General features: G+C 61.6%; 53 protein-coding genes and 2 pseudogenes (2 of these 55 cut by a window edge). 28 read left to right on the top strand and 27 right to left on the bottom strand.

Going from position 1 to position 56,135, the window contains the following annotated elements:
* Positions 1 to 375, top strand: the end of a protein-coding gene (locus NPS47_RS10625; RefSeq protein WP_274294939.1) for an MFS transporter. The gene continues 876 nt to the left of window position 1, outside the view; the window shows 375 of its 1,251 coding nt (coding positions 877-1,251); its start codon lies off the left edge, out of view; it ends in the stop codon at positions 373 to 375.
* Between the two features lie 24 nt (positions 376 to 399).
* Here NPS47_RS10625 and NPS47_RS10620 read toward each other — a convergent pair whose 3' ends face one another.
* Positions 400 to 1,953, bottom strand: a complete 1,554-nt coding sequence (locus NPS47_RS10620; protein ID WP_274294938.1) for an AmpG family muropeptide MFS transporter — start codon at positions 1,951 to 1,953, stop codon at positions 400 to 402.
* Positions 1,954 to 1,996: 43 nt separating this feature from the next.
* Positions 1,997 to 2,350: an MGMT family protein gene (locus NPS47_RS10615; RefSeq protein ID WP_274294937.1), complete on the bottom strand. Its 354-nt coding sequence runs from the start codon at positions 2,348 to 2,350 to the stop codon at positions 1,997 to 1,999.
* Positions 2,351 to 2,501: 151 nt separating this feature from the next.
* On the opposite strand from NPS47_RS10615, the gene NPS47_RS10610 reads away from it, so the two are divergent.
* The 5 genes from NPS47_RS10610 to groL all read left to right on the top strand — a co-directional run bounded on the left by NPS47_RS10610 (position 2,502) and on the right by groL (position 7,165).
* Complete coding sequence (locus tag NPS47_RS10610; protein ID WP_274294936.1) at positions 2,502 to 3,509, top strand: DUF481 domain-containing protein; 1,008 nt, start codon at positions 2,502 to 2,504, stop codon at positions 3,507 to 3,509.
* A gap of 106 nt (positions 3,510 to 3,615) precedes the next feature.
* Positions 3,616 to 4,347: a HugZ family protein gene (locus NPS47_RS10605; protein WP_274294935.1), complete on the top strand. Its 732-nt coding sequence runs from the start codon at positions 3,616 to 3,618 to the stop codon at positions 4,345 to 4,347.
* A 64-nt stretch (positions 4,348 to 4,411) separates the two neighbouring features.
* Complete coding sequence (locus tag NPS47_RS10600; protein WP_274294934.1) at positions 4,412 to 4,918, top strand: FxsA family protein; 507 nt, start codon at positions 4,412 to 4,414, stop codon at positions 4,916 to 4,918.
* A gap of 256 nt (positions 4,919 to 5,174) precedes the next feature.
* On the top strand, positions 5,175 to 5,468 hold the full coding sequence (locus tag NPS47_RS10595) for a co-chaperone GroES (protein WP_003260750.1): 294 nt from the start codon (positions 5,175 to 5,177) through the stop codon (positions 5,466 to 5,468).
* A 47-nt stretch (positions 5,469 to 5,515) separates the two neighbouring features.
* Complete coding sequence (groL, locus tag NPS47_RS10590) at positions 5,516 to 7,165, top strand: chaperonin GroEL (protein WP_274294933.1); 1,650 nt, start codon at positions 5,516 to 5,518, stop codon at positions 7,163 to 7,165.
* A gap of 354 nt (positions 7,166 to 7,519) precedes the next feature.
* On the opposite strand, the gene NPS47_RS10585 is transcribed toward groL, so the two are convergent.
* On the bottom strand, positions 7,520 to 8,254 hold the full coding sequence (locus NPS47_RS10585) for a phosphatase PAP2 family protein (RefSeq protein ID WP_274294932.1): 735 nt from the start codon (positions 8,252 to 8,254) through the stop codon (positions 7,520 to 7,522).
* 186 nt (positions 8,255 to 8,440) lie between these two features.
* Between NPS47_RS10585 and colR the strand changes: the two genes are divergently transcribed.
* The 5 genes from colR to NPS47_RS10560 all read left to right on the top strand — a co-directional run bounded on the left by colR (position 8,441) and on the right by NPS47_RS10560 (position 12,146).
* A complete protein-coding gene (gene colR, locus NPS47_RS10580; protein ID WP_038607297.1) occupies positions 8,441 to 9,124 on the top strand; it encodes a two-component system response regulator ColR in 684 nt (227 codons plus the stop codon).
* Positions 9,114 to 10,409: a sensor histidine kinase gene (locus NPS47_RS10575; protein ID WP_274294931.1), complete on the top strand. Its 1,296-nt coding sequence runs from the start codon at positions 9,114 to 9,116 to the stop codon at positions 10,407 to 10,409. Before colR ends, NPS47_RS10575 begins: the two co-directional genes overlap by 11 nt.
* Before the next feature lie 112 nt (positions 10,410 to 10,521).
* Positions 10,522 to 11,202, top strand: coding sequence for a class I SAM-dependent methyltransferase (locus NPS47_RS10570; protein WP_274294930.1), 681 nt, complete (start codon positions 10,522 to 10,524; stop codon positions 11,200 to 11,202).
* 6 nt (positions 11,203 to 11,208) lie between these two features.
* Positions 11,209 to 11,919 (top strand): lipopolysaccharide kinase InaA family protein, encoded by a 711-nt coding sequence (locus tag NPS47_RS10565; protein ID WP_274294929.1) that lies wholly within the window; start codon positions 11,209 to 11,211, stop codon positions 11,917 to 11,919.
* Positions 11,919 to 12,146: a hypothetical protein gene (locus NPS47_RS10560; protein ID WP_274294928.1), complete on the top strand. Its 228-nt coding sequence runs from the start codon at positions 11,919 to 11,921 to the stop codon at positions 12,144 to 12,146. Before NPS47_RS10565 ends, NPS47_RS10560 begins: the two co-directional genes overlap by 1 nt.
* Before the next feature lie 49 nt (positions 12,147 to 12,195).
* Here NPS47_RS10560 and NPS47_RS10555 read toward each other — a convergent pair whose 3' ends face one another.
* The 9 genes from NPS47_RS10555 to NPS47_RS10515 all read right to left on the bottom strand — a co-directional run bounded on the left by NPS47_RS10555 (position 12,196) and on the right by NPS47_RS10515 (position 25,598).
* Positions 12,196 to 15,258 carry a multidrug efflux RND transporter permease subunit gene (locus tag NPS47_RS10555; RefSeq protein ID WP_274294927.1) on the bottom strand — a complete coding sequence of 1,021 codons (3,063 nt, stop codon included), beginning with the start codon at positions 15,256 to 15,258 and terminating at the stop codon, positions 12,196 to 12,198.
* 13 nt (positions 15,259 to 15,271) lie between these two features.
* A complete protein-coding gene (locus NPS47_RS10550) occupies positions 15,272 to 16,426 on the bottom strand; it encodes an efflux RND transporter periplasmic adaptor subunit (protein WP_274294926.1) in 1,155 nt (384 codons plus the stop codon).
* A gap of 139 nt (positions 16,427 to 16,565) precedes the next feature.
* Complete coding sequence (locus tag NPS47_RS10545) at positions 16,566 to 17,663, bottom strand: DUF1513 domain-containing protein (RefSeq protein ID WP_274294925.1); 1,098 nt, start codon at positions 17,661 to 17,663, stop codon at positions 16,566 to 16,568.
* Between the two features lie 2 nt (positions 17,664 to 17,665).
* Complete coding sequence (locus NPS47_RS10540) at positions 17,666 to 18,730, bottom strand: imelysin family protein (RefSeq protein ID WP_274294924.1); 1,065 nt, start codon at positions 18,728 to 18,730, stop codon at positions 17,666 to 17,668.
* Between the two features lie 16 nt (positions 18,731 to 18,746).
* Positions 18,747 to 20,174, bottom strand: coding sequence for a di-heme oxidoredictase family protein (locus NPS47_RS10535; RefSeq protein WP_274294923.1), 1,428 nt, complete (start codon positions 20,172 to 20,174; stop codon positions 18,747 to 18,749).
* 166 nt (positions 20,175 to 20,340) lie between these two features.
* Positions 20,341 to 21,675, bottom strand: a complete 1,335-nt coding sequence (locus NPS47_RS10530; protein ID WP_274294922.1) for an imelysin family protein — start codon at positions 21,673 to 21,675, stop codon at positions 20,341 to 20,343.
* 149 nt (positions 21,676 to 21,824) lie between these two features.
* Positions 21,825 to 23,906, bottom strand: a complete 2,082-nt coding sequence (locus tag NPS47_RS10525; protein ID WP_425313495.1) for a putative bifunctional diguanylate cyclase/phosphodiesterase — start codon at positions 23,904 to 23,906, stop codon at positions 21,825 to 21,827.
* A 308-nt stretch (positions 23,907 to 24,214) separates the two neighbouring features.
* Positions 24,215 to 24,811 (bottom strand): superoxide dismutase, encoded by a 597-nt coding sequence (locus tag NPS47_RS10520; protein ID WP_107026376.1) that lies wholly within the window; start codon positions 24,809 to 24,811, stop codon positions 24,215 to 24,217.
* A gap of 187 nt (positions 24,812 to 24,998) precedes the next feature.
* Positions 24,999 to 25,598, bottom strand: a complete 600-nt coding sequence (locus tag NPS47_RS10515) for a LysE/ArgO family amino acid transporter (RefSeq protein ID WP_274294921.1) — start codon at positions 25,596 to 25,598, stop codon at positions 24,999 to 25,001.
* 123 nt (positions 25,599 to 25,721) lie between these two features.
* Here NPS47_RS10515 and NPS47_RS10510 point away from each other — a divergent pair, with 123 nt between their 5' ends.
* The 3 genes from NPS47_RS10510 (at position 25,722) to NPS47_RS10500 (ending at position 28,588) form a co-directional block, all read left to right on the top strand.
* Positions 25,722 to 26,612 carry a LysR family transcriptional regulator ArgP gene (locus NPS47_RS10510; protein ID WP_274294920.1) on the top strand — a complete coding sequence of 297 codons (891 nt, stop codon included), beginning with the start codon at positions 25,722 to 25,724 and terminating at the stop codon, positions 26,610 to 26,612.
* Between the two features lie 49 nt (positions 26,613 to 26,661).
* A complete protein-coding gene (locus NPS47_RS10505; RefSeq protein WP_274294919.1) occupies positions 26,662 to 27,657 on the top strand; it encodes an NAD-dependent epimerase/dehydratase family protein in 996 nt (331 codons plus the stop codon).
* Positions 27,658 to 27,745: 88 nt separating this feature from the next.
* On the top strand, positions 27,746 to 28,588 hold the full coding sequence (locus NPS47_RS10500; protein WP_274294918.1) for an ATPase: 843 nt from the start codon (positions 27,746 to 27,748) through the stop codon (positions 28,586 to 28,588).
* An 85-nt stretch (positions 28,589 to 28,673) separates the two neighbouring features.
* Here the strand turns inward: NPS47_RS10500 and NPS47_RS10495 are convergent, their stop codons facing one another.
* From NPS47_RS10495 to NPS47_RS10485, 3 genes are read right to left on the bottom strand one after another with little or no spacing between them, the layout of a single operon-like run.
* The gene (locus NPS47_RS10495) at positions 28,674 to 29,723 is read right to left on the bottom strand and encodes an alkene reductase (RefSeq protein ID WP_274294917.1); all 1,050 of its coding nucleotides are present in this window, start codon (positions 29,721 to 29,723) and stop codon (positions 28,674 to 28,676) included.
* 17 nt (positions 29,724 to 29,740) lie between these two features.
* Complete coding sequence (locus NPS47_RS10490) at positions 29,741 to 30,910, bottom strand: MFS transporter (RefSeq protein ID WP_274294916.1); 1,170 nt, start codon at positions 30,908 to 30,910, stop codon at positions 29,741 to 29,743.
* Positions 30,911 to 30,923: 13 nt separating this feature from the next.
* Positions 30,924 to 31,226 (bottom strand): ArsR/SmtB family transcription factor, encoded by a 303-nt coding sequence (locus NPS47_RS10485; RefSeq protein WP_038607345.1) that lies wholly within the window; start codon positions 31,224 to 31,226, stop codon positions 30,924 to 30,926.
* A gap of 153 nt (positions 31,227 to 31,379) precedes the next feature.
* Here NPS47_RS10485 and NPS47_RS10480 point away from each other — a divergent pair, with 153 nt between their 5' ends.
* Entirely contained in the window at positions 31,380 to 31,955 is a 576-nt protein-coding gene (locus NPS47_RS10480) for an ACP phosphodiesterase (RefSeq protein ID WP_274294915.1), read from the top strand.
* A 2-nt stretch (positions 31,956 to 31,957) separates the two neighbouring features.
* Here NPS47_RS10480 and NPS47_RS10475 read toward each other — a convergent pair whose 3' ends face one another.
* Together NPS47_RS10475 and olsB are read right to left on the bottom strand one after the other, a co-directional pair.
* Positions 31,958 to 32,746, bottom strand: coding sequence for a lysophospholipid acyltransferase family protein (locus NPS47_RS10475; protein WP_274294914.1), 789 nt, complete (start codon positions 32,744 to 32,746; stop codon positions 31,958 to 31,960).
* Positions 32,746 to 33,501, bottom strand: coding sequence for an L-ornithine N(alpha)-acyltransferase (olsB, locus tag NPS47_RS10470; protein WP_274294913.1), 756 nt, complete (start codon positions 33,499 to 33,501; stop codon positions 32,746 to 32,748). The genes NPS47_RS10475 and olsB overlap by 1 nt, the downstream gene beginning before the upstream one ends.
* 133 nt (positions 33,502 to 33,634) lie before the next feature.
* Between olsB and NPS47_RS10465 the strand changes: the two genes are divergently transcribed.
* Genes NPS47_RS10465 through NPS47_RS10445 form a run of 5 tightly spaced genes read left to right on the top strand, consistent with a single transcriptional unit; the run spans position 33,635 to position 37,745 of the window.
* Positions 33,635 to 34,522 (top strand): acyl-CoA dehydrogenase, encoded by an 888-nt coding sequence (locus tag NPS47_RS10465; protein ID WP_274294912.1) that lies wholly within the window; start codon positions 33,635 to 33,637, stop codon positions 34,520 to 34,522.
* A gap of 52 nt (positions 34,523 to 34,574) precedes the next feature.
* Positions 34,575 to 35,666: a serine hydrolase domain-containing protein gene (locus tag NPS47_RS10460; RefSeq protein WP_425313494.1), complete on the top strand. Its 1,092-nt coding sequence runs from the start codon at positions 34,575 to 34,577 to the stop codon at positions 35,664 to 35,666.
* The gene (locus NPS47_RS10455) at positions 35,663 to 35,959 is read left to right on the top strand and encodes an amidase (protein WP_274294910.1); all 297 of its coding nucleotides are present in this window, start codon (positions 35,663 to 35,665) and stop codon (positions 35,957 to 35,959) included. Before NPS47_RS10460 ends, NPS47_RS10455 begins: the two co-directional genes overlap by 4 nt.
* 45 nt (positions 35,960 to 36,004) lie before the next feature.
* Positions 36,005 to 36,586, top strand: a complete 582-nt coding sequence (locus tag NPS47_RS10450; RefSeq protein WP_274294909.1) for a YceI family protein — start codon at positions 36,005 to 36,007, stop codon at positions 36,584 to 36,586.
* Between the two features lies 1 nt (position 36,587).
* The gene (locus NPS47_RS10445) at positions 36,588 to 37,745 is read left to right on the top strand and encodes a phospholipase D-like domain-containing protein (RefSeq protein WP_274294908.1); all 1,158 of its coding nucleotides are present in this window, start codon (positions 36,588 to 36,590) and stop codon (positions 37,743 to 37,745) included.
* A gap of 112 nt (positions 37,746 to 37,857) precedes the next feature.
* Here the strand turns inward: NPS47_RS10445 and NPS47_RS10440 are convergent, their stop codons facing one another.
* On the bottom strand, positions 37,858 to 39,381 hold the full coding sequence (locus NPS47_RS10440) for a fumarate hydratase (protein WP_128323955.1): 1,524 nt from the start codon (positions 39,379 to 39,381) through the stop codon (positions 37,858 to 37,860).
* A gap of 251 nt (positions 39,382 to 39,632) precedes the next feature.
* Here NPS47_RS10440 and NPS47_RS10435 point away from each other — a divergent pair, with 251 nt between their 5' ends.
* On the top strand, positions 39,633 to 40,571 hold the full coding sequence (locus NPS47_RS10435; protein WP_274294907.1) for an iron-sulfur-binding ferredoxin reductase: 939 nt from the start codon (positions 39,633 to 39,635) through the stop codon (positions 40,569 to 40,571).
* 44 nt (positions 40,572 to 40,615) lie between these two features.
* On the opposite strand, the gene pyk is transcribed toward NPS47_RS10435, so the two are convergent.
* Positions 40,616 to 42,067: a pyruvate kinase gene (gene pyk, locus NPS47_RS10430; RefSeq protein WP_274294906.1), complete on the bottom strand. Its 1,452-nt coding sequence runs from the start codon at positions 42,065 to 42,067 to the stop codon at positions 40,616 to 40,618.
* Between the two features lie 250 nt (positions 42,068 to 42,317).
* Between pyk and NPS47_RS10425 the strand changes: the two genes are divergently transcribed.
* From NPS47_RS10425 to sbcB, 3 genes are all read left to right on the top strand, one after another.
* Positions 42,318 to 42,704 (top strand): tetratricopeptide repeat protein, encoded by a 387-nt coding sequence (locus NPS47_RS10425; RefSeq protein WP_274294905.1) that lies wholly within the window; start codon positions 42,318 to 42,320, stop codon positions 42,702 to 42,704.
* Positions 42,705 to 42,829: 125 nt separating this feature from the next.
* Positions 42,830 to 43,189 carry a PilZ domain-containing protein gene (locus NPS47_RS10420; RefSeq protein ID WP_274294904.1) on the top strand — a complete coding sequence of 120 codons (360 nt, stop codon included), beginning with the start codon at positions 42,830 to 42,832 and terminating at the stop codon, positions 43,187 to 43,189.
* 61 nt (positions 43,190 to 43,250) lie between these two features.
* A complete protein-coding gene (sbcB, locus tag NPS47_RS10415) occupies positions 43,251 to 44,681 on the top strand; it encodes an exodeoxyribonuclease I (RefSeq protein WP_274294903.1) in 1,431 nt (476 codons plus the stop codon).
* 82 nt (positions 44,682 to 44,763) lie between these two features.
* Here sbcB and mvaT read toward each other — a convergent pair whose 3' ends face one another.
* On the bottom strand, positions 44,764 to 45,141 hold the full coding sequence (mvaT, locus tag NPS47_RS10410; RefSeq protein WP_157191283.1) for a histone-like nucleoid-structuring protein MvaT: 378 nt from the start codon (positions 45,139 to 45,141) through the stop codon (positions 44,764 to 44,766).
* A 313-nt stretch (positions 45,142 to 45,454) separates the two neighbouring features.
* On the opposite strand from mvaT, the gene purU reads away from it, so the two are divergent.
* Positions 45,455 to 46,306, top strand: coding sequence for a formyltetrahydrofolate deformylase (purU, locus tag NPS47_RS10405; RefSeq protein ID WP_274294902.1), 852 nt, complete (start codon positions 45,455 to 45,457; stop codon positions 46,304 to 46,306).
* Between the two features lie 26 nt (positions 46,307 to 46,332).
* Positions 46,333 to 46,506, top strand: a complete 174-nt coding sequence (locus NPS47_RS10400) for a hypothetical protein (protein WP_274294901.1) — start codon at positions 46,333 to 46,335, stop codon at positions 46,504 to 46,506.
* Here the strand turns inward: NPS47_RS10400 and NPS47_RS10395 are convergent.
* From NPS47_RS10395 to NPS47_RS25685, 5 genes and pseudogenes are all read right to left on the bottom strand, one after another.
* Entirely contained in the window at positions 46,481 to 47,479 is a 999-nt protein-coding gene (locus NPS47_RS10395) for a lysylphosphatidylglycerol synthase transmembrane domain-containing protein (RefSeq protein ID WP_274294900.1), read from the bottom strand. The genes NPS47_RS10400 and NPS47_RS10395 overlap by 26 nt on opposite strands.
* The gene (locus NPS47_RS10390; RefSeq protein ID WP_274294899.1) at positions 47,476 to 48,249 is read right to left on the bottom strand and encodes a polysaccharide deacetylase family protein; all 774 of its coding nucleotides are present in this window, start codon (positions 48,247 to 48,249) and stop codon (positions 47,476 to 47,478) included. Before NPS47_RS10390 ends, NPS47_RS10395 begins: the two co-directional genes overlap by 4 nt.
* Positions 48,242 to 49,363 (bottom strand): glycosyltransferase family 4 protein, encoded by a 1,122-nt coding sequence (locus NPS47_RS10385; RefSeq protein ID WP_274294898.1) that lies wholly within the window; start codon positions 49,361 to 49,363, stop codon positions 48,242 to 48,244. Before NPS47_RS10385 ends, NPS47_RS10390 begins: the two co-directional genes overlap by 8 nt.
* Before the next feature lie 143 nt (positions 49,364 to 49,506).
* A pseudogene (locus NPS47_RS25690) lies at positions 49,507 to 50,103 on the bottom strand (methyl-accepting chemotaxis protein); the annotation flags it as partial.
* A gap of 261 nt (positions 50,104 to 50,364) precedes the next feature.
* A pseudogene (locus NPS47_RS25685) lies at positions 50,365 to 51,243 on the bottom strand (HAMP domain-containing protein); the annotation flags it as partial.
* Between the two features lie 314 nt (positions 51,244 to 51,557).
* Here NPS47_RS25685 and NPS47_RS10375 point away from each other — a divergent pair.
* Positions 51,558 to 53,036 (top strand): helicase HerA-like domain-containing protein, encoded by a 1,479-nt coding sequence (locus NPS47_RS10375; RefSeq protein ID WP_274294896.1) that lies wholly within the window; start codon positions 51,558 to 51,560, stop codon positions 53,034 to 53,036.
* Between the two features lie 64 nt (positions 53,037 to 53,100).
* Here the strand turns inward: NPS47_RS10375 and NPS47_RS10370 are convergent, their stop codons facing one another.
* A complete protein-coding gene (locus tag NPS47_RS10370; RefSeq protein ID WP_274294895.1) occupies positions 53,101 to 54,573 on the bottom strand; it encodes an inorganic phosphate transporter in 1,473 nt (490 codons plus the stop codon).
* A 331-nt stretch (positions 54,574 to 54,904) separates the two neighbouring features.
* Positions 54,905 to 55,105, bottom strand: coding sequence for a hypothetical protein (locus NPS47_RS10365; protein WP_038607407.1), 201 nt, complete (start codon positions 55,103 to 55,105; stop codon positions 54,905 to 54,907).
* Positions 55,106 to 55,712: 607 nt separating this feature from the next.
* Between NPS47_RS10365 and pcaR the strand changes: the two genes are divergently transcribed.
* Positions 55,713 to 56,135, top strand: the start of a protein-coding gene (gene pcaR, locus NPS47_RS10360; RefSeq protein ID WP_274294894.1) for a pca regulon transcriptional regulator PcaR. 453 nt of this gene lie beyond the right edge of the window; the window shows 423 of its 876 coding nt (coding positions 1-423); the start codon lies at positions 55,713 to 55,715; the stop codon falls past the right edge of the window.

The raw sequence follows: 56,135 nt of genomic DNA, 5'->3' as shown, positions 1-56,135 counted from the left end.
CTGGTGCGCCGTGCCCTCTGGCCGTACCTGGCAGGGCTGCTGGGCATGATGCTGGCGACCTGGCTGGTGCCCGGCGTGCCTAGCCTGGTGGCGGGGATGTCGGTCTACGCCCTGGGCCTGGGCATCGCCAACGCCGTGCTGTACCGCATGACGCTGTTCTCCAGCGAGCAGAGCAAGGGCCTGGTTTCGGCCATGCTGGGGATGATCACCATTGCCCTGTTGGGCGTGGGCGGCGCTTTGCTGGCAATGCTCGGTGCCGGTGCCAGCCTGGTGAGTTTCGCCTTGGCGGCGGGGCTGGCGGGTATCCTCGCGCTATGGCCGCTGAGGGTCGTTCTGGGGGCTGGTGCGGAACAAGCCGAGGCTATGCCGGGGTAAACCCGGCATAGCCCTCAGGAAGGCTCAGGGGCGCTGCTGCTCGGCTAGCGGGTTATCGTCCGGTACCTGTTTGCCCTTTCCTGCCTCCTGATGCCAGTGCAGGGCAATCAGGATCAGGGTCGGCACGCCGAGCAGGGCAGTGATCAGGAAGAAGTCGTGATAGCCGAACTTCTCCACCATGACCCCGGAGTAGCCGCCGATCAGGCGCGGCAGGAGCAGCATGATCGAGCTCAGCAGCGCATATTGGGTGGCGGAGAACTTCAGGTTGGTCAGGCTCGACAGGTAGGCAACGAAGGCCGAGGTGGCCAGACCCGAGCTGAAGTTGTCGAGGGAAATGGTCACCACCAGCATCTGCAGGTTCGGGCCCATGTCCGCCAGCATCAGGAACAGGATATTGGTGGCCGCCGAGGCCGCGCCGCCGATGAACAGGATCGGTAGAATACCGAAGCGCACGATCAGCAGACCGCCCATGCCGGCGCCGACCAGGGTCATGATCAGGCCGAAGATCTTGCTGACGCTGGCGATCTGGTCCTTGGTGAAGCCCTGATCGATATAGAACACGTTGGCCATTACGCCCATGACCGTATCGGACATCCGGTAGGTGGCGATCAGCCCAAGCAGCAACAGGGCCTGCCAGCGGTAGCGCAGGATGAAGTCGTTGACCGGCGTCAGCACCGGCGCCAGGCCGCGGCGCCCCATGGATGACAGGCACAGCGCGGTCAGGGTGATGTAGAGGATCGCGCGCAGGAAGGCGCGGTCTTCGAGCAGCAGGTCGAGCAGGCTGACGCCGTCGAACAGCACGCTGGCGAAATCGGTGTTGTACAGCTGGGTGAACATCGCCGGTACCGAGACCAGCAGAATGATCAGCACGAACACCGACACCAGTTGATGAATCAGGCCGTAGCGCGCCGCCGACAGCTGAGTGCGCAGGGGGACCGGCGGTTCGCGCATCATCAGGGTGGTGATCACCGCCGGCAGCATCAGCACGCCGAACAGTACATAGGTACCGGTCCAGGCGCTATGCAGGTAGCTGAAGCCGGTAGAGCCGAAGCCTTCGGCAAAGAACAGCGCGCCGGCGGTGGCCAGCAGTGCGGCGACCCGATAACCGGCCATGTAGCTGGCGGCCAGTGCGGCCTGACGTTGATCGTCAGCGATTTCCAGGCGGTAGGCGTCGACGGCGATATCCTGGGTGGCCGAGGCAAAGGCCACCAGCACGGCCAGGGCAATCAGCCAGGACAGGTGCTTTTGCGGATCACAGAAGCCCATGCCGACCAGTCCGATCACTACCAGCACCTGTGACAGGACCAGCCAGGAGCGGCGGCGGCCGAGTTTGCCGAGCAATGGCAGGCGCCATTGGTCGAGTAGCGGCGACCAGACCCACTTGAAGGCATAGGCCAGGCCGATCAGGCTGGCATAACCGATGGTTTCGCGGGCCACCCCGGCCTCGCGCAACCATACCGACAGGGTCGAAAACACCAGCATGTAGGGCAGGCCGGTGGCAAAGCCAAGCAGCAACAGCACCAAGGTCGACGGGCTGGCATAGGCAGCGAGCGCAGCGCGCCAGGTTTTACGGGGCATGGGCCAACATCTGCCTCAAGTTTACGAAAACAAAGCGCGCACTCTAACCGCTGTGCTCCATCGGGCGCCAGCCATGGCGCAACATATCCACACGATTATTGTGCAGAGTGACACCTTCTGCGCGCAGGCGTGCACGCTGCTCGTCGCCTGACGGTGTGCCCAGTGCCAGGCTCAAACGTCCACCCGCGCCCAGCACCCGGTGCCAGGGCAGTTGGGTGTCGGCCGGCAGCTGACTGAGGGTACGCCCGACCCAGCGCGCTGCGCGTCCCAGTCCGGCCAGTTCGGCAAGCTGACCGTAGCTGACGACTTTGCCCGGCGGCACCTGACCGAGGACCAGATAGAGTGCCATTCGTCGGGCTTGCGCGTTTTCTGTCGGATCGCCAGGCGTCGCTTTCATCGCAGCCTCGCAGGCGTTCGCGCCGAAACGGCTGCATTCACCGTGCAAACAGCAATTGAACTCATTGGCATGGGGTGGGTCAGTCCTTGCTCTACGGGCGGGTATCTGGATAATGCCCGACTTTTTTGCAAATCAGAGTCCATCCTTGCTTATGTTTTCTCGAGTCTTGTTGAGCCTTGCCGCCGTTTTTGCCTGTTCCACTGCCGTTGCTGACACGGTGTGGATGAAAAATGGTGACCGGCTCAGCGGCAAAATCACCGTTTTTGACGGTGGCAAATTGTTGCTCAAGACTGAGTATGGTGGCTCGATTGCCTTGGACTGGAAGCAGGTCAAGACGCTGGAGAGCGACCAGGAATTGCTGGTCAAACAGGACGCCTATACCGGTGAGAAAGCCAAATCGCTGAGCGCTGCCGAAGATGGCAAGGTCACCCTGGCCAATGGCGAGGCGCCCAAGACCGTCGAGCTGGCCAGCATCCAGCAGATCATGAAGCCCAAACCGGTGATCGAAGACCTGTCGTGGAAGGGCAATGTCGACCTGGCCATGGACTACAAGCGCGCCGAGTCCGACAGCGATGACTATGACATCGACTTCAAGACCACCGCCCGCCATGGCCGCTGGCGTCACCAGGCCGAAGGCGAATACAACCGCGAAAGCAAGGACGACGTCACCACCACCAACAACTGGAGCGCCGAGTACGCACTGGACCGCTTCATGACCGAAAAGTGGTTCTGGCAAGGGCGCCTTGAGTACAAACGCGACCATATCGAAGACCTGGCCCGCCAGCGCACCGTGGGTACCGGCCCGGGTTACCAGTTCTGGGATGACGAACTGGGTGCCTTCTCCCTGGGCTCACTGGTCAACCGCACTGATTACGAGTACGCCGATGGCGGCAAGGATAACTTCTATTCCCTGGCCATGAAGTGGGACTACAACCGCTACCTGATCGGCAAGCGGGTTGAGTTCTTCACCAACGGTGAAGTCGGAAAACCGCTGGACGGCGTGGCCAACTATGCCCTGGATGCCGAAGTCGGCCTGCGTTACAAGGTCACCGAATGGGCTTCGCTCAACCTCAAGGCCGAGAAGGATGTCATCAGCGGCACCCGCGACAGCGACCTGGACAAGACCCGTTACACCGCAGGCTTTGGCGTGACCTGGTAAGACTGCTGGCAACCCTCGGCGATAATGATTATTTTGACGGTTACCTTCATGGCCGCACTGCACCTGCGGCCAGCCTTCAACATGATCTCGCGTCGGGAGTCACACAGTGAGCGCTAAAGTCGCACAACAGGCCCGGGAGCTGCTGCTCAAGGAATACCGTGGCGTCCTGTCGACGCATTCCAAGTCGATGCCGGGCTTTCCCTTCGGTTCGGTGGTGCCGTACTGCCTGGATGCCGACGGCAACCCGCTGATCCTGATCAGCCGCATCGCCCAGCACACCCACAACCTGCAGAAAGATCCCAAGTGCTCGCTGCTGGTCGGTGAGCGTGACGCCGAAGATGTGCAGGCCGTTGGTCGCCTGACCGTATTGGCCCATGCCCACAAGCTCGAGGAGCCTGCGGCGGTCGAGGCCGCGGCTGAGCGCTATTACCGCTATTTCCCCGAATCGAGCAATTATCACAAGGCGCATGATTTCGACTTCTGGGTACTGAAACCGGTACGTCACCGCTATATTGGCGGATTCGGCGCCATTCACTGGGTCGACCATTTGAGCCTGGCCAATCCATTTGCCGGCAAAGCCGAGCTGAGCATGATCGAGCACATGAACAGCGACCATGCCAATGCCATTGCGCATTACGTCCAGCTCAGCGGCCTGCCGCAGGGGACGACGGCGCAGATGGTCGGTATCGACAGCGAGGGTATGCACCTGCGTATCGGCCAGGGGCTGCACTGGCTGCCGTTCGCAGTGCCTTGCAATACGCCGATACAAGTACGCGAAGCCCTGGTTTTTCTGGCTCGCGCCGATCAGTGGCCGGTTCGTGAAAGCGCCCAGGGTTGAAATAGCGATTGAGCGCAACCATTAAAGGTGTACTGCAAGGACTTCTTGCGCAGAGGAACCATTGATGCGTGCTTTTCTATTGCTGTTTCTGATTTTTCCGGTGCTGGAGCTGTATGTGTTCTTCAAGGTCAGCACCGCGATCGGCTTCTTCCCGGCGCTGCTGCTGATCATTGCCGGCTCCGCCCTGGGTGTGCTGGTGGTGCGGGTGGCCGGTCTGGCCACCGCCCTGCGTGCCCGCGAGAGCCTGCAGCGTGGCGAACTGCCCGCCGAGGACATGTTCCAGGGCCTGATGCTGGCCCTCGGTGGCGGCCTGCTGCTGTTGCCAGGCTTTATCAGTGACGTGATCGGCCTGGTCTGCCTGCTGCCGTTCACCCGTCGCCTGCTCGGGCGCAAGATGCGCGAGCGCGCCGAAGCCCAGGCCATGCGCCAGCGTGCCTTTGGCGATGACCCGTTCATGGCCCGCCCGGGCAGCCCGGGCAGCCAGCCGCGACAGCCGAACGTGATCGAGGGTGAGTATGAGCATCACGATCCTCGCGAGCCACGCAACCCCCGCAACCCCCGGGATCTGTAACCCTGCCAGCGTTAGACGGACGGCCCCCTGATGGGGCCGTTCTGCTTTGTGCGAACAGATCGCTAAAAAATTTCATCAGCAAGCCTTGTAATTGATCTTGGCGACCTCATGTAGGGGTTACCGCAAGGTTTCCGGGGGAATGCCCCGGACATTACATGCGTGGCCCGCACCGCGAGCCACGAGCGGCTACGCCGCAAGCATCAACCCGCCGGTGTCGATACCGGCCGATGAAAACCACAATTAGGAGAGATCGACAATGAAGCTTCGTCCTCTGCATGACCGCGTCGTTATCCGTCGCAGCGAAGAAGAATCGAAAACCGCTGGCGGTATCGTTCTGCCCGGTTCGGCCGCTGAAAAACCTAACCGTGGCGAAGTCGTCGCTGTAGGTACCGGTCGCATCCTGGACAACGGTGAAGTGCGTGCGCTGGCCGTGAAAGTGGGTGACAAGGTGGTTTTCGGCCCTTACTCGGGCAGCAACACTGTGAAAGTTGACGGCGAAGACCTGCTGGTAATGGCTGAGAACGAAATTCTCGCTGTTATCGAAGGCTGATTCTGCTGGTTTCCCGTTACTCCAAAGTATTCAAGGATTAAACGATCATGGCTGCTAAAGACGTAAAATTCGGCGATTCCGCCCGCAAGAAAATGCTCGTTGGTGTCAACGTTCTGGCTGACGCTGTAAAAGCCACCCTGGGCCCGAAAGGCCGTAACGTTGTTCTGGCCAAGAGCTTCGGCGCTCCGACCATCACCAAAGACGGTGTGTCGGTTGCCAAAGAAATCGAACTCAAAGACGCCTTCGAAAACATGGGCGCCCAGCTGCTCAAAGACGTTGCCTCCAAGGCCAACGACGAAGCCGGCGACGGCACCACCACCGCCACCGTTCTGGCTCAGGCCATCGTCAGCGAAGGCCTGAAAGCCGTTGCTGCCGGCATGAACCCGATGGATCTGAAGCGTGGTATCGACAAAGCCACCATCGCCATCGTCAAAGAGCTGAAGTCCCTGTCCAAGCCATGCGCCGACTCCAAGGCCATCGCTCAGGTAGGCACCATCTCCGCCAACTCCGACAACTCCATCGGTGACATCATTGCCGAAGCCATGGAAAAAGTCGGTAAAGAAGGCGTGATCACCGTTGAAGAAGGCTCGGGCCTGGAAAACGAACTGTCGGTCGTAGAAGGCATGCAGTTCGACCGTGGCTACCTGTCCCCTTACTTCGTCAACAAGCCAGACACCATGGTCGCCGAGCTGGATGGCCCGCTGCTGCTGCTGGTTGACAAGAAAATCTCCAACATCCGCGAACTGCTGCCAGTTCTGGAAGCCGTTGCCAAGGCCGGCCGTCCGCTGCTGATCGTTGCTGAAGACGTTGAAGGCGAAGCGCTGGCGACCCTGGTGGTCAACAACATGCGCGGCATCGTCAAGGTTGCTGCGGTCAAGGCACCTGGCTTCGGCGACCGCCGCAAGGCCATGCTGCAGGACATCGCCGTTCTGACCGGCGGTACCGTGATCTCCGAAGAAATCGGCCTGAGCCTGGAGTCCGCTACCCTGGAGCACCTGGGTAACGCCAAGCGCGTGACCCTGTCCAAGGAAAACACCATCATCGTCGACGGCGCTGGTGTACAAGGCGACATCGAAGCGCGTATCGCCCAGATCCGCACTCAGGTTGCCGAGACTTCCTCGGACTACGACCGTGAAAAACTGCAAGAGCGTCTGGCCAAGCTGGCTGGCGGTGTTGCCGTGATCAAGGTCGGTGCTGGCACCGAAGTCGAAATGAAAGAGAAGAAAGCCCGCGTTGAAGACGCCCTGCACGCTACCCGTGCAGCCGTTGAAGAAGGCGTGGTGCCTGGCGGTGGTGTTGCGCTGGTTCGCTCGCTGCAGGCCATCTCCGAGCTCAAAGGCGACAACGAAGACCAGAACGTTGGTATCCAGCTGCTGCGTCGCGCTGTTGAAGCCCCGCTGCGCCAGATCGTTGCCAACGCCGGCGACGAGCCAAGCGTCGTGGTCGACAAGGTCAAGCAAGGTTCGGGCAACTTCGGTTACAACGCTGCTACCGGTGAGTACGGCGACATGATCGAAATGGGTATCCTGGACCCTGCCAAAGTGACCCGTTCGGCACTGCAAGCTGCTGCTTCGATCGGTGGTCTGATGATCACTACCGAAGCCATGGTTGCCGATGCTCCGCAGGAAGCTGCTGCCGGTGGCATGCCTGATATGGGCGGCATGGGTGGTATGGGCGGCATGGGCGGCATGATGTAAGCCAGCCTTACCCGCTTGAGAAAAAGCCCCGCTTAGTGCGGGGCTTTTTTTATGGTTCGCGGTATCCTGGGGAGCATGATCTTGGGGCTCGGCTGGGCTGGGGTTCGAATGGGAGCTTATCCATTCGATGTGGCGCCGCTGATGGCAGCGGCGCCACACCAAATGGATAAGCTCGAAACCACAACACCCCAACCCAGGAATCAGGCTCCGGAGATTCCGTGAAGAGCCTTTTTTATGCCTGCTGAAATGCGCAGCGCCCTATCACCGGCAAGGCCGGCTCCCACTTGTCTGAGACTGAGCGTAATCCTGTGGGAGCTGGCCTTGCCAGCGATGCAGGCACCGCGCAGACAAGGTCTACTGCGCCGGTACAGCCAAAGATGATCCCACCTTCACCGTCACAGGCTTGCGGTACAGCACCCAGTAATAGCAGCCCAAACTGATCAACCAGCAGAACACCGCCGTCCACACGTTGTGAGAAAAGAAGTGCGCGCCTTGCAGCATGCGGCCTATCGAAAACACCGTGCCCAGGCCAAAGGCGAACAGCAGGGCGGCGCGGGCCAGGCGTGGGCGGCGGTCGCGCAGGGCGAAAAACAAAGCGAACAGGGTGAAGCCGGTGGCGGCATGACCACCCGGCCAGCAGCGGCCTGGCTTATCGGTAGCCGGACGAGGGCTGAGCAGCTCACTGTAGGTTTCCTTGCCGCCGAACTCCTTCAGGCTCCAAGGGCACTGCACTGCAGTCACCGCTTTGACCGGCGTTACGAAACTGGTCGACAGGCCCATGGCCAGGACCAGATAGCCCAGCTCCCGACGCCAGCCTTTGAGGCGCTGCCAGAAGAAACTGCTGATAAAGGCAATAATGGCGCCTACGCTGAGGGCGATCACCACTTGTTTGGCGCGGTCATGCAGGATGTCTTCGAGGAAATAGCTATGTCGGCCTATGAACTGGCCTGCCGCCGGGTCGAACGCCAGCTTGGCCAGGTCCATGTCCAGTGAGGTCAATTCCAGCAGGATAAGTGTCAGAGCGATGGCTGTGGGGATGCCGAGGGCAATCCACAGGTTGAGCGGGCGAGAAGGGGCAGGTAGCGGCATGGCAGGTCCAGGCAAGTCAAGGGACAGTCCTACCGGCTATTCTCGGGTAGCCGCTATAACCTGTCCGTGAAGACTGAGTGAAAAAAACGTTAGCCTGCAATAAAGTCGCGCCGCCCTAGCCGTGCGTGGCCGATGGCCGTAAGCTGCGCCTGCCAAGCAGGCAAACGCCCCGGACGGGAGAACCCCATGCGAATTCTACTGGTTGAAGACAACCGCGATATCCTCGCCAATCTGGCCGACTACCTGGGCCTTAAAGGCTATACGGTCGATTGTGCCCAGGATGGACTGTCGGGATTGCACCTGGCCGCCACTGAACACTATGACTTGATCGTCCTCGACATCATGCTGCCGGGGATTGATGGCTACACCCTGTGCAAGCGTCTGCGCGAGGACGCCCGGCGTGACACCCCGGTGATCATGCTCACCGCCCGCGATCAGCTTGATGACCGTCTGCAAGGTTTTCGCTCGGGCGCCGATGATTACTTGCTCAAGCCTTTCGCCCTGTCGGAGCTGGCCGCGCGGATCGAAGCGGTGCTGCGTCGGGCGCAGGGTGGTGGACGGCGCACGTTGCAGGTCAGCGACCTGGTGTATGACCTCGATACCCTGGAAGTCACCCGCGACGGCAAACTGCTCAAGCTCAACCCGGTGGGTTTGAAACTGCTGGCGGTGCTGATGCAGAAGAGCCCCCATGTACTGCGTCGTGAAGTGCTGGAAGAGGCACTCTGGGGAGATGACTGCCCGGATAGCGACAGTCTGCGCAGCCACGTTCATCAACTGCGTCAGGTGATCGACAAGCCGTTCGAAAAGGCCCTGCTACATACCGTCCACGGTGTCGGCTACCGCCTTGCCGAGGGCCGTGATGGAGTTTAAGCAAAGCCTAGCCCAGCGGATCATCATCGCTTTTGCCCTGATGAGTGCGCTGGTGGCAGGCGCCTTCGCCTTTGGCATTGTGGCCACCGTGCACCTGGTTGAAGAACGTCTGATTTCGGCGGTGCTGGGCGGGGATCTGCAGCGCCTGCTGCGCATGGACAGTGTCAGTGACTGGAGCCACCGTCCGCGGCCGGACCAGCTGTTCTATTACAGCGGCGGACGTGACGAATTCGAACTGCCCAAGGACCTGCGTCACCTCAATCCGGGTTTTCACGAAGTCTTCCGCGAGCAACTGTCCTACCACGCCATGGTTGAAGTGGTGGACGGCCGGCGCTATGTCCTGCTGCAAGACCAGAGTGACTTCGAAGAGCGTGAGCGGGTGCTGTTTGCCATTGTCGTGGTGGGCTTTGTGCTCAGCCTGGCCTTGGCCGTGTTCCTCGGCTGGGTGCTCGCGCGACGGGTGATGGCCCCGGTGATCCGCCTGGCGCAACAGGTGCGCCATCGTGACCAGTTGCTGGGACTGGCGCCGCCACTGGCACCGGATTACGCCGCCGACGAAGTCGGCCAGTTGGCCATGGCCTTTGACGATACCTTGGGGCGTTTGCGCGATGCCTTGACGCGCGAGCGCCTGTTCACCAGCGATGTCAGCCATGAACTGCGCACGCCGTTGATGGTGCTGGCCAGCTCCTGCGAGTTGTTGCTGGTCAACCCGAACATCGATCCGCGCGCCCGTTCGCAGGTCGAGCGGATTGCCAGGGCCACGGAAGAGATGCAGGAACTGGTGAAAACCTTCCTGATGCTGGCCCGGGCCCAGCGCGATGAAGGCGCGGTCGCTTCGCAGGCGAGTCTGAAGGAAGTGGCGGATGATCTGGTCGGAGTCTGGCGCGAAACCATCGAGCAGAAAGGTCTGACGCTGCACTATGACGCCAAGGGAGGATCACCGACGCTTTACAACGCCACCTTCCTGCAGGCGGTAATGGGCAATCTGCTGCGCAATGCTGCGCATTACACGGACTATGGCTTTATCCGCCTGACCCTGGAATCTGCAGGCTTTATGGTCGAGGACAGTGGTGTGGGTATTCCCGAGGAACAGCGTGAAGCCATGTTCCGGCCATTTGTTCGTGGCGAAGAGCGGCGCGGGGAGGGGCTTGGCCTGGGGCTGTCGCTGGTACAACGGATTTGTGATGACCAGAACTGGACCGTCAGCTTGAGCGCGATGGTGCCGCATGGATGCCGCTTTCATGTGGACCTGAGCAGTGGTCTGAAACTTCCAATCGAGCAATAGTGAAATATTCCGTAACTTTTATCGGTGCGACTAACGAAATTTTCACATGCGCATGACCTGACGCCAACGATTGCCTGCTTATGGTGGGCAGATTGGAGTCAGGAGATGCACCATGCGTAGCCCCATCAAACTCGAATTTTCCGAGAAGTACGACCAGCAACATGCCGAGGAGTACTTTCTCAAGCATCAAGACGGCCTGGCTCGGCGCTTGTCTCACCAACGTGATGAACAGCTGGCCCGGCGTGCCTTGGCGTTGGCCGGCGAGCCTGGTCTGGTGCTCGACCTGCCCTGTGGCGCCGGTCGCTTCTGGCCGATGCTGGCGGAAAAGCCCAATCGAGTGATCATTGGTGCGGACAACTCCGAGGCGATGCTGGAGACTGCTACCAAGTCCCAACCTGCGCATATCGTCGAGCGGGTACGGACCTTGCAGACCTCAGCTTTTGCCATCGACCTGCCGGACAACTCGGTCGATAGCATTTTCTGTATGCGACTGATGCACCACATTGGTGAGGCCGCCCACCGCAAAGAAATTCTCAAGGAGTTTCAACGCGTTACCCGTGACAGCGTGATTTTGTCGTTGTGGGTCGATGGCAATTTCAAAGCCTGGCGCCGGAAAAAACTGGAACAGCGTCGTTACGCTGAGACCGGAAAGGGCAGTTATCAAAACCGCTTTGTGTTACCGGTTGCTACGGTTGAGGAAGAATTTCAGGCTGCCGGTTTCCGCATTCAGGAACGATTGGACTTTTTACCGTTCTATGCCATGTGGCGAGTGTACGTATTGCGTAAGGGGTAGCAGGGCATGGCGGTAGAGCGCTCAGGAACAATGACGGGGAACAACCGGTTCGACCACTTCTGGCAACAGCAGGGCGAGTGGGTTGAGGCTCCTAACCAGCGCCGGGGTGGAGAAAGTGGTGTACAGCGGCTGAACGGTGAAAATGGTCAGGTGCTGTATTCCAAACGTCAGATTGGCCATATCTACCGCAGTTTGATGCACCCCTTCGGCCGCCCGACGGTGTTGCGTGAATATGATGCGCTCAACAGCTTCGAGCAGTTGGGGGTGCGGGTTCCGCACATCGTTTATTGCGGGGTCGAGCGCGATGCCGAGCATCAGTGGCGCGCCCTGCTGGTTAGCGAGGCCCTGGACGGCTTCGAGGATTGTGACAACTGGTACGCCAACGGCGCGCGCGAGCGCTATAGCGCGGCCCTGCATGAGCGCATGCTGCAGGATCTGGCCGAGAATCTGGCGCGTATGCACCGTGGCCATTGGCAGCATGGCTGCCTGTACGGCAAGCATGTGTTCATCAAGGTGATCGGTGAAGGTGACGAGGCGCGCGCCGAAGTGGCGCTGCTGGACCTGGAAAAGTGCCGCCGCCGCATCAGTTGCCAACGCGCTGCAGCCAATGACTTGAAACAGTTACGCCGCCACTCGTCATTCAATGACGCAGAGTGGCAGAAGCTGCTCTATTTTTACCAGATGGCGTTTGGCAGCGCTGTCAAAGGTTTAGAGTAATGAAACTAGAATTAGCTCGAGGTTTGTTTCTCGTGGCTGCCCTGGCGGCAGCCACTGCTGCTGTGGCGGCTTGGGAGGAGCCCGGGCCCGAGGTTGTGAGCCATACCGCCAATGGTGCGCAGTGCCCGCTGCCACGGGTGGTCAAACCACAGGTTCAGGCCAAGCCGGACCACGACCTGCTGTTGCTGTTGTTCGGCCTCAGCCAGGGAGGCCGTGCACCGGGTTGATGCATCTCTGGCGGTGGGAGCGGGCTAGCCCGCGATTGCTGCTTAACCGTCACATCGCATCGCGGGGCAAGCCCGCTCCCACTGGCTCAGGTACATCTTTTCGCGCCAGCAGGGTATAGACACACGGCAGCACGAACAGGGTGAACAGGGTGCCCACCGACATGCCGGTGGCAATCACCGTGCCGATGTCAAAGCGACTCACCGCCCCGGCGCCGCTGGCCAGAATCAGCGGGACCATGCCGAACACCATCGCCGCGGTGGTCATCAATACCGGACGCAGGCGGATCGCCGCAGCTTCTTCCACCGCTTCGCGGGCGCTCAAGCCCTTTTGCAGGCGTAACTGGTTGGCGAATTCGACCACCAGAATGCCGTGCTTGCTGATCAGGCCAATCAGTGTCACCAGGCCGACCTGGGTGTAGATGTTCATGCTCGAAATACCCAGGAACAGCGGAATCAGCGCCCCACAGATCGACAGCGGCACGGTCACCAGGATCACCAGTGGATCGCGAAAGCTCTCGAACTGCGCTGCCAGCACCAGGAAGATGATCGCCAGGGCCAGGCCGAAGGTTACCCACAGCGCGCTGCCTTCCTGAACGAACTGCCGGGCAACACCGGCATAGTCGAAGGCGTAGCCTTGTGGCGCTTCCTCGTGGGCAATGTTGCGAATTGTCTCCAGCGCCTCGCCCATGCTGACCATCGGCACACCCTGGATGATGGCGGCGTTCAGTTGCTGGAACTGGTTGAGCTGACGCGGCCTGGCGCGGTCGCTGAGGGTGATCAGGGTGGCCAGCGGCAGCATCTGCCCTTGCTGGTTTTTCACGTAGTAGTTGCTCAGCCAATCGGGGTTGTCGCGGTAGGGGCGTTCAACCTGGGCGATGACTTTGTAGCTGCGGCCATCGATGGTGAAACGGTTGATTTCCGCTTCGCCAAGCAGGGTCGCCAGGGTGCCACCGAGGGCATCCATGGACACGCCCATCTGCGCAGCCTTGGCCCGGTCGATATCGACCACCACCTCCGGTTTGTCGAAGGCCAGGTCAATGTCGAGGAAGGCAAACTTGCCTGAGGCCTGGGCACGTTCCTTGATCCGTTCGGCCACTTCCAGCAGTGATGCGTAATCGTTGGCGGTGTTGATCACGAACTGGAACGGCAGGCCTTCACCGGTACCGGGCAAGGAGGGCAGGTTGAAGCCGAAGATCTGCAGGCCGGCGATACCTTCGAGCTTGCTTTGCACCAGCGGCAGCAGCTCCATCTGGGTGCGTTCACGCTCGCCCCAGGGCTTGAGCAGGAAGCCGCCGATACCTGATTGCACACCGTTAAAACCGTTGATCTGGAACGAGGAGTAGTACTCGGGAAACGCCTTGAAGATGTCGACGAACTCGTCGGTGTAGGTGCTCAGGTAGTCAAGGTTGGTCGGCTGTGGCGCCGTGGCCATCATGAAAATCACCCCCTGGTCTTCATCCGGGGCCAGTTCGCTCTTGGTGAACATCAGGAACACCGGAATCAGGCACAGCACGATCACCGCGAACACCAGCACCACCGGCCGGGTATTGAGGGTGCCATGCAGGAGCTTCTGATAGCGCACCTTGAGGCCTTCGAACAGCATGTCCAGGCGATGGGCCAGGCCGCTGGGGTTGGCGTCATGGCGCAGCAGCAGGGCGCACATCATCGGCGACAGGGTCAGGGCGACGATGCCGGAAATGATCACTGCCCCGGCCAGGGTCAGGGCGAACTCCTTGAACAGCGCCCCGGTCAGCCCCTCAAGAAAGCCGATAGGGGCATACACTGCGGCCAGGGTGATGGTCATCGACACCACCGGCATGGCGATCTCCCTGGCGCCTTCCAGCGCCGCTTCGAACGGCGTCTTGCCTTCTTCGATATGGCGGTGGATGTTTTCCACCACGACGATGGCATCGTCCACCACCAGGCCGATGGCCAGGACCATCGCCAGCAAGGTCAGCAGGTTGAGCGAGTAGCCCATCAGCTGCATGAAGAACAGCACGCCGATCATCGATAGCGGAATGGTGATCACCGGGATCAGCACCGAGCGCAAGGCGCCGAGGAACAGGAAGACCACGACAATGACGATCAGCACGGCTTCGACCAGGGTCTTCACCACCTCATCGATCGATGCCTGGATGAACAAGGTGGCGTCGTAGGCAATCGAGGCCTTGAGGTTGGGTGGCAGCTGGGTTCGCAGGTCGGGTAGCAGTTTGCGCACTTCCTTGATCACATCCAGCGGGTTGGCGCCGGGCGTGGCCTTGATGCCGATGTAGACCGAAGGGGTGCCGTCGAAGGAGCTGACCGTGTCGTAGTTTTCCGCGCCCATCTCGACCCGGGCTACGTCGCCGAGCAGCACCCGGCTGTCGCCGCTGGTCTTGAGCGGGATGTTGGCAAAGGCCTCGGCGGTTTTCAGTTCGGTGGTGGCATTGATGCTGGTGACGATGTACGTGCCCTTGACCTCACCGGCTGCCGAGAGGAAGTTGTAGCGGCGGACCGCGGCGGTCACCTCATTGGCGCTCAGGCCGTAACCGGCAAGTTTGACCGGGTCGATCCACAGGCGCATGGCAAACAGCTGGTTGCCGAGAATCTCCGCTTCGGCCATGCCAGGCAGGGTCGCCAGCTTGGGCTGGATCACCCGCGACAGGTAGTCGGTGATCTGCGGATTGCTCAACTCACTGCTGTAGAAACTGATGTACATCAGCGCCGACGCGTCGGCGGCTTCCTTGCTCAGCACCGGGTCTTCGGCGTCCTGGGGCAGCTTGTTCTTGACCTCGTTGGCCTTGGCCAGCAGCTCGGTGAACAGCCGGTCGCTGTCGGCACCGATCCGCGCATAGACCGAGATCACGGAAAAATTCTGCCGGCTCACCGACGTCATGTAGTCGATGCCTTCGGCGCTGGCCAGGCTCTGCTGCATGGGTTGGGTGATGTAGCCCTGGATGGTTTCGGCATTGGCCCCGGGGTAGGCGGTGGTCACCGTGATCAGGGCGTTTTCCATCTGCGGGTACTGACGGATCGGCAGTTTGCTCCAGGCCTGAAAGCCCAGCAGCACGATCAGCAGGCTGACCACGCTGGCCAGCACCGGACGGCGGATGAACGGATCGGTAAAAGCCATGGCGCATCCTCGATCAGTTGGCGCGCGACTGGTGATTGTCTGTTGCGGGTTGCAGGGTCTTGTCCGGGCTGATGCTGATGGACGCACCCTGGGTCAGTTTCAGCTGCCCGGCGGTGACCACCTGCTCACCGGCCTTGAGCCCTTTGCTGATCACCACCAGGCCATCGCGGCGCTCGCCGGTTTCGACAAATCGGCGTTCGGCGATCAGTTCCGGTTGGCCTTCGGCGTTTTTCTGCACTTGTCCGTCTTCGGCTTTTTTCGGCACGGCCACGTACACCGAGTTGCCGTACAGGGTGTAGGTCACCGCGCTCTCGGGCACCACCACCTGGGGCTGCGGGCTGGGCAGCAGGATCTGCAAACTGCTGAACATCCCCGGCAACAGCTTGCCCTCAGGATTGGCCAGGGTGGCGCGTACCTGAATGTTGCGGGTGCTGTCTTCGACTTTGGGGTTGATGGCGCTGATGGTGCCGGGGAAGGTCTGTTGCGGATAGGCGGCGACACTGACCAGCACCTGTTGGCCGATGCTCAACCTGGGGACTGCCTGTTCGGCGACAAAGAAGTCGACATAGAGGCTGCTCAGGTCCTGCAGGGTGGCGATCACCGTGCCGCTGGCCAGGTAGTCGCCGACGTCCACCTGGCGGATGCCGATGGTGCCGCTGAACGGCGCGCTGATGCTCTTCTTGGCCAGCGCGGCCCTGAGCTGATCGACCACCGCCTTGTTGCGTTTGTACTGCGCGCTCAGACGGTCGAACTCGCCACGGGAAATCGCCTGGCTGCCGACCAGCTGGCTGCCGCGATTGAAGTCCACCTGGGCCAGGCCCAGATCGGCCAGGGCGGTGCCCAGCAATGCCGTCTCGACATCGCTGTCCAGTTGCAGCAGGGGTTGGCCCTTGCTGACCTTCTGCCCGGACTCGAACTGCAGGATTTTCACCGTACCGTCGGTTTCCAGGCGCAGGTCGACACCCTGCAAGGCGGTGAGGCTGCCGACTGCGGGCAGGCGATTTTGCCAGGCGCGCTCGCTGGACTCGGCCGCCGCTACGGCGATCGGTGGCTTGGGGGCCGAGAACATCTGCACCTGCTGATAGATGGAGAACGCCTTGTAGCCCCCCAGAATCAGCACGAGCAGCAGAACAACACCTAACATGATGAGCATGCGGCGGCGCAGCATAGTCCAATTCCTTGGATACGATTTGTTGTTCGTTTGGCACGACTGCGGGCGATCCTGCCCACGTGCGCTGTAGCCGAATATTACTCGTTTGACCGGGGCTGGGAACCCTGTGTTCCCGGCTATTTATCAGGTCAGGCTGTCAGGCCAGGTGCAGGTGGTTGTCCCACAGCCCGGAGGGCAGTTGCAGGGGCTGGCCGATCAATTCGCTCTGGCGGCAATCATAGAGGCGGCAACGCCCCTGGCCGGAGGTGACGACAAAGCCGTCGGCCACCGCACCGACGCCGGCGCAGTCGGGCATCGGTGCATCCAGACGTACTTGCGCGCTATCCAGATCCCAGATGAACAGACGATTGGCCCGGGGCGCGGTCAGGGCGACCAGGCGCAGTTCGCTATGAACGGCCACGCTGGCGGTGTAGTTGGCCATCGACTGCAATTGCTGTTCGGGCACCGGGAAGGCCTGGAAGGCCTGGCCTGGACGCTTGACCGCCAGCAGTTCGGCGGTTTCATCGCCGCTGCCCATGAACTGTTGCCCGGCGACGATGGTGCCATCGCTGGCAATGGCCAGGTGGCGCACGCTGTTCATCTGCTGCGGCAGTACTTCCTTGCTCAGCAGGGTACCGTCGCGCTGCATCAGCACCAGGCTCGGCTGCATGGCGTCGAGGTTCATCTCGACGCGGCTTTCGGCTTCGGTGCGAATGCCGCCGTTGGCGACCACCAGGGTTTCGCCATCGGGCATCCACGACACCTGGTGCGGGCCGATGCCGTGGGTAGAAATCTCGCCGCTATGCACCAGGCGCTCGCCCTCGAAACGGTACACACCGAGTACGCCACGGCCGGGATCGGTGGTGTCGTTTTCGGTGGCGTACAGCCATTCGCCGCTCTTGTGGATCACTGCGTGGCCATAAAAGTGCCGGTTCGGCTGCGAGGCGATGGTCTGCAACAAACGACCATCGCGCAGGTCGATCAGGTAACTCTCGGTGCCGGGGCGGCGGGCGACGAACAGGGCCAGCGGCTGTTCGGGGTGGTTGATGATGTCGTGGCAACGCTGGACCACTTCGGTGGCGAACACCTGGGTACCATCGAGGCGATAGCCGACGGCGTAGTGTTTACCATCGCCGTCGTCGCGCGCCGACAGCAGCAGGGGACCGCTGTCTTTGCCGCGAAACAGGGTCCAGCCGCCCAGGGTCAGGGCGCTGAGCAGAACGCTACCGAGTTTGAGAGCCTGGCGTCGCAACATGATCAGTCACCGTCGTTGGCATTGAAGCCCAGCTGAATACCCAGCGCCTTGGCCAGGTCGCCTTCGTGCAGGCGATGGACGGCGTTGAGGCTGTCGTAGATGTCGTTGAGCTGCTGACGCCCGGCTTCGTCTTCGAGCAGTTCGCCCAGCGGCTTCTGATTGTCGCTCAGTTGCTTGAGGGCGTTGGCATAGGCTGCGTCGATCTTGTCGGCCAGGGCTTTTTGATCCTTGCCCAGCAGGCCGCGCAGGCCCTGGTTGTCGACACCGACCCAGACGGTTTGCGCCGCGGTCAGGCTGGCTTCCAGGCTTTTCAGCGAGGAGTGACTGCGCCAGGCTTCTGCCTGCAACGGTTGCGGGATGCCTTTGCTCAGACGGCCCATCGGCGCGCCGAGTTTTTTCTTCAGGGTATCCAGTGCGGTGACCTGAGCGCGCAGCAAGTCGGCGATCGCCTCGTGGGAGTCGGCGTAGCGCTGGTTGGGGAACTTGGTCATCTGCGCGAGCATGCCGTCGGTGTTGTTCCAGCCTTTGAGGATCTCTTCGGCCAGGACTTTCTGGTGCTCGCCGATGGCCACCAGCAGCGGGCAGTAACGGGCTTTCTGCTCGGCGCTGGCGACGTCTGGCTTGCTGTCGAAGAGGATGTACTCGTAGGCGGACAGGCCGCGTACCACCACGCTGGACTTGGCCAGACTGGCGGCATCGATCGGCTTGTCAGCGCTGACCAGTTGCTCGACCTGACGGCCGACCAGGTTCTTCTTGTCTGGCCAGAACTGTACCTGCCAAGCGCGGTTGCCTTCAGCCAGCGGGCCGATCAACAGCGGTTGCAGCTCTGCCCAGGCTTTCTGTGCGTGGAGGAAGTCGGCGCGTGCGGTTGCCAGATCGGCCTTGCCTTCGCAGTAGGCCAGGGCGCTGACGGCCAGCTGGCGGTCGGCTTCGACCCAGCGGCTGTAGGTCGGCAGGATCACCTGCTTGGCGATCGCGGCAGAGGTCACTGCCTGCGGATCCTGCGGCGAGCAGGCGCCGAGGGCGAGGGCGGCAAGACTGGTGAACAACAGTTTAGGACGGAACATGCCCGGCTCCTCTCTCTTAAAGTGAATTCAGGAACGCCAGCAACGCGGCGCGTTGTTCGGCATTGAAGGTCAAGACGTGCTGCTTGGCCGCTTCGGCTTCGCCACCGTGCCAGAGCACGGCTTCAAGCAAGTTGCGGGCGCGGCCATCGTGAAGAAATCCGGCTTGCGCGCTGACGGTCTGGGTCAGGCCGATACCCCACAGCGGTGCGGTGCGCCAGTCCTGGCCGCTGGCGGCGAATTCGCTGCGGTTGTCGGCCAGACCTGGGCCCATGTCGTGCAACAGCAAATCGCTGTAGGGGCGGATCAGCTGGTTGGCCAGTTCCGGCTCGGCAGCGTCGGCGGCGGTGGTAAAGCTTGGGGTGTGGCAGCTCTGGCAACCGGCCTGGTGGAACAGGTTCTTGCCGGCCAGCACCTGGGGCGAGTCGACGTCCTGGCGGATCGGTACCGCCAGGTTGCGGGCGTAGAACAGCACCAGACGGGCAATATTGTCGCTGACCTCCTGCTCGCCATTGGCACCGTTGCCATTGGCGGCTTTCAGGCAGTCGACCTGTGCCGCAGTGCAGTCGTCTATCGGCCGCAGGCTGCTGGTCAGGCCCATGTCGCCGGAAAACGCATGGACGTTCTGCTGGTTGATGTTCGGTTGTCCGGCTTTCCAGCCGAAGCGGCCAAGCACGGTCTTGCCCAGGGCATCGTCCCAGACCTGGTTGGGTCGGCCACGGATACCGTCACCGTTGCGATCGTCGGGATCGGCATTGGCCAGAATCGCGGCTTCGGGGATGGCTTCGAGCAGGCCCAGGCCGATCATCGGCGGGGCGACGCGGGCGGAAAAGCGCGTATCGGGATGCATCGGACCGTAACCGAGCTGACTGATCTGCAGCCTTGGCTGGCGCAGCTCGACCTGGGTGCCGTCCTTGAAGGTCACTGGCACCGGCGTGTACTCGACGCGCACTTTGCCTTCGGGGGTGACGCCGGGCACGGCCATGTCCTGGAACTGGCCGCCATACACCGGCTCGGGTACCACGCCCAGTTGCTCGATGACCTTGGCGTACTGCGGTTGATCAGGAATCGAAAGACGCACGATCATCGACACGGCATGTTTGGCGCTGGGGCCGGGCGGATGGCCGCGGCCATCCTTGATATGGCAGTTCTGGCAGGCGTTGCTGTTGAACAACGGCCCCAGCCCATCGCGGGCAGTGGTGGTCGCCGGGGCGATCACCCATGGATTGCGAAAGAAGCTGTTGCCGACACTGAAATCCAGGCGACGGCTCGGCGCGAGGTTGGCCGAGGGCATGGAGTAGGCGTTCTGGTCGCGCTTGTTCACCGTCGTTTTGCCGCCGGCAAAGGCTTCGCCCGGTTCCGCCTGGGTGAAACGCGGAGCGTCGTCACAGGCGACCAGGGTCGTGGCCAGAAGCAAGGGGCTGAGACGGAGCAGCAACGAAGACATCAAGAATCCTGAGCTTGAGCAAAAAACCGGCGTGCAAGCTTAGCAGGCTCAGGATCATGGAATAAGAGGGATTTGCGTTTGCTAGATGAAATCTGTTTGCGGCTGCTGATCGCGGGGCATAAAAAAGGCGACCCGCAGGTCGCCCTTTTCTGGTCCGGCGGCTGAATCAGAACTCGTGATCAGCGGTATCCGGGTTCAGGTTGGCAATGCCCAGCTTGCCGGCGGCCTGTTCGATCGCACCGGTCTGCTTGACCAGCGAGGCGATGGCGTCACGCACGATCTGGTTGCCGGCGGTGTTGTCGGCAGCGATCAGCTGGTCGTAGTGCTCGCCCTTGAGCGCGTGGTCGACAATGACCTGGAGCTTCGCTTCAGTGGCTTCAAGGTCGGCCTTGAGGGTTGCGTCGGTGGCTGGATCGATCTTGGCCACCAGCGACGACAGGCTCGGGCCGGTCAGCTTGGTACCGTCTGGGCGGGTGTACTCGCCGAGGTAGACGTTACGGATGCCCTTGGCGTCGTAGAAGTGCGAGTAGTGGGTGTTGTCGCTGAAGCAATCGTGCTCGTCTTCAGGCGAGTTGGCTTCCAGGGAAACCTTCATGCGTTCGCCCGCCAGTTCACCCAGCGACAGGCTGCCCATGCCGAACAGCATCTTGCGCAGGCCGTCGGTCACAGGTTCTGCTTCCAGGGTGGCGCGGTAGTTGGTGGCAACGTTGGGGGCCCAGTTGCCGACCATTTCTTCAAGGTCATTGACCAGCAGTTGGGTCACTGCCTTGAGGTAGGCGCGGCGACGTTCGTTGTGACCGCCAGTGGCGCCTTTGCCTTCCAGGTAGTCGGAGGCTGGACGGGCGCCGGCGCCTGGGCCGGTGCCGTTGAGGTCCTGGCCCCAGAGCAGGAATTCGATGGCGTGGTAGCCGGTGGCGACGTTGGCTTCGGAACCGCCCAGCTCATTCAGGCTGGCGAGTTTTTCCGGGGTGATTTCTTTTACGTCGATCTTGTCTTCGCCGACCTGGATCTCGGTGTTGGCGATGATATTGGCCGATGCGCCCGGGTTACCCAGAGCGTGCTCGTAGCTGGCGTCGACATAGTCGATCAGGCCTTCGTCCAGCGGCCAGGCGTTCACTTGACCTTCCCAGTCGTCGACGATGGTGTTGCCGAAGCGGAACACTTCGCTCTGCAGGTAAGGCACGCGAGCAGCGACCCAGGCGGCCTTGGCGGCTTTCAGGGTTTCGTCGTTGGGGGTGGCGAGGAACGCATCGACAGCAGTCTGCAGGGTCTTGGCGGTGCTCAGCGAGTCGCTGTAAACGGCGTGAACCATGTCGGCGTAATGCTTGACCACCGCCTTGGCAGCGGCCTCGTCGACGGCGCCTGCCGCAGCCGGGGCTGCTGCGCTGGTCGCCGGGGCCTGGGCTTGCGGTGCGGCAGCCTTGTCCTTGTCGTCGCCACAACCGGCGAGAGAGATGGCAATGGCCAACAGACTGGCGGTGGCCAGAGGCATACGAATCATGGTGAATTCCTGCGTCGAGAGGTTGGACAGGCGTACCGGGGTACGCAAAGCTGCAACATAATGCGAAAGATTTGCATTTTGTGTAAAGGGGCAGCCACGTAAATATTCAAATGCGTGTTTCCGACGCTTCGTTCACTGTCTTCAAGGGTTTAGAGAATCGAAACCTGATTGCGCTGCGCCTGCTTGAGGAACACCGTCAGCTCGCGCGCTGGCAGTGGTTTGCTGTAGTGGTAACCCTGACCTTCATGGCAGCCCTGAGCGATGATGTAGGCCTCCTGCTCGGCGGTCTCCACGCCCTCGGCGATCACCTGCATGCCCAGGCTCTTGCCCAGCTGGATGATGGCGCGAACGATGGTGGCATCGTCGTCGTCATCGAGCAGGTCCTGGACGAAGCTCTTGTCGATCTTGATCTTGTCCAGCGGCAAGGATTTCAGGTAGCTGAGCGAGGAATAACCGGTGCCGAAGTCGTCAATGGCGATCAATGCACCGGAGCGGCGCAGGCTCAGCAGGTGCTGGGCGGCGGTGCTGATGTCTTCCATCAGACCGGTTTCGGTCACCTCCAGCTCCAGGCTGCGCGGCGGCAGGCGGTAGATCTGCAACAGGTTGTTGACCACCCGCGGCAACTCATTGTGGTGCAATTGCACGGTCGACAGATTGACCGCCATGCGCAATTCGCTGAAGCCTTGGTCGTGCCATTCACGCAGTTGCCGGCAAGCCTGGTCGAGTACCCATTCGCCGATGGCAATGATGTTGCCGTTCTGCTCGGCGAGGGGGATGAACTGGTCCGGCGGGACCATTCCCAGTTCCGGATGCTGCCAGCGCAGCAACGCTTCGACCCCGACCACACGGTGGTCGCGATAGCTGATCTGTGGCTGGTAGACCAGGTACAACTGATTGCGCGGCAGGGCTTCGCGCAGGTCCTTTTCCAGCTCGCGGCGGCGGCGCATTTCGCTGTCGACGCTGGCGATGTAGAACTGGTAGCGATTGCGCGAGCGGGTCTTGGCCAGGGTCATGGTCTGCTCGGCTTTTTGCAGCAGCTTTTCGGTGCTGTCGCCGTCTTCCGGGAACAAGGTGATGCCGATGGTGGCGCGCAGGCGGATTTCCTGGTGGTCGAGGGCGAACGGGGCCTCCAGGTCGTCGAGAATGCTCTGGGCCAGTTCCGCCGCTTCGTAGGGTTGCTCGATATCGGCCTGGACCAGGGCGAACTGATCGCCGCCCAGACGTGCCAGGGCGCCGAGCCGTCCACTGTGGGCGCGCAGGCGATCGGCCAGGGCCAGCAGCAGTTGATCGCCGGCCTGGTAACTGAATTGCTCGTTGATCCCCTTGAAGTCGTCAAGCCCTACACACAGCACCGCAACTCGGCGCTGTAGGCGACCGGCATCGACGAGGATCTTGTCCAGTTGCTGTTGCAGTTGCTGACGATTGGGCAGGCCGGTCAGGAAGTCGTACTGGGCCATGCGCTGCAGGCTGTTTTCGGCCTCGTGTCGCAGGTGGGTATTGCGCTCGATCGATGCCAGCAGCTGGTTGGCGGTATTGACCCACACGCCCAGCTCGTTGCGCTCGTGGCCTTTGATCAACGGCAGCTGATGCTGGCTGGGGCGGTCGGGATTGATCTGGGTAAGGTGTTCAATGATCTTCGACAGCGGCTTGGTCAACATCCAGTGATAGACCAGGTACAGCACCAGGCCCATGGCCAGGGCGCGCAGCACCCCGGAAATGAAGATGATCACCGAATTGACCAGAAAACCTGCGCCATAGGACGCCGTGTCGAGGGTGATGCTCAGGTCGCCATAATATTCGCTGTAGGGACCACGGCCGACCAGTTGGGTGTTGAAGGTGCGCTCCTGGCCAAGGATCAGGTCGGTGAGCCAGCGCGTGCTCGACTCCTGCAATGGCCGGGATTTCTCGGCGAGCATGGTTTCGTTGGGGTGGCCGATGGAGGCCATGCGCACGGATTCGTCCTGGAACAAGCCTTCCATGACCTGCATGCCCATTTCCTTGTCCAGGCTATAGACCGCCTGGGTGGAAGGGTCGCGGAACATGTCGAGGATTCGCTGGGCGTCACTGGCCACTGCCTGACGGGTCTTGTAGGCATCAAAGACGATCTGCGCACAACTGAGAACGACACCAACCACCAGTGCCGAGAGCAGTACGACCCTGAGCAACTTGACCGATAAGCTGTTCTTGAGTTCCAGCTTCAATGGGGTTTCCTTAATCCATGCGCATGGCATCATTTTGCCATCATTCTTGGCAATCCACTATCGGCCGCTGACAGAACATACTCCACCCCTGAGGTGAGGGTATTGCTGCTATCACTGTATCGGTTGCCCGGCCTTGCGACTTTAATCCTGGAAGCAAACTTCCCAGGGTTTGATGTTAGCGCGGTATCAGTTTCGGGCAAGAGCCGGACACGGTTGCGCAGACGAAAAAAAACCCGGACAAGCCGGGTTTTTTTCGCTACTGGTGGGAGCGGGCTTGCCCCGCGATTGCGTTCTGTCAGACAGGCCGCATCGCGAGGCAAGCTCGCTCCCACAATTGCTTAAGCGGTGAAGGTCTTGCCTTCGAACTGCTCGGCAACGAACTTCCAGTTGACCAGGTTCCAGAACGCCTCGACGTACTTAGGACGCAGGTTGCGGTAGTCGATGTAGTAGGCGTGTTCCCAGACGTCGCAGGTCAGCAGCGGGGTGTCGCCGCTGGTCAGTGGGCAGCCGGCGCCGATGGTGCTGGCCAGGGCTAGGGAACCGTCAGCCTTTTTCACCAGCCAGCCCCAGCCGGAGCCGAAGGTGCCGACGGAAGTCTTGGTGAACTCTTCCTTGAACTTGTCGAAGGAGCCGAACGCAGCGTTGATGGCATCAGCCAGGGCGCCGGTAGGCTGGCCACCGGCGTTTGGCGCCAGGCAGTTCCAGTAGAAAGTGTGGTTCCAGACCTGAGCGGCGTTGTTGAAGATACCGCCCGAGGAGGACTTGACGATCTCTTCCAGGGTTTTGCCTTCAAACTCGGTGCCTGGCACCAGGTTGTTCAGGTTCACGACATAGGTGTTGTGGTGCTTGTCGTGGTGGTACTCCAAGGTTTCCTTGGAAATGTGCGGCTGCAGGGCGTCGTGTGCATAAGGCAGCGGCGGCAATTCAAAAGCCATGGTGATTCTCCTAATCAGGTCTGTTGCGGTGAGCGCAAGGCCGATCACGGCGGCCGGTGTGCGTCGGGGAGTTTGTACTCTTTGCGACGCAAGGGCTGGATCATAGCACCCGGCCCTGTGCTTAACCACGCAACAAGTGTACGGGAAAGAGGTTCCAGAGCCTTTGCCGGCAGCAGACCAGTGGTGCTCAGGTGAAGATCAGTTGCGCCGCCACGGCGAACATCATCACCGCCACCATCAGGTCCAGAAGGCGCCAGGTGCCGGGGCGTGCCAGCCAGGGCGCAAGCCAGGCAGCGCCGAGGGCAAGGGTGAAGAACCACAGCAACGAGGCGCTGGCCGCACCGGCCACATAAGCTCCGGGCACGGTCTGCTGGGCGCCCAGCGAGCCGATCAGCAACACCGTGTCCAGGTACACATGGGGGTTGAGCAGGGTCACCGCCAGGGCGCTGAGCAGTACCGCCCGGCGCGAGCGCAGGCCCTGGCCTTCATCCTGTTGCAGGCTCTGCTGCGAACAGGCGCGCAGCAGCGCCTTGCTGCCGTACCAGATCAGGAACACCGCACCGCCCCAGCGTGCCACCGCCAGCAAGGTCGGGTTCTGCGCCAGTACCGTGGCCAGGCCGAATACCCCGGCCGCCACCAGGATGGCATCGCAGAACACACAGAGCGCGGCTACCGGTAAATGATGTTCACGGCGCAGGCTTTGCGCCAGCACGAATGCGTTCTGGGTGCCGATCGCCATGATCAGGCCGAAGGCGACCAGCAGGCCGTTCAAGTAGCTTTGCCACATAGGGGATGCTCCACAGGCGCCAGCAGGACGCTGGCGCAGAAAACCAAAAAAGTTGCTGGCCATTCTGGGGGGTGGATCTGTATAAGAAAAACAAATAAACCTGATCTGGCATTAGGAAAAATAATGTTCGATTACAAACTGCTTTCCGCGCTCGCCGCGGTCATCGAACAGGCCGGTTTCGAGCGTGCGGCGCAGGTGTTGGGGTTGTCGCAATCGGCGATCTCGCAACGGATCAAGTTGCTCGAAGCACGAGTCGGGCAACCGGTCTTGATACGCGCCAATCCGCCTAGCCCGACGGATGTCGGCCGACGCTTGCTCAACCACGTTCAGCAGGTGCGGCTGCTGGAGCGCGACCTGCAAAGCCAGGTGCCGGCGCTGGACGAGGAGGGCATGCCCGAACGTTTGCGTATCGCCCTTAACGCCGACAGCCTGGCCACCTGGTGGGCGGGGGCGGTCGGCGCCTTTTGTGCCGATCAACAGGTATTGCTGGACCTGGTGGTCGAAGATCAGGAAGTCGGTCTCAAACGCATGCGCGCGGGTGAGGTGGCCGCGTGCCTGTGTGGTAGCGAACGTCCGGTCGCCGGTGCGCGCAGCATACTGTTGGGGGCCATGCGTTATCGTGCCCTTGCCAGCCCGGCATTCATGGCCCGTTACTTTGCCGAGGGTTTTGATGCCAGGCGCTTGCCGCGCACGCCGGCACTGGTGTTCGGGCCGGATGACTTTCTCCAGCATCGCTACCTGGCTTCGCTGGGGATCGAGGACGGTTTCCTGCATCACCTGTGCCCATCTTCCGAGGGCTTTTTGCGTATGACCGAGGCCGGTCTGGGCTGGGGGCTGGTGCCGGAACTGCAGGTACGCGAGCAACTGGCCAGCGGGCGGCTGGTAGAAATTTCAGCGGATAAACCCATCGACGTGCCTTTGTACTGGCATCATTGGCGCAACGGCGGACAACTGCTCGGGCAATTGACCGAGCACCTGCGTCAGACCGCCCGGCAATGGCTGGTGCCCTTGTAAGGTCTGGCAGCGTCAGCAGCATCTGAAAATTGGTAAGGCGGAGTGGTACATGCGAATTCTGGTCACCGGCGCAAGCGGCTTCATTGGCGGGCGCTTTGCGCGCTTTGCCCTGGAGCAGGGCCTTGAAGTCCGGGTCAACGGCCGGCGTGCCGAAGGCGTCGAACACCTGGTGCGGCGCGGGGCGCAGTTCATCTCTGGCGATCTGGGTGACCCGGACCTTGCGCGCCGTCTGTGCCAGGGCGTCGATGCCGTGGTCCACTGCGCCGGGGCTGTGGGTAACTGGGGGCGCTACCAGGACTTCTACCAGGGCAATGTGGTGGTCACTGAAAATGTGGTCGAGGCGTGCCTTAAAGAGCATGTGCGGCGCCTGGTACACCTGTCGTCACCGTCGATCTACTTCAACGGGCGTTCGCAGCAGAACATCCATGAAGAGCAGGTGCCGCGGCGCTTCTATGATCACTACGGGGCCACCAAGTACCTGGCCGAACAGAAAGTCTTCGGCGCTCAGGAGTTCGGCCTCGAAGTCCTGGCCTTGCGCCCGCGTTTCGTCACCGGCGCCGGGGACGTCAGTATCTTCCCGCGTTTGCTGCAGATGCAGCGCAAGCGCCGCCTGGCCATCATCGGCAACGGCCTGAACAAGGTCGATTTCACCAGTGTGCAGAATCTCAACGAGGCGCTGCTGAGCGCGTTGTTCGCCGATGAGCAGGCGCTGGGCCAGGCCTACAACATCAGTAACGGTCATCCACTGCCATTGTGGGATGTGGTCAACTATGTGATGCGCCAGATGCAGTTGCCGCAAGTCACCCGCTACCGCTCCTTTGGCCTGGCCTACAGCCTAGCTGCGCTCAACGAAGGGGCCTGCATGCTTTGGCCTGGGCGTCCGCAGCCGACCTTGTCGCGCCTGGGCATGCAGGTAATGAGCAAGGATTTCACCCTGGACATCAACCGCGCCCGGCAGCTATTGGATTACCGGCCCACGGTCAGCCTGTGGACGGCACTCGACGAGTTCTGTGGCTGGTGGAAGGCGCAAGACCCGCAGCAGTGAACCGGCAAGCGGGTTTGCGGTCGATCAGTGCGCGGTGTAAGCGGTTTATACTAGTGCCCATTTGCTATTGCGGCGGTTGAAGGCTCCCATGCGTAACGATGCTCAAGACGATTTCGACAATGTCCCGACGCTGCGTGTCAGTACGCGGGATGACGATGATTTTGACCCCTTGCCGCCAGGCACAGGTCCGATTGCCGGTGGCGCGCGAAAAGCCCCGAGGGCGGCCAGCACCGGGCCGTTGTGGGCGCTGTTGGGCGCATCCTTCATCGCTCTGGCCGGGCTTGGCTGGTGGAGTTTTCAACAGGTGTCGTTGATGGAGCAGCAACTGGTAGCGACCCAGGAAAGTTTTGCCCGCATCAGCGAAGAAGCGGCGGGACGCCTGCAGGCCATCAGTGGCAAGGTCGATGCCAGCGAGTCCAGCGTCAACAGTGGTAGTGAAGCGTTGAAACTGCAGATCAAGCAGCTGCAAGCCAGCCTTGTCGAGCAGAGCAAGCAGCAGCAGGGCGTTGCCGGGCAGGCGGGTGACCTGGGCAAGCGTCTGGAGCAAGTGTTGGCGCAGGCCACTGAACAGCAGGCGGCGACAGCCAGGTTGCAGGCTGAATTGCAGGCTCAATTGAAGGCGGTGAACAGCGAACTGGCAGTCTTGAAAGCGGCTCAGGTGGACGGCGGCAAGCTCGACACCCAGATCAACAGCCTGAATGGCGAGGTGGCTGCGCTGAAGAAGCAGGGCAACCCCAGTGCGGCTATCGAGCGTCTGGAACAGGATCTGCTGGTGCTCAAGAGCGAGCAGGAGAATCGCCCGGCGGCGCCTGTGGCCAGTGGTGCTTCGGTTGCCGAGTTCGATGCGTTTCGCCGGCAGATGACGCGCAGCCTCAACACCTTGCAGAGCCAGGTGCAGAACCTGCAACAGCAGATCAATGCGCGGCCTTGATGGATGGTGAATCTATCGCGGGGCAAGCCCGCTCCCACAGGGGTTGTGTGATACCTGTGGGAGCGGGCTTGCCCCGCGATGCCGTTTACATCCGCGGATAGTCGATGTATCCGACCGGCCCTTTGCCATAGAAGGTTTCAGGATGTGCCTGGTTCAGCGGCGCATCCGCTGCCAGGCGGGCCGGCAGGTCCGGGTTGGCAATGAACGGTACACCGAAGGCCACCGCATCCGCCCGGCCGCTGGCCAGCGATGCATTGGCACTGGCCTTGGTGAAGCGTTCGTTGACGATGTAAGGGCCACCGAAGGCTTCCTTGATCAACGGCCCAATGCTGTCATCCGCTTCCTTCTCCCGCGAGCAGATGAAGGCAATCCCGCGCTTGCCCAGTTCACGGGCCACATAGGTAAAGGTTTCGGCGCGATTGGCGTCACCCATGTCGTGAGAGTCGGCGCGTGGCGCCAGGTGTACGCCGACGCGTTGCGCACCCCATACGTCGATCACCGCATCGGTCACTTCCAGCAGCAGTCGTGCACGGTTTTCCAGTGAGCCACCGTACTGATCCGTACGCTGGTTGGTGCTGCTCTGCAGGAACTGATCGAGCAGGTAGCCGTTCGCGGCATGCACTTCCACACCATCAAAACCGGCGGCCTTGGCGTTCTCGGCACCGGTGCGGTAGGCCTCGACGATATCGGCGATTTCTTCCGTTTCCAGGGCCCGTGGCGTCGGGTAGTCAGCCAGCGGACGTACCAGGCTGACATGGCCTTTGGGCTGGATCGCGCTCGGTGCCACCGGGGTTTCACCGTTGAGGTAGAGCGGGTGCGAGATACGCCCGACATGCCAGAGCTGCAGGAAGATCCGCCCGCCGGCGCCATGGATGGCCTTGGTGACGTTGGTCCAGCCACGCACCTGGTCGGTGGACCAGATACCCGGGGTGTCGGGGTAGCCGACACCCATTGGCGTCACCGAGGTGGCTTCGCTGAGAATCAGGCCGGCGCTGGCGCGTTGTACGTAGTACTCGGCCATCAACGCGTTGGGTACCCGGCCTTCATCGGCGCGGCAACGGGTCAGCGGCGCCATGATGATGCGGTTCGGCAATTCGAGGTCGCCGAGGGTGATCGGATCGAAAATAGTCGTCATATAAACCTCAAGGCTGATCAGTGAGTGGCAGGTGCCAGTTCGGCGTTGTTGCCGCGCTGGCTGAAGGTAATCAGGGTGACGATCAGGGCCAGCACCGCGAGTGCGGCGGCGGCCAGGGGTACGCGGGTCAGGCCCAGCCCTTGCGCGATAACGCTGCCGCCGACCCAGGCGCCGAGGGCGTTACCCAGGTTGAAAGCGCCGATGTTCAGGGTCGACACCAGGTTCGGGGCGGCCTTGCCGAAGGTCACCACATTGACCTGCAGGGCCGGTACCGCGGCAAAGGCGGCCGTGGCCCAGAGGAACAGGGTGATCTCGGCGGGGATCAGGGCCGTGCTGGTCCAGCTGAGTACGGTGGAAACCACCGCCATGCTGGCGAACACACCCACCAGGGTGGCGCCCAGGCGCTTGTCAGCCAGCTTGCCGCCAACGATGTTGCCCAGGGTGAGGCCAACGCCGATCAACAGCAGGGTCCAGGTCACGCCCCGTGGCGAAACGCCGGTGACATCGCCCAACAGCGGCGCAACGTAGGTGAACAGGGCAAACATCGAGGCCGAGAACAGCACGGTCATCGACAGCGACAGCCAGATACCGGCGCCCTTGAGCGCCGCCAGCTCGGCGCGCATGTCGAGTTTTTCCTCGTCATGGCGAAATGGCAGGAAACGGATCAGGCCGATCAGGGCAATCACCCCGATCACGGTCACGGCCCAGAAGGTCGAGCGCCAGCCGTATTCCTGACCCAGGGCGGTGCCCAGTGGCACGCCAAGCACGTTGGCCAGGGTCAGGCCGGTGAACATCAGGGCTACCGCCGAGGCACGGCGATTGGCCGGCACCAGGCTGGCGGCAACCACCGAGCCGATGCCGAAGAAGGCGCCGTGACACAGGGCGGTGACCACCCGGGCGAACATCAGCAGGTTGTAGTCGCTGGCCACCGCACACAGCAGGTTACCAACGATGAACACGCCCATCAGCGCGATCAGTGCGGCTTTACGCGGCAGCTTTGCGGTGGCCAGGGCCATGAACGGTGCACCGATGGCCACGCCCAGGGCGTAACCGGTGACCAGCCAGCCGGCACCGGGAATCGACACCCCGAGGTCCGCCGCGACATCGGGCAGCAGGCCCATGATGACGAACTCGGTGGTGCCGATGGCGAAGGCGCTGAGCGCCAGGATGATGAGTGAAAGGGGCATTGCAAGGTCCTTGTCAGAGCTCTTGGCTCATCTGCTTGAGGAAGGCCTGGATGGTTTCCTCATTGCGCTTGAAAAAATGCCACTGGCCGATCTTCTGGCTGCTGATCAGGCCCGCGCGTTGCAAGGTGGCCAGGTGGGCCGAGACCGTGGACTGCGACAGGCCGCAGCGTTGGTCGATCTGCCCGGCGCAGACACCGTGTTCGGTGCTGTGGTGCTGGTCAGGGAATTGCACGTCGGGGTCTTTCAGCCAGTTGAGGATTTCTCGCCGTACTGGGTGGGCCAGGGCTTTTATTATTTCGTCGAGATCGAGAGGCATGGTTGGGCTCATGGTTGTGTAGCGGTATATCGCGATGGGGCGAAATATAAATCGGTATTTCGCGATATACAAATATGAAGGTGTTCTTAGCTCAGCGTAAATCGCTATATCGGGTTATAACGATATGATCATGACCGGTGCTAGACTGCGCTGATGAACTATCTCGCACACCTTCATCTGGGCGGCCAACAACCCGAGCAACTGCTCGGCAGCCTCTATGGGGATTTCGTCAAAGGGCCGTTGGCCGGGCGATTTCCCTTGCCGCTGGAAGCGGCGATCCGCCTGCACCGGCAGATCGATGTCTTCACCGACAGCCATCCGCTGGTCTTGCAGTCGCTTGGGCGTTTCCCCCGGGAGCGGCGACGCTATGCCGGGATCATCCTCGATGTGTTCTTCGACCATTGCCTGGCGGCGCATTGGCAGGACTATGCCGATCAGCCTCTGGCGCAGTTCACCGGCCGGGTCTATCAGGTGCTGGCGGCGCAACCGGACCTGCCCGGCCGGCTGGCGCAGATCGCGCCTTATATGGCGGCGGATGACTGGTTGGGCTCGTACCGCGATTTTGCGGTGCTGGAGCAGGTGTTCCGCGGGATCGCCAGGCGCTTGTCGCGCCCCGAAGGGATGGACGGCGCCATCGAGCTGGTCGATGCGCTGTATGCGCCGTTGATGGATGACTTTCGCAGCTTTTATCCCGAGCTACAGGCCTTCGCCGGCAAAGCCCTGGCTTAGCCCTAGGCCGCTTTGGCCCGGCGTTGCGGCTGAGCGACGGGCTGCTCGGCGCCAAACAAGGCTACCTGAATTGCTTGCTGGGCCTTGAAGGCCAGCGCCGCGCGTTCTTCGCCGGTGCTCGGGATCGGCTGCAACAGCTTGATTTCCACTTCGCCACACTCATGGGAAAACAGCCGCATCAGGTGTGAGAGCAGATCGTCGTCACCAATGAAAGGCGCGATTGCATCGGCCTGGCCATCACGCAGGTAGCGCACGGCCACCGGTTGCAGCGGCACCTGGGTATCGATGGCGCTGGCCAGCAGGCGACCGTGGAAGGTGCGCAGGCTGCGGCCATCGGTGGTGGTGCCTTCCGGAAAGATCAACAACGCGCCCGCCTCTTGCAAGTGCTGGCTGATCTGTTTGCGCAGTAGCTGACTGTCGTTACCGCCACGGCGGATGAACAGGGTACCGGCCTTGAGCGCCAGCCAGCCGGCCACCGGCCAGCTGCGCACTTCGGCCTTGGACAGAAACGACAAGGGCGTGAGCATGCCCAGCAGCGGGATGTCGGTCCATGACACATGGTTACTGACCCAGAGCATCGGCTGTTGCGGCACCTGGCCAAGCACCCGGACCTTGAAGGGCAGGGCCTTGCTCAGCTGGCGCATGAACAGTTGCGACCAGCGCTGACGGCGCTCGGCCGAGGCCGGAATGCGCAGGTGTTCATAAAGGCTGAACAGTGCCGCCATGCCCAGGCCGAACAGCACCACCAGCACTACCCGCAGGACGCGTGCAAAGACGCGCAAGCCCCGCATCAGACCGCCGCCTTGAAGTGGCGGGCGTAGCGCGGGCAGAGTTCGTCGCGCTTGAGCAGGATGAACACGTCGGCGACCTGGAAGTCCTCGTCCCAGCACGGCTCGCCGCAGATCTTCGCGCCCAGGCGCATATAGGCTTTGAGCAGCGGCGGCATTTCGGCGATGACGTTGCCGGGCAGGGCCAGACTTGGCAGCGGCTTCTTCGGTTCGGCGCGCAGGTGTTCGGTGCACAGGAAACGTTCGCGCAGGCGTTGCATGATCGCATGGGCCTGGACACCACCGTCCTGCATGGGAATGCTGGCGCAACCCATCAGGTAGCTGTAGCGCCCTTCATTGAGCACTTCGGCCAGTTCCGCCCAGAGCACGGCGATGGTGCCGCCATTGCGGTAGGCCGGGTCGACGCAGGTGCGGCCCAGCTCGAGGATCGGCCCCTGCAGATGGCCGAGGCCATGCAGGCTGAATTCTTCTTCACTGTAGAAGCGTCCCAGGCTGCTGGCCGCCTGGTGATCGAGCAGGCGCGTAGTGGCGACCAGGCGACCGCTGTTGAGGTCACGTACACCGATGTGGCGGCAATGAATGTCGTAGTCATCCATGTCCAGGCCCAGTTCGGCGCCTTTGAGCTTGGCCTTGAACTCACCGCTGAAGACGCTGAAACGAAGGGCCTGCGCTTCCTGCAGGGCCGCAGGGCCAACCAGGCGTTCGGCTTGCAGACGGCGTGCAGTGCTGTTGTCGCCAGGGGGCGCGATCCGGGTCATTGCGAGTCTCCATAAGCCAGCCATGGGGTTGCGGCCGGTCGGCTTTGTTGTGCAAGCTCAGCCTAGGTAGACGCGGTGTCACCCCCATGAATCTTTGGTGATGCTTGTATGACAGCCCTCAAGGAGCACGACGATGGCCTGGCTGCAACGACTCAATGACCCACAGCGACAGCCCCTGTCAGCGGATCTGGGCGAAATCTACAGCAGCCTGCTGGCGCGTCTGGGCACGGTCAGCCCGTTCGAACTGGCGGTACTCGGCGGGCGCGCAATGCCGACCCCGGGGCTGGCGTTTCTGCTCGGTTACCAGGCAGCGTTGCGAATGCTCTGGCCGAGTGCTCCGGCAAGTATTGGCGCCTTGTGTGCGAGTGAGCGGCGCAGCGTGCGCCCGGCCGACATGCAGGTGCGCCTGGATGACTTGCGCCTGACCGGCAGCAAGGATTTCGTCACCGCCGGACTGGATGCCGACTGGCTGTTGGTGGCGGCGCGCAGCGAGGCTGCCGGTGAGTTGGCGCAATTGAGCCTGGCGGTGGTCTATCCCGGTGAGCCCGGCGTACGCCTGGAGCCTTTGCCGGCCCTGCCGCTGATGCCGGAAGTCGGTCACGCCCGTCTGCATCTGGATCAGGCCTTGTGCGAGCGCCTGGCCGGCGATGGCTGGGATGCCTACGTTAAACCGTTCCGCACCCTTGAAGACCTTTATGTGCTCAGCGCCCTGTGTGCCTGGTTGTATGGCGTCGGTCAGGACAGTGCCTGGCCGCAGGGTTTGCAGTTGCGTCTGATCGGTTTGCTCGGTGGCTGCGCCGAAGGCAGTCGGCAATGTGCCGATTCCACGGGGTGCCACTTGCTGCTCGGCGGCCTGTTTGCCCAGTTCGCCGCGCTCAAGGACGAAATCAACCAGGCATTGAGCAACAGTCCCGGCGAGTGGGCAACGCTGTGGCAGCGTGACCAGGGCTTGCTGGAGATTGCCAGTGCGGCACGGGCCAAGCGCCTGGCCAAGGCCTGGGCCAGCGCCGGGTTGTCATGAAGCACTGCTAGTCTGGGCAGACGTTGGCTTTGAGTGACGTCGCATGAATACAGTGCTGTCGGGGCTGTTGCTTGGCCTGATCTTCACCAGCGTCCCAGCCTTGAGCGAGGAGCGCTGGCCAGCTGCAGACTGGCCGCAGGCAGCTGACATCAACAGCCCGGCCTGGTACCCGGTGCAGGCGTACGCCTTTGCTACACGTGACGACAACAGCCGAGAGGGCGTGCGCACCGATGCCCTGCTGGTGATCAAGGACGGGCGTATTGTTTATGAGCATTACGCCGCACCGACCACCGCACAGACACCGCACCTGACCTGGTCCATCAGCAAAAGCGTGCTGGCTACCGTGTTGGGGGTGGCCCACGGTGAAGCGCGCTTTGCCCTCACTGATCCGGTCGCGCGTTTTTACCCGCCCATGCAGGCCCATCCGCAGGTTCGTCTGCAAGACCTGCTGCACTGGGCCAGCGGCTTGGACTGGCAGGAAGACTACGAATATGCGCCGCTGCATTCCTCGGTTGTCGCCATGCTCTACACCCGTGGGAGCACTGACATGGCCGCCTACACCGCCGCGCGCCCGGCGGCAGCTGAACCGGGGCAGCGCTTTCTCTATTCCAGCGGCGACAGCAACCTGCTGGCGGCGGCCTTACGGGAGATGGTCGGGCCGCAGCGCTATGGGCAGTACCCCTGGGATGCGCTGTTCACGCCGTTGGGCATCACCTCGGCGGTCTGGGAGCGGGATGCCAGCGGCACGCTGGTTGGCTCCTCTTATCTCTACATGAGCGCCCGCGACCTGGCGCGTATTGGCTTGTTGATGCAACGTGACGGTCGCTGGCAGTCCGAACAGCTGCTGTCCAGGGACTGGGTGGCGTTCAACCGCAGCCTGTTCGCCAAGGCTGCCGCACAACCCGGCGAGGCTAATCCCGGCGGGCAGTGGTGGCTCAACCAGCCGTTGCCCGGCGCAGCGCGGCCCTGGCCCGATGCGCCGGCCGACACCTTTGCGGCCTTGGGGCACTGGGGTCAGGCTTTGTATGTGCTGCCCGATGAACAACTGGTGGTGGTGCGCTACGCCGATGATCGCGATGGCCAGTTCCAGCACAACGAACTGCTCAAGCGGGTGCTGGCGGCGCAGGGCAGGGGACGGCCATGAAGCGTGTGCTGCTGGTGCTGTTACTGCTGGCGGGCGCCTGGGTCTATTACGAGCGTCAGGCCCTGGCGGACTTTACCGGTATCCTCAGCGCTTATTCGGCCAAGGAATATTGCTCCTGCCGTTTTGTTATGGGCTTCGACGCGCCTTACTGCCAGGCCTATGTACGCCAATACCTGCCCCTGAGCCGGCTCGAGGAAAATACCCAAACCCGCGAGGTGACTGCCGTGGGGCTGGGCGTTGAGCGCCATGCGCGCTGGCAGGGTGTACGTGAGGGCTGTGGCTTGCTGCCTTGAAGGCAGCCGGGTAAGGTTGACGGCTTCTGTGTTACAGGATTTCTCATGTTCTCTTTGCCCCGTCTTCTCCTGGCTTTGCTCGCGCTGCTGAGCTTTTCCGCCCAGGCCAACTGGCACCTTGATGGCGAGTCGTCACGACTGTCGTTCATTTCCAGCAAAAATGGCGATACCGCTGAAGTCCATCGTTTTCTCGTGTTGCATGGCAAGGTCGATCGCAAGGGCGCGGCCGAGCTGATGATCGAGATGGACTCTAACAGCAGCGGTGTGCCGTTGCGCGATGAACGCATGCGCAAGGACCTGTTCGAGTACGCTCGTTTCGCGGAAGCCAAGGTGCGTGCCCAGATCGATCTGCGGCCGATCAACGACCTGGCCAATGGTGCTCAGGTCGAGTTGCGCCTGCCGGTGACGGTCGAACTGCACGGCAAGGAACACAGCTACAACGCCTTGTTGCTGGCCACGCGCCTGGATGAGCGCCGCTTCCAGGTGGTGACCCTGGAGCCGTTGATGTTGCGTGCCGAAGAGTTTGACCTGCTGCCGGGCCTGGAGACCTTGCGCAAAGTCGCCGGGCTCAAGTCCATCAGCCCGTCGGTGCCGGTGTCCGCGGTATTGATCTTCACGGCGCGCTGATATGGCCGGACCGGTCTTTCCCTGGCGAGATGGCAACCGGTTCGAGTTACTGATCGACGGCCCCGAATTTTTTCCGCGCATGCTCGCCGCCATTGCCCAGGCTGAGCAGCAGGTTGATCTGGAGCTGTACCTGGTGGAGGCGGGCGCCTGCGCCGAAGCCATGGTTCAAGCACTGGTGCAGGCCGCCGGGCTCGGGGTGCAGGTGCGCTGCCTGTTTGACGACTACGGCTCATTGGCCTTCACCTTGAACCTGCGCCAGCGCCTGATCGGCGCGGGCGTCGAACTGCGCTGGTACAACCGCCTGCGCTGGCGCCGGGGCTTTCGCAACCTGTACCGCGACCACCGCAAATTGCTGGTGGTCGACCAGACCTGGGCGGTGGTCGGTGGTACCGGCGTTACCGACCAGTTCTGGGTGCCTGACGAAGCCATCAGTGAATGGCACGAGGTGATGGTGCAGATGCAAGGGCCGTTGGTGGCCGACTGGCAGATGCTCTTCGATCGGCAGTGGCGCGCCAACCTGCGGCGTACGGCCTGGCGGCCAGCGACGCATTTTGGCCTGTCGCGCCTGCCGCATGTGCCCGATAGCGGCGAGGGCATGGGCCGGGTGGCGTATGCCGATGCCCGTCAGCACCGGGACATCCTGCAGTCGCTGGTACGCGCGCTGAATAGCGGGCAACGGCGGATCTGGCTGGCCACACCGTACTTTCTACCGACCTGGAAGGTGCGCCGCTCCTTGCGCCGGGCGGCTGCCAAGGGGGTTGATGTGCGCCTGCTGCTGACCGGTCCGCGTACCGATCATCCTTCGGTGCGCTATGCCGGGCACCGCTATTACCCGAGGCTGATGCGCGCCGGGGTGCAAATTTACGAGTATCAGCCGTGTTTTCTGCACCTGAAGATGGTGCTGGTCGACGACTGGGTGAGCATCGGTTCGTGCAATTTCGACCACTGGAACCTGCGTTTCAACCTTGAAGCCAACGTTGAGGCCATCGACCCGCCGCTGACTGCGGCGGTGGCCGCAAGCTTCGAGCGCGATTTCGCCCAGAGCCTGTGTATCGACCTGGCCCATTGGCATGCGCGGCCTTTGTGGAAGCGTCTGCAACAGCGTTTATGGGGGTGGCTGGATCGGCTGGTGGTGAACATGCTCGATCGGCGTGATTGATCGCGGGGCAAGCCCGCTCCCACAGCTTTCGGTGGGAGCGGGCTTGCCCCGCGAAAAAAAAGCGGCAGGGGAGTGATTCCCCTGCCGCTTTTTAGTCAGCAAACCCTGAGGTTTACTTCACTTCTACCGCCAGACTTTCAGCGATCTTGCTCTGCCACAGTGCCGGGCCAGTGATGTGCACCGACTCGCCATTGCTGTCGACCGCAACGGTGACCGGCATGTCTTTGACTTCGAACTCGTAGATCGCTTCCATGCCCAGTTCGGCAAAGGCCAGGACCTTGGACTTCTTGATCGCCTGGGCCACCAGGTAGGCAGCACCGCCGACAGCCATCAGGTACACGGCCTTGTTGTCCTTGATCGCCTCGATCGCGGTCGGGCCACGCTCGGACTTGCCGATCATGCCCAGCAGACCGGTCTGCTCGAGGATCTGGCGAGTGAACTTGTCCATCCGCGTTGCGGTGGTCGGGCCGGCAGGGCCAACCACTTCTTCACGCACCGGATCAACCGGGCCGACGTAGTAGATGAAGCGGCCTTTGAGGTCGACCGGCAGCTCTTCGCCACGGTTGAGCATCTCGACCATGCGCTTGTGCGCGGCGTCGCGGCCGGTGAGCATCTTGCCGTTGAGCAGGATGGTCTCGCCCGGCTTCCAGCTCTGCACGTCTTCCGGGGTCAGGGTGTCGAGGTCGACGCGGCGGGCCGATGGGCCGGCTTCCCAGACGATTTCCGGGTAGGCGTCGAGCGACGGCGCTTCGAGGTCGGCCGGGCCGGAACCGTCGAGCACGAAGTGCGCGTGACGGGTAGCGGCGCAGTTCGGGATCATGCACACCGGCAGGGACGCGGCGTGGGTCGGGTAGTCCATGATCTTGACGTCGAGCACGGTGGTCAGACCGCCGAGGCCCTGGGCACCGATGCCCAGCTGGTTGACCTTCTCGAACAGCTCCAGGCGGATCTCTTCGATGCGGTTCTGCGGGCCGCGGGCCTTGAGCTCGTGGATGTCGATGGATTCCATCAACACTTCCTTGGCCATTACTGCGGCCTTCTCGGCGGTACCGCCGATGCCGATGCCGAGCATGCCAGGCGGGCACCAGCCAGCGCCCATGGTCGGAACGGTCTTCAGTACCCAGTCGACGATCGAGTCGGACGGGTTGAGCATGGCCATTTTCGACTTGTTCTCGGAGCCGCCGCCTTTGGCCGCCACGTCCACTTCCACGGTGTTGCCCGGGACGATGGAGTAGTGGATGACCGCCGGGGTGTTGTCCTTGGTGTTTTTACGAGCGCCTGCCGGGTCGGCCAGGATCGAGGCACGCAGGACGTTTTCCGGCAGGTTGTAGGCGCGGCGCACGCCTTCGTTGATCATGTCGTCCAGGCTCATGGTCGCGCCATCCCAGCGCACATCCATACCGACGCGCACGAACACGGTAACGATACCGGTGTCCTGGCAGATCGGGCGGTGGCCGGTGGCGCACATGCGCGAGTTGATCAGGATCTGGGCGATGGAGTCACGCGCGGCGGGCGACTCTTCACGCAGATAGGCCTCATGCATGGCCTGGATGAAGTCAACGGGGTGGTAGTACGAAATGAACTGCAGGGCGTCGGCAACGCTCTGAATCAGGTCGTCTTGCTTGATCACGGTCATGCAGCGCGCTCCTCTTAAAGACGGGAACATTCAATAAGGTATTCCGACGCGGACAGGCCGAGGTGTCGAAACGACCTTTCACGGCGCGCCGACGGTCAGGCTGGCGGCGCAAAAAGGCGCGGCAGTATAGCGTGCATCGGCCTTGGGTACACGTATCAGTGGTCTGACGAAGGTCGGTAAGCGACGGGCATTGTTTTTGCGTAGCGCCGCTTTGTGCAAAACTGGCGGCTTGAACGCCTGGGAGAGCCTCGATGCCTGAAATGCGCGTAGGTGAGCAGCAGTGGACCGTGGCGCCGGGCAGCAATTTGCTGGATGTGCTCAATGACGCCGGTTTTTTGGTGCCGTATAGCTGCCGCGCCGGCAGTTGTCATGCCTGTCTGGTGCGCTGCCTGCACGGGCAACCGCTGGATTCACAGCCCGATGCCCTGAGTTCGGAGCAGCGCCAGCTGGGCTGGCGCTTGTCCTGCCAGTGCCGGGTCGAAGAGGATTTGCAGGTTGCCCTGTTCGACCCGCAGCAGGACGGTATCGGTGCATCGGTGGTCGGCCTTGACTGGTTGAGCCCGACGGTGCTGCGCTTGCGCCTGCACGCCGAGCGCAGGTTGCGTTACCAGGCAGGTCAGCACCTGGTGCTGTGGAGTAGCAGTGGTGTGGCCCGACCCTATTCGCTGGCTAGCCTGCCGGATGAGGAGCGTTTTCTCGAGTTTCACCTCGATTGTCGCCAGGCGGGTGCCTTCTGCGATGCAGCGCGCCAGTTGCGGCTGGACGATGCCCTGCGCCTGGGTGAATTGCGCGGCGGGGCGCTGCACTATGATGCCGACTGGCAGGAGCGCCCGTTGTGGTTGCTGGCGGCGGGCACGGGGCTGGCACCTTTGTGGGGGATTCTGCGTGAAGCCTTGCGTCAGGAGCACCAGGGCCCGATTCGTGTGTTGCACCTGGCCCATGATAGTCAGGAGCACTATCTGGCCAGCGAATTGGCCGCGCTTGCCGAGCGTCATCCGCACCTTCAAGTCGAGCTGCTGACCCCGCAGGCATTGCCCCAGGCACTGGCTGCGCTGCGCCTGCAATCACGCCAGACGATTGCCCTGGCCTGCGGCTCACCGGCCAGCGTCGAGCAGTTTTCCCGCCGGTTGTTTTTGGCCGGATTACCGCGCAATCAGCTGTTTGCCGATATTTTCACCGGGCACGCATAAAAAAACCGCAGCACAGGCTGCGGTTTTTTCGTTGCGGGTCAGGATCAGACCTGCGAATCACCGACATGCAGGATCTTCATGCCGTTGGTACCACCGATGGTGTGGTAGCTGTCGCCTTTGGTCAGGATTGCCCAGTCGCCGGGTTCGACCACCTGGCGTTTGAGCAGCTCGTCGACTGCCGCCTCGCTGACTTTTTCGGCCGGCAGGGCTGCCGGATCGAAAGCCACCGGGTAAACGCCGCGGAACATTGCGGCACGGGCCAGGGTGGCGCGGTGCGGCGAGAAGGCGTAGATCGGCACCGAAGAGCGCAGGCGCGACATGATCAGCGGGGTGTAGCCACTCTCGGTAAGGGCGATGATCGCCTTGACGCCCGGGAAGTGGTTGGCGGTGTACATGGCCGCCAGGGCGATGCTTTCGTCGCAGCGCTCGAAGGTGGTGTGCAGACGGTGGCTGGACTTCTGGCTGGTCGGATGCTTTTCCGCACCCAGGCAGATGCGTGCCATGGCCTGGACCGCTTCGATCGGGTAAGCACCGGCGGCGCTTTCGGCCGACAGCATCACCGCGTCGGTGTTGTCGAGCACGGCGTTGGCCACGTCGGACACTTCGGCACGGGTCGGCATCGGATTCTGGATCATCGACTCCATCATCTGGGTGGCGACGATCACGGCTTTGTTGTTGCGACGGGCGTGCTGGATGATTTTTTTCTGGATCGCGATCAGCTCGGCATCGCCGATTTCCACGCCCAGGTCACCACGGGCAACCATTACCGCGTCACTGGCGGCGATCAGGCCATCGAGGGTTTCGTCGTCGGCCACCGCTTCGGCGCGTTCGATCTTGGCCACCAGCCAGGCGCTGCCGCCGGCTTCGTCACGCAGGCGACGGGCGTATTCCATGTCGCTGGCATCACGCGGGAACGACACGGCCAGGTAGTCCAGGTCCATCTCGGCAGCCAGCTTGATGTCGGCCTTGTCTTTTTCGGTCAGGGCCGGTGCGGTCAGGCCGCCACCTTTGCGGTTGATGCCTTTGTGGTCGGACAGCGGACCGCCGATCAGCACCGAGCAGTGCAGCGAGTCGCTGGTGGCGGTTTCGACGCGCATTACCACGCGGCCGTCATCGAGCAGCAGCTCGTCACCGACGCCGCAATCCTTGACCAGGTCCGGGTAGTCGATACCGACGATGTCCTGGGTGCCTTCGGTCAGCGGGTGGGCGGTGGAGAAGGTGAAGCGGTCACCGACTTTCAGTTCGATGCGCTTGTTGGCGAATTTGGCGATACGAATCTTCGGGCCTTGCAGGTCGCCGAGCAGCGCTACATGGCGACCCAACTTTGCCGCGATCTCACGGATCAGGCGCGCGCGGGCTTTATGCTCATCGGGCGTGCCGTGGGAGAAGTTCAGGCGAGCGACATCCAGGCCGGCAAGAATCAGTTGTTCGATAACTTCCGGCGAGTTGCTGGCGGGGCCAAGGGTGGCGACGATTTTGGTACGGCGGATGGTCATGCACAGACTCCTATAGTGAAGCGCAGCGAAAGGCTACTCTGGAATTGCGCTGTAGTCATTGTTCCTTTGCACTACCTGCCGGGGGATAGGGGTAGCGTTTGAACGGGAGTGGGGGAAATAAACTGTGGGAGCGGGCTTGCCCCGCGATTGCGGTTTGTCAGTCACCTTGCATCGCGGGGCAAGCCCGCTCCCACCTACCTACAGATTTCCCCGACAATGCCGATAAGCTGCGCAATACAGGAGATTCCCCATGCGAGCCTTGATCGTTCTAGCCCTGGCGACCAGTGTCGTCGGCTGCACCCGTTGGTCGATGGACCATCATCTGAACAATGCCTACCGCGCTTATGATCGCGGCGACTGCGAGAAGGTCATGCTCGAGCTGTCGCAGGTCGACCGGACCAGCCGCGCACGGCCATTCATCCATCCCGAAGTGTCGATGCTGCGCGGTCAGTGTCTGGAACGTCAAAAGCTCTACGTCGATGCCGCGCAGACCTATCAGTACCTGATTACGCGCTACCCGCAGAACGAATACGCCTACCGCGCCCGCGCCCGCCTGCAGACCCTGGAACAACTGGGACACTACCGCAGCGGCGAGTCCGCCATTGCCCGACCGGCCACCATCACGCCTTGGCGTTAATACTAAAGTGTTCGGGTCTGAATGTGACGCGAAGGTCAGGTTGCGCTAATCTTGATGCTGAAACACACGTAAATCAGCAGCACTAGCGCGGCCCTGCTCAAGGGTCTCCGACAGCGATTCCGATCATGTTTGACGAGCGCCGCATCGAGCGTCATCAGCTCCCTTACTTCCTCAAAGTCTTCAACCGCCATACCGATCAGCCGATCGGCTACCTGGGTAACGTGTCCGAAGACGGCCTGATGCTGATCAGCCAGCTGCCGATGCTGGTCGGCCCGGATTTCGAGCTGCAATTGAAAGTCGTCAGCCGCAATGGCGGCATGCATCTGATCAACCTGACCGCCAGTTGCCTGTGGTGTCATGAAGACCAGACGCCGGGGCACTACGACTCCGGGTTCATGCTGTTGCAGGCGCCACCGGAATACGCGCTACTGGTGCGTGCCCTGCGCAACTATTTCAGCTTCCATCCGCTGGAGGCCTCGGTCTGAGGCTGGTCGTAGCGGGCGAGTAGCCCTAGACTCTGGTCGATCTTCTGTTCAGGACGACCCCGTGAGCACCAGCATTTTCTGGCACGACTACGAAACCACCGGCATTAATCCACGCAATGACCGACCCTTGCAGGTAGCGGGCGTGCGCACCGATCTCGAGCTCAACGAGATCGAAGCACCGATCAATTTCTACTGCCAACCCAGTGATGACATCCTGCCGCACCCGGCCGCTTGCCTGGTCACCGGCATCACCCCGGCGCAGCTGGCCAGCCAGGGCCTGCTTGAAGCCGAGTTCATGACCCGCGTGCACACCGAGCTTGCGCGCCCGGGCACCTGCGGTGCGGGCTACAACAGCCTGCGCTTTGACGACGAAGTCACCCGCTACAGCCTGTATCGCAACTTCTTCGATCCGTATGCCCGGGAGTGGCAAGGTGGCAATAGCCGTTGGGACCTGATCGACGTGGTGCGCGCCGCGTATGCGCTGCGCCCGGATGGCATTGTCTGGCCGCAGCAGGAGGGGCGTGTCAGCTTGCGCCTGGAGCTGCTGACGGCGGCCAATGGAATCGATCATGGCCAGGCCCACGAGGCACTCAGTGATGTGCGGGCCACTATTGCGCTGGCACGCTTGATTCGTGAGAAACAGCCGAAACTGTATGACTGGTTGTTTCAATTACGTAATAAACACAAAGTGCTGGATCAAATCCGTTTGCTGCAGCCGCTGGTACATATTTCCGGGCGCTTCTCGGCGGCGCGCAACTATCTGGGTGTGGTCCTGCCACTTGCCTGGCACCCGCGTAACCGTAATGCCTTGATTGTCTGTGACTTGGGCATGGATCCCCAACCGTTGCTGCAAGAGGACGGCGAGTCGTTGCGCCAGCGTTTATACACGCGGCGCGAAGACATGCCTGAAGGGCAATTACCTGTGCCCTTGAAGTTGGTGCATATCAATCGTTGTCCAGTGGTTGCTCCGCTCAATGTATTGCGTGTGCAGGATCAGCACCGCCTGGGGCTGGATATGTCCTTATTTCAAATGCGGGCATCAAGCCTGATAGCCGCTCAGGCGATCTGGCAGGATAAATTGCAAACCCTCTACAGCGAGGAAGAGTTTGCCCCTTGTGACGATCCGGAGCAGCAATTGTATGGCGGCTTTATCGGTGATCGCGACAGGCGTCTGTGCGAGCAAGTGCGCAGTGTCGAGCCCCGCCAATTGGGACAGGGGCACTGGATGTTTGACGATGAACGTTTACCTGAATTGCTGTTTCGCTATCGCGCCCGTAATTTCATCGACACCTTGAATGAACAGGAGCTGCAGCGCTGGCAGCTGTTCTGTCAGCAGCGTCTTAGTGATCCACACATGGGCGCGCCGAATACCGTTGGCGATTTCGAGCAGGCCCTGCAGGACTGCTGGGGAGGGGCCAACGCCGCTCAGCGGGAATTACTCGGGCAGTGGCAGGCACATGTCCAGGCGTTGAAGTTGCAGTTGGGACTATAAGCGGCACTAAACCAGGGGCGAAAAAAAACGCCAGCAAGCTGGCGTTTTTTCATCAGTGCAAACGCGTTGCAGTGACTGGCAATTAACCCAGCAGGGTTGCCCAGCCTTCAACCACATCGCCACCCCACTTGGCTTTCCACTCTTTCAGGGTTTTGTGGTTGCCGCCTTTGGTTTCGATGACTTCACCGTTGTGCGGGTTCTTGTATTGCTTGACCTTGCGCGCGCGCTTGGTACCGGTGGTTTTAACAGCACCACGTGGGGTTTTGCTCGATTTTGCTTCAGGGTCGAGCAGGGCAATGATATCGCGCAGCGACTTCTGATATTCGCCCATCAGGTTGCGCAGTTTGCCTTCGAACTCCAGCTCTTTCTTCAGCTTGTCGTCATTCGACAGGTTGGCCAGGCGAGCCTGCAGTTCTTTGATGGCTTCTTCGGTGGCGCGGTATTCGTTAATCAGGGACATTGGGTGATCCTTGGAAATGGGGGGAATCAGGTAGACAGTGGGCCAATAATAGTCAGAGCTTACTGCCAAGTAAACATTAAACTTGGCGATAAATGCAGGCGCGGTTAAATCGAACCGATAAATTGTATTAAAAATATTTTACAAACTAAGACTGGTAAAAAGCATTTATCGGGCGCCACGCCGTGTGTCGCGTGGCGTTGTGCTGTTCTCAGCGACAGTCGCTGCAACTGACAGGATGTGCGCATTGCCTACTGCAGTTTTTCCGGGCACTCGTTAGAATGAGCGCCTTTGCGAAGTATCTGGAGTCCCTTTCATGCGCACCTTCCGGCTGGTGATTGCTTGCCCCGACCGCGTTGGCATCGTCGCCAAAGTCAGTAATTTCCTGGCGTCTCATAACGGCTGGATCAACGAAGCGAGCCATCATTCCGATGAGCAGAGCGGTTGGTTCTTCATGCGTCACGAAATCCGCGCAGACACCCTGCCATTTGGCATTGAGGCTTTGCGTGAAGCATTTGCACCGATTGCTGAAGAATTTTCCATGGTCTGGCGTATTACCGACACCGACCAGAAAAAACGCGTCGTGCTGATGGCCAGCCGTGAATCTCATTGCCTGGCTGACTTGTTGCACCGCTGGCACGCCAAAGAACTCGACTGCGACATTCCTTGTGTGATCTCCAACCACAACGACCTGCGCAGCATGGTCGAGTGGCATGGTATTCCGTTCTTCCATGTACCGGTCGATCCGCAGGACAAGCAACCGGCGTTTGCCGAAGTGTCGCGCCTGGTCAAGGAACACGGTGCCGATGTCGTGGTGCTGGCGCGTTACATGCAGATCCTGCCACCGCAACTGTGCCAGGAATATGCCCAGCAGGTGATCAACATTCACCACAGCTTCCTGCCTTCGTTCGTCGGCGCCAAGCCGTATCACCAGGCCTCGTTGCGTGGTGTGAAGCTGATCGGCGCGACCTGCCACTATGTGACCGAAGAGCTGGACGCCGGCCCGATCATCGAGCAGGACGTGGTGCGTGTCAGCCACAGCGACAGCATCGACGACATGGTCCGGTTCGGCCGTGACGTCGAGAAGATGGTGCTGGCGCGTGGCTTGCGCTATCACCTGGAAGACCGTGTTCTGGTGCACGGCAACAAGACCGTGGTCTTCAACTAACCACGCTCAAGGCAGGAGGTTGCAGCATGGCCGATCCCCTCGACAAGGCAACCTCCAAAGCCCCGCCCACCCTCGGCGAAGGCTGTTTGAGCCGTTACGACCCGCAGGCACTGGACAGTGAGGATGGTACCGATTTCCCCGGTGCCGCCGAACTCTGGGAGCAGTTGCAGCGCCCTAGCGACGTGCCCGAGCCTGATTGAAGCGCTCCAGTAGCGGTCGTCCCAGCAAGCACAGGAACACCGGGCCACCGGCAATCAGGTAGAAGTAATAGGTCACCAGCCGCCAGATCAGAATGGCTGCAGCCGCAGTGGAACTCCCCACCAGGGGGGTCAGCAACGCGGCCGAGGTCAGCTCCGCGGCCCCGGCGCCACCGGGCAGCAGGCTGAATTGCCCGGCGCTGAGCGAGAGCATCTGCACCAGAAAACTGAGCATCCACTGCACATCCACGCCCAGTCCGCGCAGGGCCAGGTACAGCACGCTGTAGCGCAACCCCCAATGCACGCAGGTCAAGGCAAACACCAGGGCCAGGGTGCGCTTGGGCAGTTTCCAGGTCTCGCCCAGGGCGCGCAAGAAGTGCAGTGTTTTGCGCGTCCAGCGCCGGCGCCGCGAGGGGGAGACCTTGAGCCTGCGTAGCATCCGGCCACTGAGCCTGAGCAACAGGCGCCGACAAGCCAGCAGCACGACAACCCCGGTGACTATCGCGAGCATCAGTGCGGCGCTGCTCAGCAGCATGCCTTCCAGGCGGCGGTTGAGGCTGTACAGCAGGGCGTAGCCAGCGATACCGAGCATGGCACAGAGGAAAAACAGCAGGTCATTAAGCTGGTCGGCGGCGAACACCGCGCTGCTGCGTGCCGGGCCGATGCGGTGGCGCGCCAGCAGCGCCATCAAGGCCAAGGGGCCGCCGCTGCCGCCGGGGGTGGTGCAGATGGCGAACTCGGTGGCGATGATCACGCCGAGGCTGCGCATGCGCCCGAGGTGTTCGCCCTGACTGCCCAGCAGCAGCCGCAGGCGAAGGGCATTGATGATCCAGCACAGCAAGATCATCCCCAGCAGGCCCAGCATCAAGCCGGGGGCGAAAGCGCGCAGGCGCCCCAGCAGGTCACTGCCACCGAGCACGACTGGCACCAGCAGCGCCATGATCAGGGCCAGGAGCAGCCAGAGGAGGCGATTCACCGCCATTGCCTGCTGCTCAGCCAGGCAGATTTGGTCAGCGGTGTGCGGCCCTGGCGCAGCAGGTGTTGCAAGGTTTGCATCCAGTAGTGGCGAGAAAAATCATGGCGCATATCCACCGGGTGCAGGCCCAGGCGTATCACCGGCGCTTGTTGCAGGCGGGCCGCCTGCAGTTCGCAGACGATCTTCGACAGGCCCCGGCGCCAGGCGCTGCGCGCGCTCCAGACCAGGCCGGGAGCGGCGACCGGGGTAAAGTCGGGCAGGTGATAGAAGTGCCGTGGATCGCTGGTGTACTGCAAGGGCAGGGTGCGCAACGCCTGGCGGGTGCCGTCGCTCATCAACCAGGCCGGGGCGACGAAACCTGCCAGCGGCCAGTCGAAGCGGCGAAACACTGCCATGCCCGCCTCCAGGCGCTGCAGTGCGCAGGCTTGGTCCAGGCTGCAGAACTCACCTTCGAAAGTGTAGATTCGGCGTAGAAAGTAATCCCGTGCCGAGTGTGGTGGCGGGCTGTCATCGACATGGTAATAGCCGTGCAGCACCAACTCGTCGCCACGCCGCAGGCGCTGATCGAGCATGTGCCGAAAGCCCGTTGCCGAGGCCAGGGGATGCTGTTTGTGGAAATCCGGTACCACCAGCCAGGTCATGGGAATCTCGCCCAGGGCGTCAACTGCCTCGACGAACGGTTGGTAGTCCGGCCAGGTGTGCGGGGCTACGTCATGCAATACCAGCAGCAGGCTTTGCCCGCTGCTGGGGTTGACGCTGGGCTCAGGCATGCGCCCGCACCGGCAGCTCATGGCCAAGCACTGCCCGGTAGTGGGCCAGCAGGCCATTGACCACGCTGTCCCAGGCGTAGCGCTGCTCGACATGCCGACGCGCCTGCAAGCCGAGCTGCGTTGCGCCTTCTTCGAACACTTCACGCACGGCCCTGGCCATGGCCTGGCCGTCGTTGGGCGGGCACAGGCGGCCAAAGCGTTCGTCGAGGATTTCTACGAAAGCGCCTGCGGCGACGGCTATCACCGGAATCGAACTGGCCATGGCTTCGAGGACCACCAGGCCAAAGGTCTCCTGATCACCCGCGTGTACCAGGGCGTCGGCGCTGGCCAGCAGGCGGGCGACTTCGTGGGTCGGGCAGAAGTGGTCGATGACCGTGACATTGGCCGGCACATTGGAGGGCATGTGCGAGCCTACCAGCAGCAGGTGATAGTGCCTGCCCAGGCGTTGCATGCAGTCGAGCAGCACCGGCAGGTTTTTCTCCCGCGAGCCACGGCCGGCAAATACCAGCAGGTGTGTGCTGTCGGCGATGTGCAATTGCCGGCGCAGCGCCGGATCGCGGTGTTGCGGATGAAAGGTGCTCAGGTCGACGCCAAGCCGCTGCACATGCACATTGCCGATCCCCAGGCGGCGCAGTTTGCTGGCCATCACCAGGCTGGGCGTCAGGACCCGGTCGAAATTGCCGTACAGCCTGCTGACATAGGCTTCGACATTCGGGGTGAACCAGTTGCCCATGCGATTGCTGACCAGCAGGGGCAGGTCGGAGTGATAGAAACCGATGACCGGCACATCGAGCTGGCGGCGTGCCTCCAGGGCTGCCCAGGCGGTCAGGTAAGGGTCGCCGACTTCGATCAGGTCCGGCTGCAGATCCTGCAGGACGTTGCGCCAGGGCGCCAGGCGCAATGGAAAACGATAGCCATTGCCGAACGGCAGGGCGGGTGCCGGCACCTGGTAGATGCCATTGGCGTGTTGGCGGCTGGCACCGGGGATCAACAGACTGTGGCGGACACCGGGGGTGTGTCCCAGGTGGTGATGTTTGGCATCAAGATAGGTACGCACACCGCCACTGGCGGGGGCGTAGAACATGGTGATGTCGGCAATGTGCACGATCAGCATCCCTCCGAGATCGTCTTGCGAGTGTGTCATCCGGCTGTGGTTAGCCACCGATGACGCGCCCTAAGGTTGACCTCTATGAAGGATAGTTTGTTCGATCGCGTTACGAGGGGAAGGGCAGCGGCACGCGCCGCTGCCCCTGACAGTCAGATGCGGAAGCTGCCGACCAGGTGTTTCAGGCGGCTGGCCTGCTGTTCCAGGTCGGCGCAGGCGCGCAGGGTCGACTGCAGGTTCTCGACCCCTTCCTGGTTGAGCATATTGATCTCGTTGATGTCCATGTTGATCGAGTCGACCACGGCGGTCTGCTCCTCGGTGGCGGTGGCTACCGACTGGTTCATGCCGTCGATCTCGCCGATGCGCAGGGTCACGCTGCCCAGACGCTCACCGGCCTGATTGGCGATCTCGACGCTGTCCTGGCTGTGGCGCTGGCTTTGGCCCATGGTGTCGACCGACTCGCGGGCGCCGACCTGCAGCTCTTCGATCATGTTCTGCACTTGCTGCGCCGACTCCTGGGTGCGGTGCGCAAGGTTGCGTACTTCATCGGCAACCACGGCGAAACCGCGCCCGGCTTCACCGGCGCGGGCGGCTTCGATCGCGGCGTTGAGCGCCAGCAGGTTGGTCTGCTGCGAGATGCTGGTGATCACTTCGAGAATCTGGCCGATGTTCACCGTTTTGCTGTTGAGCGTCTCGATGTGCGAGCTGGAGGTGCAGATCAGATCCGACAGACGGTTCATTGCGGCGATGCTGCGATCGACTACTTGCTGGCCTTCTTCGGCCAGATGGCGCGCCGAGCTTGCCTGTTGCGAAGCCTGGGCGGCGTTATGGGCGATTTCCTGGGCGGCGGCGCCGAGCTGGTTGATGGCGGCCGCGACGCTGTTGGTGCGGTTGGACTGTTCGTCGGAGTTGACCATCGACGAGTTGGAGGCGCTCACCACCCGCAGTGCCACTTCGTTGACCTGCTCGGTGGCGGAAGACACTTCGCGGATCGAGGTGTGAATACGCTCTACGAAACGGTTGAACGCGGTGCCGAGGATGCCGAATTCGTCCTGGCTGTGCAGGGTCAGGCGCTTGGTCAGGTCGCCTTCGCCTTCGGCGATGTCTTCCATGGCCCGGGTCATGGTGTGCAGCGGCTGCAGCAGAACACGGATCAGCAGGCCGAGCAGGGCGATGATGATCACCACGGCAACCAGGGTGGCAATCACCGCCGAGGTGCGGAATTCGCTGAGCATCGAGAAGGCCTTGTCCTTGTCGACGGACAGGCCGATGTACCAGTTGGCCGAAGGCAGGCCCTTGACCGGGGCGAAGGTCAGCAGACGGGTCTGGCCGTCGACCTGGACTTCACTCAGGTCTTTGCTCAGGCGCGGCGTGTTTTGCGGGTACAGGTCCGACAGCGACTTCATCACCAGGTTTTTGTCCGGGTGCACCAGAATCTTGCCTTGGTCGTTGACCAGGAAGGCGTAGCCCATGCCGCCGAAGTTCAGCGAGTTGATGATTTCGGTCAGACCGTCCAGGGCCAGATCGCCACCGACCACGCCGATGTTGCGCGCGGCCGTGACGACCACGGAAATCACCATTTTACCGGTGCTGACGTCAATATAGGGTTCGGTCAGGATCGGGCCGTTGGCGGCCATGCCGTCTTTGTACCAGGGCCGTACACGTGGGTCATACCCGTCGGGCATCTTGGTTTGCGGGCGAATGGTGAAACCACCGTTGACGTCACCCAGGTAGATAGTCAGGAAACTTGAGACCAGCGCTTGTTGCCCGAGCAGGGTGCCGATGTTTTCGGCAGCGGGAAACGCGGCAATGTTCTGTGCGACGTTTTGCACCAGCAGGATGCGGCCATCAAACAGGTTTTTAATATTGGTGGAGGTGGTATCGCCCATCTCTGCGAGATAACGTTCCAGATCTTCACGAATCGCATTGCGCTGCAGGAAATCGTTGTACAAAGTGAACAACGTGAAGGCGATCATGACGATCAGAGAAGCGGCCAGAAGTATCTTGTGGCTGAATCGGAGGCTTTTGTTCATAACGTGTCGGTCCGCTAAGGTTTTGTTATCCGGGTCGTTCGCACAAAGAACAGTTTGAAAGCAGTGCAGGTCCCCTTTCCTTGTCGGGCTTTTCCTGTCTTTCTGGTGGTCTATCGCTAATGAGATATCGGCCGATTTAAACCAAAGCTTTAAACAGAGGGTGAAAAAACATGCCTGACTCTTCGCAGTTCATTCTCGGTGCCGACCCGACCGGACAGGCGGTTGCCCAGGCCATGCGCCTGGCCAACCGACATGGTCTGGTTGCAGGGGCTACCGGTACCGGCAAGACCGTAACCCTGCAGCACATGGCTGAGGCGTTCAGCGATGCCGGGGTGGCGGTATTCGCCGCCGACGTCAAAGGTGACCTGTGTGGCCTGGGCGCGGTGGGCAACCCTCAGGGCAAAGTCGCCGAACGCATCGCCGGGATGCCCTGGCTTGGCCACCGGCCGCAGGCTTATCCGGTCAGCCTGTGGGATGTGCACGGGCAATCCGGTTATCCATTGCGCACCACCCTCAGTGAAATGGGCCCGTTGTTGCTGGGCAACCTGCTGGAATTGACCGACAGTCAGCAGGCCGCGCTGTATGCCGCGTTCAAGGTGGCCGATCGCGAAGGCCTGTTGCTGCTCGATATCAAGGACCTCAAGGCGCTGCTGGCGCACCTCAAAGACAACCCGCAATTGCTCGGTGAAGACACTGCGCTGATGACCACCGGTTCCAGTCAGGCCCTGTTGCGGCGCCTGGCCACCCTGGAACAGCAGGGCGCCGAGGCGTTGTTCGGTGAGCCGGCGTTGCAACTGGAGGATCTGTTGCGTCCGGATACCGACGGTCGCGGGCGTATCCATCTGCTCGATGCCAGTCGTCTGGTGCACGAGGCACCCAAGGTCTATGCGACCTTCCTGCTGTGGTTGCTGGCCGAGTTGTTCGAGCAGTTGCCCGAGCGCGGCGATGCTGACAAGCCGTTGCTGGCACTGTTCTTCGATGAAGCGCATCTGTTGTTCAACGGTACGCCGAAGGCGTTGCAGGATCGGCTGGAGCAAGTGGTGCGGTTGATTCGCTCCAAGGGCGTCGGAGTGTATTTCGTCACTCAGTCGCCGGGTGACTTGCCGGACGATGTCCTGGCGCAACTGGGCTTGCGTATCCAGCACGGCCTGCGGGCCTTCACTGCCAAAGAACAGAAGTCGTTGAAGGCCGTGGCCGATGGTTTCCGCCCCAACCCTGATATTGACACCCTGAGCGTGCTGACCGAGCTGGGCATCGGTGAAGCCTTGGTCGGTACCCTGCAGGACAAAGGCACGCCGGGGATGGTCCAGCGGGTGTTGATCGCGCCACCGCAGTCGCGTATCGGGCCGTTGAGCGATGCCGAGCGCGCCGCACTGATTGGCGCCTCGCCGTTGGCCGGGCGTTACGACAAACCGGTGGACCGTGAGTCGGCCTATGAAATGCTCACCGCCCGCAAAGGCGGGGTAGCGCAGCCCGAACAGGCGCCTGCCGCTGCCGAGCCAAGCTTTGCTGACCAGGCTGGCGAATTCCTCCAGAGCGCTGCCGGGCAGGCGATCAAGTCGGCGATGCGTCAGGCGGCCAACCAGTTCGGGCGGCAATTGGTACGCGGCTTGATGGGCTCGTTGCTCGGCGGTAGCAAGCGTCGGTAGCTGACAGTTTCCACAGCAGCTACAAAAAAGGCGCCCGAAGGCGCCTTTTTCAATGCAGCACGAATCAACCGATGAACCGGGTCGCCAGCCAGAACAACCCGGCCGACAGGCCCACGGTTGCCGGCAGGGTCAGGACCCAGGCCAGCAGGATGGTCTTGACGGTGCCGCCTTGCAGGCCGCTCTTGTTTGCCACCATGGTACCGGCCACACCCGACGACAGGACGTGGGTGGTCGATACCGGCAGGCTGAAGATGTTGGCCATGCCGATGGCGCAGGCTGCGGTGATCTGCGCCGACATGCCCTGGGCATACGTCATGCCCTGCTTGCCGATTTTCTCACCGATGGTCAGGACCACACGCTTCCAGCCGACCATGGTACCCAGGCCCAATGCCAGGGCAACCGCGAGGATCACCCAGAACGGTGCGTACTCGGTGGTGGCGGTCAGGTCTTTGCGCAGTTTGTCCAGGTCAGCCTTCTCGCGTGGCTGCAGGCCTGGGAGCTTGCCGACTTTCTTCGCGGTGTCGTCCAGGCAGAGCAGGTAACGACGCACTTCCACGCGTTTTTCCGGGCTCAGCGAGCGGTACTCGGTTACACCCTTGAGCGAGTCGAGCAAGGCATTGATGGTCGGCTCGGTCTGCTGCGGGTTGCAGCTGAACTGCTCTGGCAAGTCGCCATTTTTGGCTTTGCCCAGGGCCAGGAACTCACCGAGGGTGGCCTCGTTGCGCTGGTAGAACTGGCTCAGGTGCAGGGTGGCGTCGCGGGTCCGCTCGATCTGGTAGGTGGTGCTGTTCAGGTCGAGTACGAACTGCGCAGGGACGATACCGATCAACACCAGCATGATCAGGCCGATACCTTTCTGACCATCGTTGGAGCCGTGCACGAAGCTCACGCCCATGGCCGAAATCACCAATACCAGGCGGTTCCAGAACGGTGGGTGCTTCTTGTCGTCGAGCTTGCGGCGCTGTTCCGGCGTCTTGTGCATCTTCGACAGCGGGCGCCACCATTTCAGGCCCAGCAGCACCAGCGCAGCGACGGCAAAGCCAGCCATGGGCGAGAGCACCAGGGACATGGCGATGTCGATTGCCTTCTGCCAGTTGACCCCTTCACCCAACGGAATGTCGCTGATCAGGGCGTTGGCCAGGCCAACGCCGAGGATCGAACCGATCAGGGTGTGGGAGCTGGACGCCGGAATCCCGAAGTACCAAGTGCCCAGGTTCCAGGCAATGGCGGCGGCGAGCAAGGAGAAGACCATGGCCAATCCATGACCGGTGTTCACATTGATCAGCATCTCCACCGGCAACAGGTGAACGATGGCATAAGCCACGCCGACACCGCCGAGCAGCACGCCAAGGAAGTTGAACACCCCGGAGAAGAACACCGCCAGGTGCGGAGGCATGGCTTTGGTATAAATGACTGTAGCAACCGCGTTAGCGGTGTCATGAAAGCCATTGATGAACTCGAAGGCGAGTACGAAGGTCAAAGCGAGCAACAGGCTCACCAGTACCCAGGCATCAAGTCCGCTGAATAAATCGATCATGAAGGTTTTCTGACCCGGTCATAAGGGGGCGCGATTATGCCAGAAATCCCTGTTAATCGATGCACCTGCCGCTGACCGGTGCTGGCCGCCGAGGTGCTTTCCCGGGGTGGCAAGTGTCGGGAATGATTAAACAAATGTCGGCTAAAAGCGCCAAAAATCGAGAAAATATAAGGGTTTACAGCGAGCGGTTGCTCACATTAAAAATTCAAACGTTTGTATGAAATTTGTGAGAAACCGTTACGACATGCATAGGAGCTGTAACGATCATCCCCCCGGACTTTTCTCAAGTACCGGTCATCCGACCGCCATCAGCTGGCGCCATGGTCGTAGCCTAGGGCTCGTCGCTTTTGAGTTCTTTCTCGATCTTTTGCAGTTCCTGGGCGAATGCCTGATCAAGAATGCTTGCTCGTTTGCGCCAGGGCTTACGCTCCGGGTCGGGTTGGGCGGCGTAGGTGGTGACTTCCCCGCCGTAAACTTCCTTGTAACGTTGCTCCTGACGCTCAAGTTCCGCGCGCAGTTCGTCTTTCGTCACAGTGCTACCTGTTGGTTTGAATAAACTCTGGCGTTAACGCGTGAGGCTGCGCAATAGCGCAACATGCACGTGGCTACGCTGCCAGAGCGTAATGACTGTCGCAGCAACAGTAGATTCGAATTGGGCAAGTCGATACGAACAACTGGGTGTTCAATCGTGTGTCACTTGCTCTGGGTCCGCTCCCTACAACGTCTGGCAAGTGCGGATTGGATCCGGCAAAGCCCTGCGGGGTAGCGGGAACGGAACTTGATTATAGCAAGCAAGTTTGATCAGCGTACCACTCTGTTGTTTCTCTAATGACAACAAAGATGGGCTTTTGTTACCGGCTTGTTAAGTTTGCCTGGCGTTTTGCTTAAGCGCCTGCTTGAGACGGGAAGTTATTCAGCAAATGGCAACTGTTGTTGCACAGGCAAGGAGGGAGAAAAAAACGGCCTTGCTTCGTGGGCAAGGCCGTGCCTGGGACTTCTACGGTGGGTACCTGACCAGTCTCTCCAAGAAGCCACATGGTGGCGGTGGAAAGGTATAAGCAATTGAGGGTAGCGGTCAATTGCGATTATCGGTCGTTGGTTCGATAATCGCCCCAGTGACTGTGTTGTCGAGGTGAGCCATGACAGAAGAAACAACGCCCAAAGGGCCCGGATTGAACGATCAGGTGCGCAGTTCGTTTGCGTCGCTGGCACCCCCCATCGTTGCGTCACCGGCCAGGCGTATCCAGGCCTTCACCGGGGATCCCGACTTCATGACCTCGCTGGCCCGCGGCCTGGCGGTGGTCCAGGCGTTCCAGGAGCGCAAGCGCCACCTGACCATCGCGCAGATCAGCCACCGCACGGAAATTCCCCGGGCGGCAGTGCGCCGTTGCCTGCATACCCTGATCAAGCTCGGTTACGCCACCACCGACGGGCGCACCTATTCGCTGTTGCCCAAGGTGCTGACACTGGGCCACGCTTACCTGTCATCCACGCCACTGGCGGTGTCGGCCCAGCCGTACCTGGACCGCATGAGCGATCAGTTGCACGAGGCCTGCAACATG

This window comes from Pseudomonas putida (genome assembly GCF_028682475.1).
GTDB lineage: Bacteria > Pseudomonadota > Gammaproteobacteria > Pseudomonadales > Pseudomonadaceae > Aquipseudomonas > Aquipseudomonas putida_AG.
The sequence above is the reverse complement of the archived record's forward strand: the minus strand, read 5'-3'. Positions and strand labels throughout refer to the sequence as shown.

Coding starts and splice junctions, on each gene's coding strand:
- NPS47_RS10440 (WP_128323955.1), bottom strand. CDS start 39,381: ATGACCGTGATCAAGCAAGACGACCTGATTCAGAGCGTTGCCGACGCC.
- mvaT (WP_157191283.1), bottom strand. CDS start 45,141: ATGTCCCTGATTAACGAATACCGCGCCACCGAAGAAGCCATCAAAGAA.
- NPS47_RS10475 (WP_274294914.1), bottom strand. CDS start 32,746: ATGCGGGGCTTGCGCGTCTTTGCACGCGTCCTGCGGGTAGTGCTGGTG.
- NPS47_RS10520 (WP_107026376.1), bottom strand. CDS start 24,811: ATGGCTTTTGAATTGCCGCCGCTGCCTTATGCACACGACGCCCTGCAG.
- NPS47_RS10390 (WP_274294899.1), bottom strand. CDS start 48,249: ATGCCTGAGCCCAGCGTCAACCCCAGCAGCGGGCAAAGCCTGCTGCTG.
- NPS47_RS10575 (WP_274294931.1), top strand. CDS start 9,114: ATGGAGTTTAAGCAAAGCCTAGCCCAGCGGATCATCATCGCTTTTGCC.
- NPS47_RS10560 (WP_274294928.1), top strand. CDS start 11,919: ATGAAACTAGAATTAGCTCGAGGTTTGTTTCTCGTGGCTGCCCTGGCG.
- NPS47_RS10435 (WP_274294907.1), top strand. CDS start 39,633: ATGCCTGAAATGCGCGTAGGTGAGCAGCAGTGGACCGTGGCGCCGGGC.
- NPS47_RS10485 (WP_038607345.1), bottom strand. CDS start 31,226: ATGCCTCTCGATCTCGACGAAATAATAAAAGCCCTGGCCCACCCAGTA.
- pyk (WP_274294906.1), bottom strand. CDS start 42,067: ATGACCATCCGCCGTACCAAAATCGTCGCCACCCTTGGCCCCGCCAGC.
- NPS47_RS10505 (WP_274294919.1), top strand. CDS start 26,662: ATGCGAATTCTGGTCACCGGCGCAAGCGGCTTCATTGGCGGGCGCTTT.
- NPS47_RS10615 (WP_274294937.1), bottom strand. CDS start 2,350: ATGAAAGCGACGCCTGGCGATCCGACAGAAAACGCGCAAGCCCGACGA.
- NPS47_RS10595 (WP_003260750.1), top strand. CDS start 5,175: ATGAAGCTTCGTCCTCTGCATGACCGCGTCGTTATCCGTCGCAGCGAA.
- NPS47_RS10375 (WP_274294896.1), top strand. CDS start 51,558: ATGCCTGACTCTTCGCAGTTCATTCTCGGTGCCGACCCGACCGGACAG.
- NPS47_RS10370 (WP_274294895.1), bottom strand. CDS start 54,573: ATGATCGATTTATTCAGCGGACTTGATGCCTGGGTACTGGTGAGCCTG.
- NPS47_RS10600 (WP_274294934.1), top strand. CDS start 4,412: ATGCGTGCTTTTCTATTGCTGTTTCTGATTTTTCCGGTGCTGGAGCTG.
- NPS47_RS10535 (WP_274294923.1), bottom strand. CDS start 20,174: ATGTCTTCGTTGCTGCTCCGTCTCAGCCCCTTGCTTCTGGCCACGACC.
- NPS47_RS10495 (WP_274294917.1), bottom strand. CDS start 29,723: ATGACGACTATTTTCGATCCGATCACCCTCGGCGACCTCGAATTGCCG.
- NPS47_RS10420 (WP_274294904.1), top strand. CDS start 42,830: ATGTTTGACGAGCGCCGCATCGAGCGTCATCAGCTCCCTTACTTCCTC.
- NPS47_RS10445 (WP_274294908.1), top strand. CDS start 36,588: ATGGCCGGACCGGTCTTTCCCTGGCGAGATGGCAACCGGTTCGAGTTA.
- NPS47_RS10570 (WP_274294930.1), top strand. CDS start 10,522: ATGCGTAGCCCCATCAAACTCGAATTTTCCGAGAAGTACGACCAGCAA.
- NPS47_RS10465 (WP_274294912.1), top strand. CDS start 33,635: ATGGCCTGGCTGCAACGACTCAATGACCCACAGCGACAGCCCCTGTCA.
- NPS47_RS10620 (WP_274294938.1), bottom strand. CDS start 1,953: ATGCCCCGTAAAACCTGGCGCGCTGCGCTCGCTGCCTATGCCAGCCCG.
- NPS47_RS10555 (WP_274294927.1), bottom strand. CDS start 15,258: ATGGCTTTTACCGATCCGTTCATCCGCCGTCCGGTGCTGGCCAGCGTG.
- NPS47_RS10385 (WP_274294898.1), bottom strand. CDS start 49,363: ATGCTGATCGTGCACATTGCCGACATCACCATGTTCTACGCCCCCGCC.
- NPS47_RS10400 (WP_274294901.1), top strand. CDS start 46,333: ATGGCCGATCCCCTCGACAAGGCAACCTCCAAAGCCCCGCCCACCCTC.
- NPS47_RS10540 (WP_274294924.1), bottom strand. CDS start 18,730: ATGTTCCGTCCTAAACTGTTGTTCACCAGTCTTGCCGCCCTCGCCCTC.
- colR (WP_038607297.1), top strand. CDS start 8,441: ATGCGAATTCTACTGGTTGAAGACAACCGCGATATCCTCGCCAATCTG.
- olsB (WP_274294913.1), bottom strand. CDS start 33,501: ATGACCCGGATCGCGCCCCCTGGCGACAACAGCACTGCACGCCGTCTG.
- groL (WP_274294933.1), top strand. CDS start 5,516: ATGGCTGCTAAAGACGTAAAATTCGGCGATTCCGCCCGCAAGAAAATG.
- NPS47_RS10425 (WP_274294905.1), top strand. CDS start 42,318: ATGCGAGCCTTGATCGTTCTAGCCCTGGCGACCAGTGTCGTCGGCTGC.
- NPS47_RS10530 (WP_274294922.1), bottom strand. CDS start 21,675: ATGATTCGTATGCCTCTGGCCACCGCCAGTCTGTTGGCCATTGCCATC.
- NPS47_RS10525 (WP_425313495.1), bottom strand. CDS start 23,906: ATGCCATGCGCATGGATTAAGGAAACCCCATTGAAGCTGGAACTCAAG.
- NPS47_RS10450 (WP_274294909.1), top strand. CDS start 36,005: ATGTTCTCTTTGCCCCGTCTTCTCCTGGCTTTGCTCGCGCTGCTGAGC.
- purU (WP_274294902.1), top strand. CDS start 45,455: ATGCGCACCTTCCGGCTGGTGATTGCTTGCCCCGACCGCGTTGGCATC.
- NPS47_RS10550 (WP_274294926.1), bottom strand. CDS start 16,426: ATGCTGCGCCGCCGCATGCTCATCATGTTAGGTGTTGTTCTGCTGCTC.
- NPS47_RS10610 (WP_274294936.1), top strand. CDS start 2,502: ATGTTTTCTCGAGTCTTGTTGAGCCTTGCCGCCGTTTTTGCCTGTTCC.
- NPS47_RS10545 (WP_274294925.1), bottom strand. CDS start 17,663: ATGTTGCGACGCCAGGCTCTCAAACTCGGTAGCGTTCTGCTCAGCGCC.
- NPS47_RS10490 (WP_274294916.1), bottom strand. CDS start 30,910: ATGCCCCTTTCACTCATCATCCTGGCGCTCAGCGCCTTCGCCATCGGC.
- NPS47_RS10510 (WP_274294920.1), top strand. CDS start 25,722: ATGTTCGATTACAAACTGCTTTCCGCGCTCGCCGCGGTCATCGAACAG.
- NPS47_RS10480 (WP_274294915.1), top strand. CDS start 31,380: ATGAACTATCTCGCACACCTTCATCTGGGCGGCCAACAACCCGAGCAA.
- NPS47_RS10585 (WP_274294932.1), bottom strand. CDS start 8,254: ATGCCGCTACCTGCCCCTTCTCGCCCGCTCAACCTGTGGATTGCCCTC.
- NPS47_RS10500 (WP_274294918.1), top strand. CDS start 27,746: ATGCGTAACGATGCTCAAGACGATTTCGACAATGTCCCGACGCTGCGT.
- NPS47_RS10455 (WP_274294910.1), top strand. CDS start 35,663: ATGAAGCGTGTGCTGCTGGTGCTGTTACTGCTGGCGGGCGCCTGGGTC.
- NPS47_RS10515 (WP_274294921.1), bottom strand. CDS start 25,598: ATGTGGCAAAGCTACTTGAACGGCCTGCTGGTCGCCTTCGGCCTGATC.
- NPS47_RS10565 (WP_274294929.1), top strand. CDS start 11,209: ATGGCGGTAGAGCGCTCAGGAACAATGACGGGGAACAACCGGTTCGAC.